The sequence below is a fragment of the Brevundimonas sp. BAL450 genome, from assembly GCF_015767455.1.
GTDB classification, from domain to species: domain Bacteria; phylum Pseudomonadota; class Alphaproteobacteria; order Caulobacterales; family Caulobacteraceae; genus Brevundimonas; species Brevundimonas abyssalis.
Map to the genome: position 1 here is coordinate 1 of NZ_JADWOW010000050.1, position 55,070 is coordinate 55,070.

General features: G+C 70.0%; 51 protein-coding genes, 1 tRNA gene and 1 pseudogene (1 of these 53 running past the window's edge). 23 read left to right on the forward strand and 30 right to left on the reverse strand.

What is annotated here, in order from left to right; genetic code table 11:
• Window positions 1–330: 330 nt before the first annotated feature.
• Window positions 331–403: transfer RNA gene (locus tag IWC96_RS08035), tRNA-Ile, on the forward strand.
• A 59-nt stretch (window positions 404–462) separates the two neighbouring features.
• On the opposite strand, the gene IWC96_RS08040 is transcribed toward IWC96_RS08035, so the two are convergent.
• Together IWC96_RS08040 and IWC96_RS08045 are read right to left on the reverse strand one after the other, a co-directional pair.
• Entirely contained in the window at window positions 463–1,965 is a 1,503-nt protein-coding gene (locus IWC96_RS08040; protein ID WP_196838701.1) for a hypothetical protein, read from the reverse strand.
• Window positions 1,966–1,976: 11 nt separating this feature from the next.
• Complete coding sequence (locus IWC96_RS08045; RefSeq protein ID WP_370541120.1) at window positions 1,977–3,398, reverse strand: tetratricopeptide repeat protein; 1,422 nt, start codon at window positions 3,396–3,398, stop codon at window positions 1,977–1,979.
• A gap of 328 nt (window positions 3,399–3,726) precedes the next feature.
• On the opposite strand from IWC96_RS08045, the gene IWC96_RS08050 reads away from it, so the two are divergent.
• Window positions 3,727–4,218 carry a GAF domain-containing protein gene (locus tag IWC96_RS08050; RefSeq protein WP_021697026.1) on the forward strand — a complete coding sequence of 164 codons (492 nt, stop codon included), beginning with the start codon at window positions 3,727–3,729 and terminating at the stop codon, window positions 4,216–4,218.
• On the opposite strand, the gene IWC96_RS08055 is transcribed toward IWC96_RS08050, so the two are convergent.
• Genes IWC96_RS08055 through IWC96_RS08065 form a run of 3 tightly spaced genes read right to left on the reverse strand, consistent with a single transcriptional unit; the run spans window position 4,215 to window position 8,265 of the window.
• The gene (locus IWC96_RS08055; protein WP_021697027.1) at window positions 4,215–4,496 is read right to left on the reverse strand and encodes a SemiSWEET family sugar transporter; all 282 of its coding nucleotides are present in this window, start codon (window positions 4,494–4,496) and stop codon (window positions 4,215–4,217) included. The two genes, IWC96_RS08050 and IWC96_RS08055, sit on opposite strands and share 4 nt — an antisense overlap.
• Before the next feature lie 32 nt (window positions 4,497–4,528).
• Window positions 4,529–6,022: an amidase gene (locus IWC96_RS08060; protein ID WP_021697028.1), complete on the reverse strand. Its 1,494-nt coding sequence runs from the start codon at window positions 6,020–6,022 to the stop codon at window positions 4,529–4,531.
• On the reverse strand, window positions 6,019–8,265 hold the full coding sequence (locus IWC96_RS08065) for a S9 family peptidase (RefSeq protein ID WP_196838702.1): 2,247 nt from the start codon (window positions 8,263–8,265) through the stop codon (window positions 6,019–6,021). The genes IWC96_RS08060 and IWC96_RS08065 overlap by 4 nt, the downstream gene beginning before the upstream one ends.
• Before the next feature lie 142 nt (window positions 8,266–8,407).
• Between IWC96_RS08065 and IWC96_RS08070 the strand changes: the two genes are divergently transcribed.
• Window positions 8,408–9,223, forward strand: coding sequence for a ferredoxin--NADP reductase (locus IWC96_RS08070; RefSeq protein WP_021697030.1), 816 nt, complete (start codon window positions 8,408–8,410; stop codon window positions 9,221–9,223).
• Window positions 9,224–9,265: 42 nt separating this feature from the next.
• Window positions 9,266–9,592, forward strand: coding sequence for a chorismate mutase (locus IWC96_RS08075; RefSeq protein WP_021697031.1), 327 nt, complete (start codon window positions 9,266–9,268; stop codon window positions 9,590–9,592).
• Here the strand turns inward: IWC96_RS08075 and IWC96_RS08080 are convergent.
• From IWC96_RS08080 to IWC96_RS08095, 4 genes are read right to left on the reverse strand one after another with little or no spacing between them, the layout of a single operon-like run.
• A complete protein-coding gene (locus IWC96_RS08080) occupies window positions 9,589–11,190 on the reverse strand; it encodes a cisplatin damage response ATP-dependent DNA ligase (protein WP_196838703.1) in 1,602 nt (533 codons plus the stop codon). The two genes, IWC96_RS08075 and IWC96_RS08080, sit on opposite strands and share 4 nt — an antisense overlap.
• Window positions 11,190–12,233: a ligase-associated DNA damage response exonuclease gene (locus IWC96_RS08085; RefSeq protein WP_021698629.1), complete on the reverse strand. Its 1,044-nt coding sequence runs from the start codon at window positions 12,231–12,233 to the stop codon at window positions 11,190–11,192. Before IWC96_RS08085 ends, IWC96_RS08080 begins: the two co-directional genes overlap by 1 nt.
• Before the next feature lie 40 nt (window positions 12,234–12,273).
• Window positions 12,274–13,221: an aspartyl protease family protein gene (locus tag IWC96_RS08090; RefSeq protein WP_021698630.1), complete on the reverse strand. Its 948-nt coding sequence runs from the start codon at window positions 13,219–13,221 to the stop codon at window positions 12,274–12,276.
• Window positions 13,222–13,281: 60 nt separating this feature from the next.
• Window positions 13,282–13,869 carry a GGDEF domain-containing protein gene (locus IWC96_RS08095; RefSeq protein ID WP_021698631.1) on the reverse strand — a complete coding sequence of 196 codons (588 nt, stop codon included), beginning with the start codon at window positions 13,867–13,869 and terminating at the stop codon, window positions 13,282–13,284.
• Between the two features lie 119 nt (window positions 13,870–13,988).
• On the opposite strand from IWC96_RS08095, the gene purE reads away from it, so the two are divergent.
• Both purE and IWC96_RS08105 read left to right on the forward strand, forming a co-directional pair.
• A complete protein-coding gene (purE, locus tag IWC96_RS08100; protein WP_021698632.1) occupies window positions 13,989–14,480 on the forward strand; it encodes a 5-(carboxyamino)imidazole ribonucleotide mutase in 492 nt (163 codons plus the stop codon).
• The gene (locus IWC96_RS08105) at window positions 14,480–15,559 is read left to right on the forward strand and encodes a 5-(carboxyamino)imidazole ribonucleotide synthase (RefSeq protein WP_196838704.1); all 1,080 of its coding nucleotides are present in this window, start codon (window positions 14,480–14,482) and stop codon (window positions 15,557–15,559) included. The genes purE and IWC96_RS08105 overlap by 1 nt, the downstream gene beginning before the upstream one ends.
• Before the next feature lie 427 nt (window positions 15,560–15,986).
• Here the strand turns inward: IWC96_RS08105 and IWC96_RS08110 are convergent, their stop codons facing one another.
• Entirely contained in the window at window positions 15,987–16,625 is a 639-nt protein-coding gene (locus IWC96_RS08110) for a COQ9 family protein (protein WP_021698634.1), read from the reverse strand.
• Window positions 16,626–16,827: 202 nt separating this feature from the next.
• On the opposite strand from IWC96_RS08110, the gene rpsU reads away from it, so the two are divergent.
• Complete coding sequence (gene rpsU / locus IWC96_RS08115) at window positions 16,828–17,058, forward strand: 30S ribosomal protein S21 (RefSeq protein ID WP_148291571.1); 231 nt, start codon at window positions 16,828–16,830, stop codon at window positions 17,056–17,058.
• Between the two features lie 73 nt (window positions 17,059–17,131).
• Here the strand turns inward: rpsU and IWC96_RS08120 are convergent, their stop codons facing one another.
• Both IWC96_RS08120 and IWC96_RS08125 read right to left on the reverse strand, forming a co-directional pair.
• Window positions 17,132–18,583 carry an ABC transporter permease gene (locus IWC96_RS08120; protein WP_196838705.1) on the reverse strand — a complete coding sequence of 484 codons (1,452 nt, stop codon included), beginning with the start codon at window positions 18,581–18,583 and terminating at the stop codon, window positions 17,132–17,134.
• A complete protein-coding gene (locus IWC96_RS08125) occupies window positions 18,580–19,533 on the reverse strand; it encodes an ABC transporter ATP-binding protein (protein ID WP_196838706.1) in 954 nt (317 codons plus the stop codon). The genes IWC96_RS08120 and IWC96_RS08125 overlap by 4 nt, the downstream gene beginning before the upstream one ends.
• 120 nt (window positions 19,534–19,653) lie before the next feature.
• Between IWC96_RS08125 and IWC96_RS08130 the strand changes: the two genes are divergently transcribed.
• Window positions 19,654–20,043 carry a hypothetical protein gene (locus IWC96_RS08130; RefSeq protein ID WP_021697553.1) on the forward strand — a complete coding sequence of 130 codons (390 nt, stop codon included), beginning with the start codon at window positions 19,654–19,656 and terminating at the stop codon, window positions 20,041–20,043.
• Here the strand turns inward: IWC96_RS08130 and IWC96_RS08135 are convergent.
• From IWC96_RS08135 to IWC96_RS08150, 5 genes and pseudogenes are all read right to left on the reverse strand, one after another.
• Window positions 20,040–20,675 (reverse strand): M23 family metallopeptidase, encoded by a 636-nt coding sequence (locus IWC96_RS08135; protein ID WP_196838707.1) that lies wholly within the window; start codon window positions 20,673–20,675, stop codon window positions 20,040–20,042. The genes IWC96_RS08130 and IWC96_RS08135 overlap by 4 nt on opposite strands.
• A gap of 255 nt (window positions 20,676–20,930) precedes the next feature.
• Window positions 20,931–22,751 carry an autotransporter domain-containing protein gene (locus IWC96_RS08140; protein ID WP_196838708.1) on the reverse strand — a complete coding sequence of 607 codons (1,821 nt, stop codon included), beginning with the start codon at window positions 22,749–22,751 and terminating at the stop codon, window positions 20,931–20,933.
• 87 nt (window positions 22,752–22,838) lie between these two features.
• The gene (gene serA / locus IWC96_RS16220) at window positions 22,839–24,068 is read right to left on the reverse strand and encodes a phosphoglycerate dehydrogenase (protein ID WP_370541122.1); all 1,230 of its coding nucleotides are present in this window, start codon (window positions 24,066–24,068) and stop codon (window positions 22,839–22,841) included.
• A gap of 132 nt (window positions 24,069–24,200) precedes the next feature.
• A pseudogene (locus IWC96_RS16225) lies at window positions 24,201–24,755 on the reverse strand (HAD-IB family phosphatase); the annotation flags it as partial.
• A 91-nt stretch (window positions 24,756–24,846) separates the two neighbouring features.
• Window positions 24,847–26,229, reverse strand: coding sequence for an SDR family oxidoreductase (locus IWC96_RS08150; protein ID WP_021697549.1), 1,383 nt, complete (start codon window positions 26,227–26,229; stop codon window positions 24,847–24,849).
• A gap of 125 nt (window positions 26,230–26,354) precedes the next feature.
• Here IWC96_RS08150 and IWC96_RS08155 point away from each other — a divergent pair, with 125 nt between their 5' ends.
• On the forward strand, window positions 26,355–27,263 hold the full coding sequence (locus IWC96_RS08155) for an Hsp33 family molecular chaperone (RefSeq protein WP_021697548.1): 909 nt from the start codon (window positions 26,355–26,357) through the stop codon (window positions 27,261–27,263).
• A 3-nt stretch (window positions 27,264–27,266) separates the two neighbouring features.
• On the opposite strand, the gene hslU is transcribed toward IWC96_RS08155, so the two are convergent.
• A complete protein-coding gene (gene hslU / locus IWC96_RS08160) occupies window positions 27,267–28,568 on the reverse strand; it encodes an ATP-dependent protease ATPase subunit HslU (protein WP_196838709.1) in 1,302 nt (433 codons plus the stop codon).
• Window positions 28,569–28,674: 106 nt separating this feature from the next.
• Between hslU and IWC96_RS08165 the strand changes: the two genes are divergently transcribed.
• Together IWC96_RS08165 and IWC96_RS08170 are read left to right on the forward strand one after the other, a co-directional pair.
• Window positions 28,675–30,222 (forward strand): bifunctional GNAT family N-acetyltransferase/carbon-nitrogen hydrolase family protein, encoded by a 1,548-nt coding sequence (locus IWC96_RS08165; RefSeq protein ID WP_021697546.1) that lies wholly within the window; start codon window positions 28,675–28,677, stop codon window positions 30,220–30,222.
• 27 nt (window positions 30,223–30,249) lie between these two features.
• Window positions 30,250–30,663, forward strand: a complete 414-nt coding sequence (locus tag IWC96_RS08170; protein ID WP_021697545.1) for a DUF1801 domain-containing protein — start codon at window positions 30,250–30,252, stop codon at window positions 30,661–30,663.
• Window positions 30,664–30,823: 160 nt separating this feature from the next.
• Here IWC96_RS08170 and greA read toward each other — a convergent pair whose 3' ends face one another.
• Both greA and IWC96_RS08180 read right to left on the reverse strand, forming a co-directional pair.
• Window positions 30,824–31,300: a transcription elongation factor GreA gene (gene greA, locus IWC96_RS08175; protein ID WP_021697544.1), complete on the reverse strand. Its 477-nt coding sequence runs from the start codon at window positions 31,298–31,300 to the stop codon at window positions 30,824–30,826.
• A gap of 69 nt (window positions 31,301–31,369) precedes the next feature.
• Window positions 31,370–32,224 carry a hypothetical protein gene (locus IWC96_RS08180; protein ID WP_021697543.1) on the reverse strand — a complete coding sequence of 285 codons (855 nt, stop codon included), beginning with the start codon at window positions 32,222–32,224 and terminating at the stop codon, window positions 31,370–31,372.
• An 89-nt stretch (window positions 32,225–32,313) separates the two neighbouring features.
• Here IWC96_RS08180 and IWC96_RS08185 point away from each other — a divergent pair, with 89 nt between their 5' ends.
• The 5 genes from IWC96_RS08185 (at window position 32,314) to IWC96_RS08205 (ending at window position 37,375) form a co-directional block, all read left to right on the forward strand.
• Window positions 32,314–33,615, forward strand: a complete 1,302-nt coding sequence (locus tag IWC96_RS08185) for an SLC13 family permease (protein ID WP_021697542.1) — start codon at window positions 32,314–32,316, stop codon at window positions 33,613–33,615.
• Window positions 33,616–33,617: 2 nt separating this feature from the next.
• Window positions 33,618–34,829, forward strand: a complete 1,212-nt coding sequence (locus tag IWC96_RS08190) for a TIGR03862 family flavoprotein (RefSeq protein ID WP_021697541.1) — start codon at window positions 33,618–33,620, stop codon at window positions 34,827–34,829.
• Window positions 34,830–34,906: 77 nt separating this feature from the next.
• Window positions 34,907–36,556 (forward strand): M28 family metallopeptidase, encoded by a 1,650-nt coding sequence (locus IWC96_RS08195; protein ID WP_021697540.1) that lies wholly within the window; start codon window positions 34,907–34,909, stop codon window positions 36,554–36,556.
• Between the two features lie 32 nt (window positions 36,557–36,588).
• A complete protein-coding gene (locus IWC96_RS08200; RefSeq protein WP_021697539.1) occupies window positions 36,589–36,795 on the forward strand; it encodes a twin transmembrane helix small protein in 207 nt (68 codons plus the stop codon).
• 7 nt (window positions 36,796–36,802) lie between these two features.
• Window positions 36,803–37,375, forward strand: a complete 573-nt coding sequence (locus IWC96_RS08205) for a cob(I)yrinic acid a,c-diamide adenosyltransferase (protein ID WP_021697538.1) — start codon at window positions 36,803–36,805, stop codon at window positions 37,373–37,375.
• Here IWC96_RS08205 and IWC96_RS08210 read toward each other — a convergent pair.
• Both IWC96_RS08210 and IWC96_RS08215 read right to left on the reverse strand, forming a co-directional pair.
• Window positions 37,372–38,388, reverse strand: coding sequence for an ABC transporter substrate-binding protein (locus IWC96_RS08210; protein ID WP_021697537.1), 1,017 nt, complete (start codon window positions 38,386–38,388; stop codon window positions 37,372–37,374). The genes IWC96_RS08205 and IWC96_RS08210 overlap by 4 nt on opposite strands.
• A 30-nt stretch (window positions 38,389–38,418) precedes the next feature.
• On the reverse strand, window positions 38,419–39,783 hold the full coding sequence (locus tag IWC96_RS08215) for an amidohydrolase (RefSeq protein WP_021697536.1): 1,365 nt from the start codon (window positions 39,781–39,783) through the stop codon (window positions 38,419–38,421).
• A gap of 76 nt (window positions 39,784–39,859) precedes the next feature.
• Between IWC96_RS08215 and IWC96_RS08220 the strand changes: the two genes are divergently transcribed.
• The 4 genes from IWC96_RS08220 (at window position 39,860) to IWC96_RS08235 (ending at window position 44,755) form a co-directional block, all read left to right on the forward strand.
• Window positions 39,860–41,140 carry an MFS transporter gene (locus IWC96_RS08220; RefSeq protein WP_021697535.1) on the forward strand — a complete coding sequence of 427 codons (1,281 nt, stop codon included), beginning with the start codon at window positions 39,860–39,862 and terminating at the stop codon, window positions 41,138–41,140.
• A gap of 39 nt (window positions 41,141–41,179) precedes the next feature.
• Window positions 41,180–41,617, forward strand: a complete 438-nt coding sequence (locus IWC96_RS08225) for an SRPBCC domain-containing protein (protein ID WP_021697534.1) — start codon at window positions 41,180–41,182, stop codon at window positions 41,615–41,617.
• Between the two features lie 26 nt (window positions 41,618–41,643).
• Complete coding sequence (locus tag IWC96_RS08230) at window positions 41,644–41,856, forward strand: hypothetical protein (protein ID WP_021697533.1); 213 nt, start codon at window positions 41,644–41,646, stop codon at window positions 41,854–41,856.
• A 64-nt stretch (window positions 41,857–41,920) separates the two neighbouring features.
• Window positions 41,921–44,755 carry a lipopolysaccharide assembly protein LapB gene (locus IWC96_RS08235; protein ID WP_196838710.1) on the forward strand — a complete coding sequence of 945 codons (2,835 nt, stop codon included), beginning with the start codon at window positions 41,921–41,923 and terminating at the stop codon, window positions 44,753–44,755.
• Between the two features lie 51 nt (window positions 44,756–44,806).
• On the opposite strand, the gene IWC96_RS08240 is transcribed toward IWC96_RS08235, so the two are convergent.
• Entirely contained in the window at window positions 44,807–45,346 is a 540-nt protein-coding gene (locus IWC96_RS08240) for a GNAT family N-acetyltransferase (protein ID WP_021697531.1), read from the reverse strand.
• Entirely contained in the window at window positions 45,343–45,876 is a 534-nt protein-coding gene (gene thpR, locus IWC96_RS08245; protein ID WP_196838711.1) for an RNA 2',3'-cyclic phosphodiesterase, read from the reverse strand. Before thpR ends, IWC96_RS08240 begins: the two co-directional genes overlap by 4 nt.
• Window positions 45,877–46,002: 126 nt before the next feature.
• Here thpR and IWC96_RS08250 point away from each other — a divergent pair, with 126 nt between their 5' ends.
• On the forward strand, window positions 46,003–46,749 hold the full coding sequence (locus IWC96_RS08250; protein ID WP_021697529.1) for a Bax inhibitor-1/YccA family protein: 747 nt from the start codon (window positions 46,003–46,005) through the stop codon (window positions 46,747–46,749).
• A gap of 132 nt (window positions 46,750–46,881) precedes the next feature.
• Here IWC96_RS08250 and IWC96_RS08255 read toward each other — a convergent pair whose 3' ends face one another.
• The 4 genes from IWC96_RS08255 to IWC96_RS08270 all read right to left on the reverse strand — a co-directional run bounded on the left by IWC96_RS08255 (window position 46,882) and on the right by IWC96_RS08270 (window position 51,156).
• Complete coding sequence (locus IWC96_RS08255) at window positions 46,882–47,226, reverse strand: DUF2794 domain-containing protein (protein ID WP_021697528.1); 345 nt, start codon at window positions 47,224–47,226, stop codon at window positions 46,882–46,884.
• A gap of 323 nt (window positions 47,227–47,549) precedes the next feature.
• Window positions 47,550–48,875 carry a trypsin-like peptidase domain-containing protein gene (locus IWC96_RS08260; RefSeq protein ID WP_158332130.1) on the reverse strand — a complete coding sequence of 442 codons (1,326 nt, stop codon included), beginning with the start codon at window positions 48,873–48,875 and terminating at the stop codon, window positions 47,550–47,552.
• Window positions 48,876–48,908: 33 nt separating this feature from the next.
• Window positions 48,909–50,336: a HAMP domain-containing sensor histidine kinase gene (locus tag IWC96_RS16160; protein ID WP_021697526.1), complete on the reverse strand. Its 1,428-nt coding sequence runs from the start codon at window positions 50,334–50,336 to the stop codon at window positions 48,909–48,911.
• A 7-nt stretch (window positions 50,337–50,343) separates the two neighbouring features.
• Complete coding sequence (locus tag IWC96_RS08270) at window positions 50,344–51,156, reverse strand: response regulator transcription factor (protein WP_021697525.1); 813 nt, start codon at window positions 51,154–51,156, stop codon at window positions 50,344–50,346.
• Between the two features lie 149 nt (window positions 51,157–51,305).
• Between IWC96_RS08270 and IWC96_RS08275 the strand changes: the two genes are divergently transcribed.
• Window positions 51,306–52,115 (forward strand): DUF3313 family protein, encoded by an 810-nt coding sequence (locus tag IWC96_RS08275; RefSeq protein ID WP_021697524.1) that lies wholly within the window; start codon window positions 51,306–51,308, stop codon window positions 52,113–52,115.
• Window positions 52,116–52,232: 117 nt separating this feature from the next.
• On the opposite strand, the gene IWC96_RS08280 is transcribed toward IWC96_RS08275, so the two are convergent.
• Entirely contained in the window at window positions 52,233–53,408 is a 1,176-nt protein-coding gene (locus IWC96_RS08280) for an acyl-CoA dehydrogenase (protein ID WP_021697523.1), read from the reverse strand.
• A 110-nt stretch (window positions 53,409–53,518) separates the two neighbouring features.
• Here IWC96_RS08280 and IWC96_RS08285 point away from each other — a divergent pair, with 110 nt between their 5' ends.
• A complete protein-coding gene (locus IWC96_RS08285) occupies window positions 53,519–53,785 on the forward strand; it encodes a DUF6356 family protein (protein WP_021697522.1) in 267 nt (88 codons plus the stop codon).
• Between the two features lie 141 nt (window positions 53,786–53,926).
• Here IWC96_RS08285 and lysA read toward each other — a convergent pair whose 3' ends face one another.
• Window positions 53,927–55,070, reverse strand: the 3' portion of a protein-coding gene (gene lysA, locus IWC96_RS08290; RefSeq protein ID WP_196838712.1) for a diaminopimelate decarboxylase. It continues 134 nt past the right edge of the window; 1,144 of the gene's 1,278 nt are visible here — the last part of the coding sequence; the start codon falls outside the window, past its right edge — the gene reads right to left on this strand; its stop codon occupies window positions 53,927–53,929.

A 55,070-nucleotide genomic window follows, 5' to 3' on the forward strand; every position in this document is an offset into this window, starting at 1 on the left:
ACAGGAAGCTCCGAAGGAGACATCATGCCCCGTTTTCCCACCCGCGCCGGCGGCCAGCACGGCGGCGCCCAGCATCAGGGGCAGGTTCGGGCGGGGCCGGGCCACGGCGACGGCGCGGGCGGGAAAACGGGGCATGATGTCTCCTTCGGAGCTTCCTGTTGTGCGTCCGGCGGGAGCGTGCGCCCCAGCCGTGGCCGAACCTTGGCCTTTTGCATCTGAATGAACGCTTGGCGCCATGGTGCAGGTTCCATTCATGCAGCCGCGCATCGCTGCAATCTTGCAGGCTTTCCCATGACCGCCCGGCCTGCTAGCCAGACGCTCCGCCACGGCGGGCGCGTAGCTCAATGGTTAGAGCCGACCGCTCATAACGGTCTGGTTGGGGGTTCGAGTCCCTCCGCGCCTACCGACGGCCTTGCGGGCCGCTTGACGCCGCCGCCTGGCGAAGCGCGCCTGGGCTGACGCCTACCAGATGCCGCGGCGGCCGCCCCGGTTCCAGCGCGCGTCGCCCAGATAGCGGCTGTCGTCGATGTAGCGGCCGTTCTGGTCGTACCAGCCGTAGCCCTGGTTGTAGCGGTCCCAGCCGTCCAGACCGTAGGCGTAGTCCTGATAGGGATCGCCGTACCAGCCGTCGTCCTGGGCCCACCAGTCGCGGGGGTAGGGATCGTACTGGCACTGCCAGGACTGGCCCCGCGCCGGAGCGAAGGCGTAGCGATCACGGTAGCGGGGCTGGAACTGGGGCCGGCAGATGTCGTGGCGCGACCAGACCCGGTTGCCGTTCTCCTCGACCGAGGCGCGATCCTCGGCGAAGACCAGCTGACGCACGCCCACGAAGACGTTGTCGGTGATGACGGCCCGGCCCGAGGCGGCGGCCACGCCCAGGGTGTCGGCGCGCACGCGGCTGTCGGCCAGAACCAGCTCACCGTTGTAGAGCACCACGCCCTTGTCGGCGCGGCAGATGCGGCTGTCGCGCACCTCCACCGAGGCCCCCTCGATGGCCACACCCTCCACATAGCCGCAGATGCGCGAGCCCTCGACGATGACCCGGCCGTAGTCGCGGCCCGAACGGATCATCAGGCCGATGGAGCGGGGGCCGAAATTGTTCGGCGCCTCGGTGCCCTTCATGGACACACGGGTCAGCTGGGCGGTCTGGCCCGGGCCGGGGATCAGCTCCATGCCCGCCTGGGCGTGGGTGATGTCCACCTCATAGACCGTGACGCCCGCGCCGTCGGCGACGATGGCCGGGGCGATGGTGTGGGCCTCGATGACGCTGTTGCGGATGTCCAGCGTCCCGCCGTCCGCATAGATGGCCGGTTCGTCCCCGCCATGCCGGAACCCGGTGCGGTCGAAGATCATCTGGGCGCCGTAGCCCACCACGCAGGCCGCCTCGCCGGCGTTGCGGGATTCAAACACGATGTCGCGCACCTCGACGCGCACCCCCTGGGCCACCGTCATGCAGGGCAGGCCGTCGGGCGCCTGGATGGTGGCCGACGGCGACCGGTCCCAATCGCGGCGGTCGAAGCCGGCGTCGCCCATGATGGTCATGGGCTTGTCGATGTTGAGCCAGCCCACGCAGGCGCCCGCCCGTCCCCGGATGATCAGGGTGCCGCCCGGCGCCACGCGGGCCACCGCGTTCTCCAGCCCGCCCGAGCCGGGATTGCCGCCGCAGTCGATCAGCACCACCTGCTCGCTCGCCACCGGCGGGGGCGGATAGCCGGGGCCGCGACCGTATCCGTGATCCCAGCGGCGGCGGTGATCGCCATAGCTCCAGCGGCGCTGGGGCCGGGCGCGGGTGCGGGTGGGCGGGTCCAGCAGGATGCCGAAATTGGGCCGGGTCTGGCTTTCCACCTTGGCGGCGGTCTGGGCGCTTGCCGGGCCATCCGCCAGCCCAGCCAGGCCGATCAGGGCCATGCCGGAGACGGCGGCGGCGAGGGTGACGCGGGCGGGGGTGAAGATGGGCTTTTTCATTTCCAGCGCCTCTATCGGCTTTGCGCGCGCGAGACCTGGGCCAGGACGGCCTGCAGGCGGGACGCTGAGGGGGTGAAGCCCGACAGCGCGGATTCGATGCGGTAGACCACGGCCTCGGCCTTGTCCTGATCGGCCACCCCCGCCACCCCCAGGGCGAAGTAGCTGGACATGGCGAACTTGGCCTCGGGCGAGCCCTGGCGGTCGGCTTCCTGGAACCAGTGGAACGAGCGGGCGTAGTCGGCCGGCACCCCGACCCCTTCCGCATACATGACCGCCAGCACCAGCTGGGCCTCCGACGAGCCGTTGACCGCCGCCAGCTGGATGGCGCGCAGCCGCTCCTGATAGGACAGCCGCCCCTCCATGGGATGGCCCAGCATGGCTTCCAGGGTCTCCACCTGCCGCCTGGACAGGGCGTTGGGCGCCGAGGCGACGGTGTCGGTGACCCCCAGATAGCGCAGGGCGCGGCCCACATGGACGAAGGGGAGTTCGGTGATCCGCGTCAGGGCGTAGTCATAGGCGTCGCCCCGTGACCGGCTCTCATCCGAATGGGGCACGCCCGAGCGCGGCGCCTCGTTGGGATAGAACTCGAAGGGCGGCACCCACTGGCGGGCCTTGGCCTCCACGAAGGCGCCGTAGCGCGACCGGGCGGGCGTCGAGGCCTCGAAGTCGCGCAGCAGCACATAGGCGCCCACGTCACCGGTCTGCACCGCCAGATAGTTGTAGAGATAGGCATCCACATCATTGCGCGGGAACAGGTTCACCGCCGCATGACGGCCCGTGCGGCCCACGCGCAGCGGCTCGCCGGGCCGATGGCCCTGGCCCCAGGCGGCGCGCGCCTCGCGGTTGTCGATGGGCTCGCCGAAGGGACCGTAGAGTTCGTCGTGCAGACGGGCCAAGGTGCGGTAACCGTCCGCGTCCTGGGTCGACAGCACATAGATGACCCGGTCGCGCACCTCTTCCTGTTCCTCGCGCGTCATGCGCGACAGCTGGGCGTCCAGACGCTGGTAGGCCACGCGCCGCTCGAAGGCGCGGCAGTCGTCATAGCCCGACAGGGGCCGCCACGAGCCGAGACCGGCGCGGCGCGCGCTGTTGATCGGGGCGAAGCCCTCGGTGTTGGCCAAGGACATGGCGTACCAGACCGAGCTCTCGATCGGATCTTCCAGATTGCGGTCGGTGGCGCGCACGGCGGCGTAGCGCCCGCCCAGCTCCAGCTGGGCGAAGAAGTCGCCCCGGAACGCCAGACGGCGCAGACGGCGGATGCCGGCTTCCTGATCGTTGAACTCGGCGCCCGTCACGGACGCCGGGCGCGGACACGCCGCCGAGGCCGGATCGCCGCGGGACCAGAACCGCAGCCCCCGGTCCCCGAAGCCGGACAGCATCAGCGCGGCCAGGATGGCCAGAACAACCACCACCGCCGCCGCGATGAACGGCAACGGTCCGGCCCCGCCGGAGCGGTTGAACCGATCGAATCCACGCCTTCTGGACTCAGGGTGGTCGTGATCGTCCATAACGCCCCGCTGACTGGAGGACCCTGGCGGCCCGCGCGTAACCCTGTTCGACCGGGACGATCCGGTCGAGTTAACCTTCTGTCAAGGTTAACGAGAGCTTAACGTCAAGCTCGCTCAAGCGTTGCCGGATGGTGGCGAAATTATGCGTTCATGAGGCGAATCAGTGGCTTGGCTATTCGCGTGAAACACGAGGGCACGGGGGCTGTCACAAAGGTTTCTGTGGACCTATATCCCGGGCGCAACAGGAGAGCCCATGGCCTACGCCGCCCGCGATAATCGCCCCGCCGACAAGGCCGCCCGCTACGCCGAGGTGGAGGCCGAAATCCTGGCCGTTCTGGACGGCGAGCCGGATCGTGTCGCGCGCATGGCCACAGTGTCGTCGATGCTGGCCGACGCCTTCCCGGCCTTCTTCTGGACCGGCTTCTATGTGGTGGACCCGGCCAGGGAGACCGAACTGGTCGTGGGCCCCTATCAGGGCACGCTCGGATGCCTGCGCATCCCGTTCGGACGCGGCGTGTGCGGGGCTGCGGCCGCCGAGCGCCGCACCCAGGTCGTCGAGGACGTGCACGCTTTCCCCGGCCACATCGCCTGCGATTCGCGCTCGGCCAGCGAGATCGTGGTCCCGGTCCTCGATCCGTCCGGCGCCCTGATCGCGGTGCTGGACGTGGACGCGACCGAAAAGGCCGCCTTCGACGCCGTGGACGCCGAATGGCTGGAACGTCTGATGGCGAAGGTGTTCGGCTAGTCCTCCGGGTCGCCGTCCCGGAAGCGCCATTTGCAGACCAGGGCCGTGACCGCCAGGGTCAGGGAGATGCTGTTGGCCGCCACCAGCGGCCAGGCCCCCAGCATGACGCCGTAGATGGTCCAGAGCGAAAAGGCGCACACCGTCAGGGCGTACATGCGCAGCGACACCGACGAGGCGTCGCGCTCGCGGATGATCTTGATGATCTGCGGCACGAAGCTGGTGATGGTGCACAGGGCCGCGCCCGTGCCGATGACATTGATCAGGAGCTGGCTTTCCACCGGCTCTCAACGGCGGCGGGCACGGGCGGTTCCTATTGCGAGACGGCGGGGCTCAACAGAGGCGCGATCGCCTCATTGTCGTTGACGCTGTTGAGGAAGGCCGGAGCCCGGAACGCCCGGCTCTGCTGCTCATAGGCGTAGCCCAGAGACAGGATGCGCGCGTCATCCCATTGGGCGCCGAAGATCGACAGCCCCACCGGCAAGCCCTGCACGAAGCCCATGGGCACGGTCAGGTGCGGATAGCCCGCCACGGCCGCCAGGGTGCTGGACGAGCCTGTGAAATTGTCGCCGAGAACAGGATCGGTGGGCCAGGCCGGGCCGCCCGTGGGGGCGACCAGGGCGACCACGTCATGCTCGGCCAGCAGCCGGTCGATGCCTTCCGGCCCGGCCAGACGCCGGGCCGTGTCGCGGGCCTCGATGTATTCAGGATCGTCCAGTCCGCCGGTGGCTTCGGCCTGGACGAAATACTCCTGGCCGAACAGGGCCAGTTCGCGCGGCGTCGCCTCGTTGAACGCGATCAGATCGGCCAGGGTGCGGGTGGGCACCTGCGTCGGGTCGGTCGAGGCCAGATAGGCGTTCAGCCCGGCCTTGAACTCGGTCAGCAGCACTGTGAACTGGGCCCGGCCGATGGGCCCCATCTCCGGCCCCTCGGTGATCTCCACCAGCTCGGCCCCGGCGGCGCGCAGGTCGGCCAGCGCCGCCTCGAACACCGCGTCGGTCCCATTGTGATAGCCCGAGGCGAACCGCGCCACGCCGATGCGCACCCCCGCCAGCGATCCGGCGTCCAGCGCTGCGCGATAGTCGGTGCGGCGGGCGTCCGCCTCGGCCGTGGCCGGATCGGCCGGGTCGGTCCCGGCCATGGCGCTCAGGATCAAGGCCGCGTCCGCCACCGTGCGGGTGATCGGCCCGGCGGTGTCCTGGCTTTCGCTGATGGGAACGATGTGGGTGCGCGACACAAGACCGACCGTGGGCTTGAAGCCCACCACGCCGTTGGCCGCCGCGGGACAGACGATGGAGCCGTTGGTCTCTGTGCCGATAGCCGCCGGGACCAGCCCCGCCGCCACCGCCGCCGCGCTGCCCGAGGACGAGCCGCAGGGGTTGCGGTCCAGGGCATGGGGATTGCGCGTCTGGCCGCCCACGGCGCTCCAGCCGCTGATGGAGTCCGCGCCGCGGAAATTGGCCCATTCGGACAGATTGGCCTTGCCCGCGATCACCGCCCCGGCCGCGCGCAGCCGCGCCACCAGCGGCGCGTCACGCCCGGGCGCATTGTTCACCAGCGCCAGCGACCCGGCGGTGGTGGGCATGTCGGCGGTCTCGATGTTGTCCTTGATGAGGATGGGCATGCCGACAATCGAACGATCCAGCGCCTCCGCGTTCCAGTTCGCCGCACTGGCCGCCGGGCTCCAGGCGATCACGCTGTTCACCGTCGCCCGGTCGCGGACCTCCAGACCCGTCGGCCCCGACGTGGCACAGGCCGAAAGGGCCAGCCCCGCCAGCGCCGCAAGAACAGCCCCCTTGCGCATCATTCGCTTCTCTCTCCGATCGTTCGGTCCAGAAAGTCCAGATAGGTGCGCCACTGGTGCAGTTGGCGCGGATTGCCCCGGATGCCGTGGCGCTGGCCGGGATAGAGCATGGTCTCGAACGGGACGCTTTGCTCCTGCAGCGCGTTGAGCACCCGGGTGGTATTCTCGAAGATGACGTTGTCGTCGGCCATGCCGTGCAGCAGCAGCAGCCGCCCGGTCAGTCGGTCCAGTTGATCGACCACGTCCGAGGCGGCGTAGCCGGCTTCGTTGGCCTGCGGCGTCGACATGAACCGCTCGGTGTAATGGGTGTCGTACAGGCTCCAGTCCGTCACCGGCGCGCCCGAAATGGCCGAGGCCAGCCCCATCTCCGGCTCGGTCAGCATGTGCAGGGTCATGAACCCGCCGTAGCTCCAGCCCATGGCCGAGATGCGGTCCGCGTCGACGTAGGGCAGGCTGCGCAGATACTCGGCGCCCAGCACCTGATCCTCGACCTCCACCGTGCCCATGCGCAGGTACAGCGCGCGCTTGAAGGCGGCGGACCGATAGCCCTCGCCCCGGTTGTCCATGCGGAAGACCACATAGCCCGCCTCGTTCAGAAGGCGCGTGGTCATGGGCTGCCAGCCCCGGCGCACGCCGCCGCCCGACGGCCCGCCGTACACCTGGATCACCGCCGGATAGCGCCGCGACGGATCGAAATCATGGGGCGTGGTCATCTGCCAGACCAGCGAATGCCCGTCCGGCGTCTCCAGCGTGCCGTACTCCGGCGTGCGGTGGCGCGCGAGATAGGGGTGGTAGGGATGGGCTTCGCCCAGCCGGTTCTCCTCGATCCAGCGGATGAAGGTCCCGTCGGCGCTGTAGAGGCCGCTCTGCGACGGCGTGGTCGGATCGGAATAGTTGCCCACGAAGGCCGTCGCCGGCCCGTTCATGCTCACGCTCCACCAGCCGCCGTCCGACGTGACAGGCGTCGGCGCCCCACCGTCCAGGGTGGTGCGCCACAGGCGCTGTTCGATAGGCAGTTCGCGCGCCACGCCGTCCGCGATCTCGAGGGAGGCCGTGAAGAACACCTCCCCCGTCTCGGCGTTGATCCCGTCGAGGGACTTCACCGCCCAGTCGCCGTCGGTGATCTGGCGCACCAGCGTTCCGTCGGCTTCGTACAGATACAGATGCCGCCAGCCGTCCTCCTCGCTGGACCAGACGAAGCGGCCGTCCTCCAGCGCGCGGAAGTCGTGGGTCAGGCCCACCCAGGCGTCGTCGGTCTGGGTCACGATGACCCGGCTCTCGCCCGTGGCCGGATCCACGGTCAGCAGGTCCAGGGTCTGCTGATCCCGTGACTGGCGCTGCACATACAGCGTGCCGCCGTCGGCCGACCAGTTCACGCGGGCCAGATAGATGTCGTCGTTGTCGCCCAGATCCACCTCGATCCGCTCGCCCGAGGCCACGTCATGGATGAACAGGTCGACGACGGCGTTGGGCCGGCCGGCGCGGGGGTAGCGTTGCTGGATGGTCGTGGCGCCGCCGCCCTGGATGTCCAGGCGCGGGATCACGTCGACGGTGCTCTCGTCCACGCGGGTCAGGGCGATGCGGGCCTCGTCCGGGCTCCACCAGTAGCCGGTGTCCCGGTCCATCTCCTCCTGGGCGATGAACTCGGCCGTGGCCCAGGTGATCAGGCCGTCGCCGTCGGTGGTGACCGCGCGTTCGTCACCGCCGGCCAGCGGCTGGATGTACAGGTTCTGGTCGCGCACCCAGGAGGCCCACGTCCCCTGCGGCGACACCTTGGCGTCGATCTCGTCGCCCTCGGTCTCGGTCAGGCGGCGCACCTCGCCGTTGCGGTCGGCCAGGAAGATGTCGCCTTCCAGCGGGGCCAGGATGTAGCGGCCCTGCTCGTCCCAGGAATACTCCACCACCCCGCGCTGGCTGATGCGCATGCGCTCACGCCGCGCGATCTCGGCCTCGGACAGTTCGCCGGCTTCCGGGACCAACGCTCGGGCGTCGATCAGCTTGTAGGGTTCGCCCTCGCCGGTGGGCGCGGCCCACAGGTCGAGGGTGTTCACGTCATCCTCGCGCGAGCGCAGGAAGGCCACCAGCTCGCCGTCCGGCGACAGGCTGACCCCCCGAGCCACCGGGCCGTTCAGGCTGGGGTCAGCGAAAACCCGCTCGGGGGTCAAGACCGGGGCGGCCGCATCAATCGACTGGGCGAAGGCGGGCGGGGCGATAAGCAGGCTCGAGGCCAGAAGCAATGTGCGCATGGCGGCCAAGCTAGCGGCTCAGCGCCCCGTGACAACTGTTTCCGCGCCGACGGCGGAATAAGAACGGGTATCCGTCCCCCGCAGAAAATGTCGCGCCCGCGAACCTTTCGCATCCTCGGCGAAGGGCTTAAGTCGAAGCCCCATGACCGACACCCTCGCCGTCGCCGAAAAACCCGCCAAGCCCAGCCCGTATCACGAGGCCGAGGTGCTGTGGGTGAAACACTGGACCGACCAGCTTTTCAGCTTCGGCCTGTCGCGCGCCGAGGATTTCCGCTTCCGCTCCGGCGAGTTCGTGATGATCGGCCTGCCCACCGAGGGCGGAAAGCCGCTGGTGCGCGCCTATTCGGTGGCCAGTCCGTTCTGGGCCGAGGAGCTGGAGTTCTTCTCCATCAAGGTGGCCGACGGCCCCCTCACCTCGCGCCTGCAAAAGATCCAGCCCGGCGACACGGTTCTGGTGGGCAAGAAGCCCACAGGCACCCTGGTGCTGGACGCCCTGACCGGCGGCGAGCGGCTGCACCTGATCGGCACGGGCACCGGCCTGGCGCCCTGGCTGTCGGTGGCGCGTGAGCCGGAGACCTATTCCCGCTTCGGCCGGGTGATCGTGACCCACACGGTGCGCAAGGCCGAGGATCTGGCCTATCGCGCGTTCTTCGAGGGCGGCATCCACGAAGACCCCCTGATCGGCGACGAGGCCAGGGCCCAGCTGACCTACTATCCCACCGTGACCCGCGAGCCGTTCCACAACGCGGGCCGCATCACCGACCGCATCCGTTCGGGCGACTACTTCCGCGATCTCGGCCTCGAAGAGGGCTTCGATCCGGCGAAGGACCGCGTCATGCTGTGCGGCTCCATGGCCATGATCAAGGAGACGGCCGAGCTGCTGGAAGGCTACGGCATGAGGGAAGGCTCCAACGCCGAGCCCGGCGATTTCGTGCTGGAACGGGCCTTCGTGGGCTAACCGGGCTTGGCGGGCGCGGCGCCCTCCCCTAAAGCCAGCGCCATGACCGCGCTCATCTCCATCGACCCTCGCACCCCGCCCGAAGACTGCGCCGACATGAGTCAGGTGCGCGAGGGCGTAGACGCGCTGGACCGCGCGCTGGTGACCCTGCTGGCCGAGCGGCAGCGCTACATGGAGGCCGCCGCGCGCATCAAACCGAGCCGCGATGTGGTCCACGACGACTGGCGCATCGAGGACGTGGTGGCCAAGGTTCTGGCCGCGTCGGAAGACGCCGGCCTGTCCCCCGCCATCGCCGAACCCGTCTGGCGCAAGCTGATCGCCCAGTGCATCGCCCACGAGTTCGGGGTGTGGGACCGCATCCGCAGCTAGTCCAACATCCGTTCCAGCGTCGCCAGTTCGTCCGCTTCCTTTGACGGCTTGTCCCAGCGGATGCGGCTGATGCGGGGGAAGCGCATGGCGACGCCGGATTTGTGGCGTTTCGACCGCTGCAGCCCCTCGAACGCCACCTCCAACACCAGGCCGAACTCCCGGTCCGCCCGCACGGCGCGCACGGGGCCGAAGCGGTCGGTGGTATGGTCGCGCACGAACTTGTCCAGCTGCTTCAGCTCCTCGTCGGTGAAGCCGAAATAGGCCTTGCCCACCGGCGTCAGAACATGGGCGCCGTCCGCGTCCTCCACCCAGACGCCGAAGGTGAAGTCGGAGTAGAAGCTGGACCGCTTGCCGTGGCCGCGCTGGGCGTACATCAGCACTGCGTCGATCAGGTGCGGGTCGCGCTTCCACTTGAACCAAGGCCCCCTGGGACGCCCGGCCTCGTAGGTGCTGTCCAGCCGCTTCAGCATCAGGCCTTCGGCGATGGCGGGATCGCCGGGCGGCGGCGCGAGACGCAGGGCGGCGAGCTCGTCCCACGACCCGAACGGCTGGATCGGCGACAGGTCGATACGGTCCGACGCCGCCGCCACGAACGCCTCCAGCCGCGCCCGGCGCTCGGCGAACGGCAGCCCGCGCAGGTCCTCGCCGTCCGCCGCCAGCAGGTCATAAGCGCGCACCCCCGCCGGGTTGGCGGCCACCAGCTTCGCATCCACCGTCTTGCGGTTCAGCCGCTGTTGCAGGTCCCCAAACGACGCCACTTGCCCGTCCCGCATGACCAGCAGTTCCCCGTCGATCACGCCTTCATAGGTCAGGGCCTCAAGCACGTCGGGAAAGGCGCCGGAGATGTCTTCGCCCGTGCGGCTGTACAGCCGCTTCACCCCGCCCTCCGAGACCGCCTGGACGCGGATTCCGTCCCATTTCCACTCGGCGGCGTAGGCGGCCGGGTCCAGTTTCGGCAGGTCGGTTTCCTCGTCCAGCGGCTGGGCCAGCATGACGGGGCGGAAGCGGCCGTGGGCGTCGACCGAGGGTCGTTCGGCCTTGCCCTCCAGCCAGGCGAACAGGTCGGCATAGGGCGGCTCCTGGGCGTGCCAGACCTCCTGGATGTCGGCCACCGCGACCCCGCCGAAGTCCGCCGCCGCCTGCCACGCCAGCCGCGCCGAGACGCCCACCCGCAGGCCGCCGGTCAGCAGCTTCAGCAGGGCCCAGCGCCCGTCGGCGTCCAGCGCGTCCAGCCAACCTTCCAGCAGCCCCTGCACCTCGCCCCGCCTGGCGTGGGTCAGGGCGTCGATGACCTCGGACAGCTCGGGCTCCCGGTTGGCGCCGTGCTTCGCCGGCCAGATCAGGGCCACGGTCTCGGCCAGATCGCCCACATAGTCATAGGACAGGCGGAACAGCTCCGGATCGACCCGCCCCTCCACCGCCTGGCGGATCATGGCGGGCTTGGCGGCCTTGAACGACAGGGCTCCGGTCAGGGCCGCCAGGGCCCAGCCCCGGTCCGGGTCCGGCGCGTCCACCAGATGGTCGCGCATCAGGGTCAGCTTGGCGTTGCGTGACGCGGTCATGGACAGCTGGTCCAGCAGGGTGGCGAAGGCGCGCATCAGTTATCCGCCTCCCCGCCCATCTCCTCGTCGTCCTCGTCCTCATAGCCCACCAGATGCAGGGCCCGGGCGTTCAGCCCGTTCAGCGCGGCCCAGCGGCACAGGGCGTCGTCGCGCCCGTGGGTGATCCAGACCTGATCGGGCCTCAGCTCGGTCAGGGTGTCGGTCAGCTCGTCCCAGTCGGCGTGGTCCGACAGGATCAGCGGCAGCTCCACCCCCCGCTGCCGGGCGCGGGCCCGCACCCGCATCCAGCCGGACGCAAAGGCCGTGACCGGATCGGGAAAGCGCCGGCTCCACCGGTCCGCGATGGCCGAGGGCGGGGCCACCACGATCTTTCCGGCGAAGTCCGCCTTGGACCCGGTCGCTGGCGCCAGCGGCCCCAAATCGACGCCAAAATGTTCGTAGAGCCGGTTGAGCCGCTCCAGCGCGCCGTGGACATGGATGGTCTCGTCATAACCCGCCTCGCGCAGCAGCCGGATCACCCGCTGCGCCTTGCCGAGCGCATAGGCCCCGACCAGATGGGCCCGGTCGGGGAACTGGGCCACGGACTTGAGCAGATGGCCGATCTCGCCCGCGTCGGGCGGATGGCGGAACACAGGCAATCCAAAGGTGGCCTCGGTGATGAAGACGTCGCAGGGCACCGGCTCGAACAGGGCGCAGGTGGGGTCTCGCCGCCGCTTGTAGTCGCCGGACGCCACCACGGTCAGCCCGCGATGGCTCAGCACCGCCTGGGCCGAGCCCAGCACGTGGCCCGCGGGGGCGAACCCCACCGACACGCCGTTGACCTCGGTGGTCTCGCCATAGGCCAGGCCCTGGGTCCGGCCCGCGAAATCCTTGCCGTAGCGCTCGCCCATGATGGCCAGGGTCTCGGGGGTCGCCAGCACCGAGCCGTGCCCGGCCCGGGCATGGTCCGCATGGCCGTGGGTGATCACGGCCCGGTCCACGGGCCCCGGCGGGTCGATGTAGAAATCGCCCGGCTCGCACCACAGGCCTCTCGGCGTGGGGCGCAGCAGGGCTTCGGGTTTCAGGGCTGACGGCGGCATGGCGTGATCATAAGGCGCCTTTCGCCAAGCCGTTCCCGGCTCAATCCACCAGCATCCGCCCGGCGCCCATGTCCAGGATCAGCCGGTCGTCGCGGAACAGGCCCATGCCCGCCAGCACCGCCGGCACCCCCGGCAGGGCGCTGCGCGGATAGGCGTGGACTTCCACGTCCTCATAGAGACGTTCGCCCAGGGTCAGGGTGCGGGCCGTCACCACCTGGCCCGCCAGCACGCCGCCCAGAACGATGCTGGACGCCTCGCGCGCCAGCCGCCCGTCCAGCAGCCCGGCGGCCGTGGCCGTCTCCATGTTCAGGCTCAGGGCGGGCGAGGCGCCGGTGTCCACCACCGCGTCCAGCACCGCGCCCTCCACCGACACCTGGGTCATCAGGGAGCGGCCCTCGCGCGTGGCGGGCAGAGCCTGCGCTCCGGGCGGCGCCACCGTCGCCTCATCGCGGCCGAAACGCAGGCGGCGGCGCGGAAAATCGATGTCCAGCGCCATGCGGCTCAGCACGTCATAGCCGAGGATCAACCGGGTGTTCAGACCGCTGGACGCCAGCGGGCCCAGGTCCAGCACCCCCGCCGTCAGCCCCTTCAGGGTCATCCAGCCCAGCCGCACGTCCGCATTGACCGCATGGCCCAGTTGCGCCCCGCCGCCCAGGCCATAGGCGATCTGGGGCGGGCTGAGGCGGCGCGGCAGATCCAGTTCCTCGGCCAGGGTGGCGTCCACCACGGACCGCTGGGCCCCGCTGTCGATCAGGGCGTCCACGGCCACGCCGTCGATCATGGCCCGGGCGGAGACGAACAGGCGATGGTCCGTGGCGAAGGCCAGCCAGCCGCTGGTCCCGTCCTCGGCGAAGGTGGCGCCCGGCCCGGGCCAGAAAAGGTTCTCCCGCGCCCACCACGCCGCCGCCCCGCCCACGCCGAGCAGGCCCAGGCTGGTCAGAACGGAACGGCGCGATCGGCCGCGCGGGCGGGAGGAGGAATGGGTCACGGTCAGCCAACGTAGCGGTTATCGGGGCGTTCCGCGCTGCGGCGTGGGGTCCGGGCGGGTCTAGCGGCTCTTCTTCTTCACCCACATGGCGGCGTCGGCTTCGGCCAGCCAGGTTTCGGCGTCGGGCTGGCCGGCATAGGCGCGCACGCCGAACGACCCGCCCAGCGGCACCCGCTCGCCCTCCCACTCGAAGCCGTCGGCGTTGAGGGCCTCCAGCAGGCGGCGGGCCTTGTCGCGGCCTTCCTCGGCCCCGGCGTTCAGCAGCAGCAGGGCGAACTCGTCCCCGCCCAGACGGCCCACGGCGTCGCTTTCCCGCAGGTTGGCCAGCATCAGCTCGGCCACGCGCTTCAGCGCCGCATCCCCGGCGGGGTGGCCCAGGGTGTCATTGACCCCCTTGAACCCGTCCAGATCCAGATAGAGCAGCACCGCCGGCACATCATGGCGGCGGCAATAGGCCAGGGCGCGGTGCAGCGCCTCCATGAACCCGCGCCGGTTCAGGGCGGGGGTCAGCACATCGTGGTCCGCCGCCGCCTCGGCCGCCTCGGCCCGGGCGCGCAGGGCCTCGACCTCCGCGCGCAGACGCCGGAGCTCGCCTTCCAGGTCGATTGCGAGCGCGCCGCTCACCGGACCCTGACCACCGTCGGACACTCCCGAACTCCCGCCGGGGGCGCGACTCACCCCCGTTTACGGAGCCGATGCTACCGCACCCGGTTGCTCACGCAACGCCGGTCCTATAAGCCCGCTCTTTCCTTGACGTCGGAGGGTTCATGGACCGCTCTACGCCCCTGGTCGCCATCGTGATGGGCAGCCGTTCGGACTGGCCCACCCTGAAGTGCGCCGCCGACGCGCTGGACGCCCTTGAGGTCGCCTGGGAGGCGCGTGTCGTCTCGGCCCACCGCACCCCCGACCGGCTGGTCGCCTTCTCGCGCGGCGCCAGGGGCGAGGGCTTCAAGGTCATCATCGCGGGCGCGGGCGGCGCGGCCCACCTGCCTGGCATGGTCGCCTCCATGACCGAGCTACCGGTGCTGGGCGTGCCGGTGAAGTCCAGGGCGCTCAAGGGGCTCGATTCCCTGCTCTCCATCGTCCAGATGCCCGGCGGCGTGCCGGTGGGGACGCTCGCCATCGGCGAGGCGGGCGCCACAAACGCCGGCCTGCTGGCCGCCCAGATCCTGGCCCTGTCGGACGAGGCCCTGGCCGGACGGCTGGCCACATGGCGCGCGGACCTGACCGCCTCGGTCGCGGAGACCGTCGAGGACTGATGGCGCAGTTCCCCCTCGCTCCCGGCTCCAGCATCGGCATTCTCGGCGGCGGCCAGCTCGGCCGGATGCTGTCGCAGGCGGCCTCGCGGCTGGGCTTCGACGTGGTGATTCTGGACCCCCAGGCCGAAAGCCCGGCGGGCCGGGTGTCGCGCCAGCAGATCACCGCCCCCTTCGACGACCCCGACGCGCTGGAGGCGCTGGGCCGGCTGTCCGACGTGGTGACTTTCGAGTTCGAGAACGTGCCCTCGGCGGCCGTGGACCTGCTGGCCGTCAACGGCGCGGCGGTGGCGCCCGGCCCCACGGCGCTGGCGGTGGCGCAGGACCGCTCGGCCGAAAAGGCCTTCCTCAATGCGGTGGGCGCCGCGACGGTGGACTTCGCCTCCATCGATTCCGCAGACGACATCACCGCCGCCCTGCCCCGCATCGGCCTGCCCGCTCTGCTCAAGACCCGGCGCGAGGGCTATGACGGCAAGGGCCAGGCGTGGGTGCGCTCGGCCGACGAGGCGGAGGCCGCCTTCGAAGCCATCGGCCGCGCCCCCGCCATCCTTGAGGCGAAAGCCGACTTCGTGCGCGAGCTGTCGATCATCGCCGCGCGCGGGCTGGAGGGCGAGATCGCCGTCTATCCGCTGGGCGAGAACCGCCACGCCGACGGCATCCTGCGCACCACCCTCGCCCCCGCCGAGGTGCGCCCCGACACCGCCGCCCGCGCCCGAGAGATCGCCGAGGCCATCCTGGACGGCCTGGCCTATGTGGGCGTCATCGGCGTGGAGCTGTTCGAGCTGGCGGACGGAACCCTGCTGGTCAACGAGATCGCGCCCCGGGTGCACAACACCGGCCACTGGACCCAGGACGGCTGTCTCTGCGACCAGTTCGAGCAGCACATCCGCGCCATCGCCGGCTGGCCGCTGGGATCAACCGACGCCGTTGCCCGGGTGGAGATGACCAACCTGTTGGGCGAGGACGTCCTCGACTGGCCCGCCCTGTCCGCCGACCCCGCCGCGCGGCTGCATCTGTACGGGAAAGGCGAGGCGCGTCCGGGCCGGAAGATGGGGCATGTGAACAGGGTGCGGGGGCTCTGATCTTTCCTCCTGGATCAGGCAACTGAACGACCGCAAAGTTGGGAAAATCGCTCTCAAGGATGCAAGCCAGATTTAGTCGAGAACGCGAAATGTCAGACGAGGATTCCCCGCTAGTTCTCGTCTGCGACCATGTGCTCGCACTCGACCACGAGGTGGACTTGATCGTTCATCATGCCGATGGGATGTGGCAACTAACATGCGGACAACCTGACCATTCTACGGACGGCTCGTCTGTTCGGCCGGTTCACCTGCACCACATCATCGACCGCTCCCCCGAAATCGCCAACGTGATGTTGAAGACGCCACGGGGACATCTCTCCGAACGGGTTGATGGCAATTGGACCATTGAGTCTCACGACGACTGAACGGGTGGTGGTCTCAACCGGTGAGCTACGGTGACCAGTGAAGCGCCCCGACTACCCCGCCGCTACCCCCGATACCGCATCCGCCCCAGCCATTCGGTGGCCTTGCGCAGCGGAGCGTCGAAGTCCTTGCCGGCTTTCCACTTTTCGAAGGTCATCACATTGTCGATGCGGCGCTGGACGAAGGCTTCGGCGGCCTCGCGGCCGTCGAACCATCGCATCGTCAGGGCCGGGATCAGGATGCCCGACAGGATCATGCGCTTGGAGTAGTGATTCTCGTCCGTGGCCGTGTCGCCGGCCCAGCGCCAGATTCGGTCCGCGCTCTCCCACGCCAGCTCCAGCCCCAGATCGGCGTTGGTGGGCAGGGCCAGGAAGCCGGCGCACCGTTTCGTGGCCTCCAGATCCGCCGCCCCGGCCTCCATGCGGGCCGAGATTCCGGCGAAGATGCGCTCGCGGATCTTCAGGCCTTCGGACGACAGGCCGTCCAGCGCGCGAGCGTCATGGCGGCGCGACAGCAGGGCCGCCAGATCGCGCGGTCCGTTGGGCAGCAACAGCTCCTCGTCCCCCCGCGACAGGCTATTGGCCTCGCAGGCCGCCCGCACCAGGCGGCGGTTCCAGCCCAGCGCCTCCGCGCGCTCCACGGCGGCGTCCAGCACCGCCTGCTCCATGCGGTCAGCCCAGTCGGGTTCCGTGCTCGTGTTCATGCCAGTAGATTACGCCCGGGCCGCGCGCGTGGCGAGCCTGCATCACAATCTGCGTCCTTTGGACCGGAAACCTAGACAGGCTCAAACCGTTCGTGTATCCGCACGCCTTCCTTGCGGGAGCCCGCCTTCCGCGAGAAATTGTTTTTTGTTCGCCCGTCTCCCTTGGATAAGGACGCGGCGGGCGGCCAAAGGAGAGATACCCCTGGTTCAGATTTTCGTTCGCGACAACAATGTCGATCAGGCGCTCAAGGCGCTGAAGAAGAAGATGCAGCGCGAAGGCAGCTTCCGTGAGATGAAGCGCCACGTGCATTACGAAAAGCCGTCGGAAAAGCGCGCCCGTCAAAAGGCCGAGGCTGTTCGCCGCGCCCGCAAGCTGGCCCGCAAGCGCGCCCAGCGCGAGGGTCTGCTGCCCGCGCCGCCGCCGCGCCGCTAAGGCCGAACGACGACCGAAACGATCAGGCCGCCCCGGTTCGCCGGGGCGGCTTTTTCACGTCGGGGAACGGGGATCACCCCTCCCGCTTCAGAACCCGGCCCAGGCTCTTCCACTCCAGCTTGACCCCCGACAGGGCCCCTGCGCGGAAGGCGCGGCCCGCCAGCCAGGTGATCACCACCACGGTCACCAGCATGCCGGCCATGGTGCCGATGATCTCGACCAGGGGCGGACCGGACGGCGCCCGCGCGCTCATCAGGAACGGGGTGAACAGGGGCACCCACGACAGCACCTTGACCAGCATGGCGTCCGGGTTGCGCATGGCCATCTGCATGACCAGCAGCGGCACGATCAGGATCATCATGATCGGCCCGATCAGGGTCTGGGCCTCGCGCGGCGTCTCGCAGAAGGCGCCGATGGCCGCGAACATCACCGCGTACATCAGATAGCCGCCCGCCAGATAGGCGAACAGATACAGCAGCAGACCGTCCTTCATCAGCACTGCGGCCACGTCCGCGCCGATCTCGGGAATCAGGGCCGCGAACCCGGCCGCGCCCATGGCGCCCCAGGCCAGCAGCACCGTCCCGGTCAGGGCGGCCACCCCCAGCACCTTGCCCGCCAGGATCTCGGCGGAGGAGGCCGACGACATCAGCACCTCCATCACCTTGTTGGCCTTCTCCTCCATGACGCTGTTCATCAGCATGGAGGCGCCGGTCACCACCAGCGACCACAACAGGAAGCCCAGGGCGAGGCCGATGATGCCCGGCAGGCGGTCGCGCAGGGACACCTCCCCGCCGCTGACGCTGGCGGGCGAGAACATCTGCACCTGCGGCCGGAACCGCTGCACATCGTCCACCACCGTGTCGGCCAGGCCCGCGCCGGTCAGAGCCTCGCGCCGGTTGACCTCGACCAGGGCGGCCCGCACCGCGTCCTCCACCGTGTCGTCGGTGGCCCGGCGCGACCACACCACCGCCGAAGGCGCGCCGTCGGCCCGGTTCAGAATCACCGCCGAATCCAGCTGCACCTCGCCCGGCAGGCGCTCCCCCTCGAACCACGGGGCCAGCACGGCCGCGGGATCCGGCGCAGACGCCAGCTCGGTCAGGTCTGCGGGCGTCGGGTCGATGATGCGGATGCGTTCGCGCGGCGTGCTGAAGCCTGCGGCCGCCTGCGGCGCGACGCGCCTGAGCTCCGCCAGTCCGGCCTCATAGCCCTCACGCTCCGCCACATCCCGCACGCCGTCGGCCGCTTCGGGCCCGGCCTCGATCCGGGCTGCTGCGCGCAGGGCCTGCGCCTGCCGGCCCAGGACCGCACGGTCCATGGCGGCGCGCACGGCGGCGGTCAGGGACGGCCCCTCGCCGGGGGCCTCCACCAGCACCACCTGGCTGATCGGTTCGGACCGCTCCATCAGAAAGGGCACGGAGCCGCCCAGAACGGCGAAGAACGGCAGGGCCAGCAGCGATAGCCAGAACCCGACCGTGCGGGCGTAGGCCAGATATTCGCGGCGGGCGATCAACAGGGCGCGTTTCATCGGGCGGCCTCCTCGGTCCGGTGACCCTGATCCTGATCCGGGTCCGCCCCGGTCAGGCCGATGAAGGCGTCGTGCAGGCTGGGCTCGCGCATCTGGAAGGTGCGCACATCCAGGCCCTGGACGAAGGCCGCCTTCAGCGCCTCCTGGCCCGCGCCGCCGGCCGCCATCGTCGCCCGGATGCGGCGCGTTTCGCCCAGATCCTCGCTCTCCACCGAGACCACCCCCGGCAGGGCCGCCACGGCCTCCGGCGCGATGGCGCCTTCCAGCTCGAGGAAGCGCGGCGCCGTGGCCCGCGCCTCATCCACCGTGCCCTCGAACGCCTTCTGCCCGCCCGCGATCAGGACCACCTTGTCGCACAGCCGCTCGGCGTGCTGCATCACATGGGTCGAGAACAGCACCGTGGCGCCCTTCGACGCGATGTCCCGGATCATGACCTCAAGCCCCTGCTGGTTCATGGGGTCCAGCCCCGAGAACGGCTCGTCCAGAATCACGAACTCCGGCTCGTGGGCCAGGGCGGCGATCAACTGGACCTTCTGGGCCATGCCCTTGGACAGGTCCTTCATCTTCTTGTTCGACGCCTCGCCCAGCCCCTGGGCCTCCAGCATGACCCGGGCCCGGCGGCGCCCCTCGCCCAGCGGCACGCCCTTCAGCCCGGCGAAGAAGGCGATGGCGTCCACCGGCGTCATCTTGCGGTACAGGCCGCGCTCCTCGGGCAGGAAGCCGATGCGGTCGCGCACCTTGCGGCCGTCGTTCGCTCCCAGGATTTCCACGCGCCCCGAGGTGGCCGGGGTCAGGCCCAGGATCATGCGGATGGTCGAGGTCTTGCCCGCCCCGTTCGGCCCCAGAAAACCGCAGATGGACCCCTTGGGAACCTGAAAGCTCAGATCGCGCACGGCCTGAAAGGCGCCGTACCGCTTGCTGACATCCGTAAGTGCGAGCGCCGGACCCATGCCGCCTCCCCTGTTCGCGAACACCATGACTAACCCGCTTCCCCGTCGCCCGCCAACCGTGGCCGTTGACGGGACTTGCGCGGCGGCGGATTGTCGAACGGGGCTTTCAGGGAGACGGATGTGCTGCGACGAATTCTGGGGACGCTGGCGGGGGTCGTGCTGGCCGTCGTCATCACCAGCCTGTGGGAGATGACCGCCCACTATCTGATGCCGCCGCCGCCCACGCGGCTGGACGTGGCGCCCGGCGCGCCGACCCTGGCTGCGGTCATCGTCGGCTATGGCGTCGCCACCTTTCTGGGCGCCCTGACGGCCGCGCGTCTGGCGCGGGTCGACTGGGCGGCGCTGATCGTGGGCGGGCTGATGATGGCGTCCGTGATCGCCCTGGTGGTCCTGATGCCCCACCCGATCTGGTTCACGGCCCTGTCGCTGGCGGTGATGGCGGTCGCGACCTTCGCAGCGCGCCACCTGAGCCTGGGGATGGGCGCTCGCGGAGGTGCTGCGGCGGCCTAGCCCCGCGCGTGGTCGCCCGGGATGCGCACCGCGAACTCGCGGCCCAGATAGTTGGCGGGGTTCAGGCGCGCGCCGCCCCGGCGGATCTCGAAATGCAGGTGAGGTCCGGTGGAGTAGCCGGTGGAGCCCACCTTGCCGACGACCTGGCCCGCCGCCACCTCGGCGCCGGTCTGCACGTCCACGGCGCTCATGTGGGCGTAAAAGCTGCGCAGGCCGTTGGGGTGACGCACCTCCACATAGCGGCCGTAGCCCGCCCGGTCATAGCCCACGGCCGTGACCACGCCCTCGGACGTGGCCAGCACCGGCGTGCCCGTGGGCGCGGCGATGTCGACTCCGGCGTGATGACGCGCGCCGGGCTCGCCCGCCAGACGGCGGGTTCCGAAGCGCGAATTAATGGGATGGCTCTTTATCGGCAGGTCGAAGGCGATGATCCGCACGGGCGGGCCCATGTCCTTCACCTCGGCGATGACGGGCGGCGCCATCGGGCGCTCGGCCACGGGCTTCTCAACCTCCACGGCCACGTACATGGCCTGGGGCGCGGCGGCCATGGCCATCACGGCGACGGCCGCCAGACCCAGGGTCTGGCCGGAATGGGTGAGGAAAGACCTCGCAGTCGGCAATAGTCGTCGCAAGCGGCGGCTCCGTCGGCGGCGTGACAAGCTCGTGAAAGCTCGATGGAAAGATCGCCGCGCGGGTCTCCGAGAGACCCGAAACCTCCGATCAGGAGGCCGGCGACCTGATCGAGGGGGCGTTGTGCGGGGCCGATGGGGCCATTTATGGGCGCCGGGTGCGACAGACCGCCGCACTGGCGCAACCTTTTGGCGCCCTCACAGAAAAACGGCGGAGAGCGCGAAGCCCTCCGCCGTCTGTCCTTCAATCCTGCGCGATCAGAACGGCAGGCTGAGAGTAATCGCCCCCACGTGGCTGTCGGCCGCCTCCGCGAACCGGCCGCGATAGCCGATGTCCAGGTTCATCCGCTCGCCCAGGCGCGCGGTGATTCCCAGATTGACCATGGCCTGCTGGGACAGCGGATTGTCGAAGGCCGTGGACAGGGCCTGGGCCGGATTGGCGGCCAGGCCGACCGTCACCGGATCGGCGTCGTCGTTGATCAGATCGCGATAGCCGCCCTCGGCGTAGAATCCGAAGGCCGGGCCGCCCCCTTCCAGCCGCAGGGCCACCTCGGCCGTGACGCCCTCCACCGTGCGGTCGGCGATGTCGTGGCGGGCGGCGGGGCCCTGCTCCACATAGCCGTCCAGATCCGCGCTGACCCAGGCCAGGGCCGCGCGCGGCGACAGGGCGAGGCCGCCCATCTCCATCCAGGTCCCCGCCTGCAGGCGGGCGCCGGTGGTCACGGCCCGGGTCTTGCCCGTGTGGACCACAGGGGTCAGGGCGGTCAGGCGGGTGATGTCGTCGAACCGGTCGCTGGAGACGCCGACCACGCCGTTGACGAACACATTGCCCGAGCGCCAGCCCGCCCACAGGTCGCCGCTGACGGTTTCGATGTCCGCCGCCAGGCGGCCGGCGGTCAGGTCGCCCTGGTCGAAGCCCACGCCCAGACCGAAGCGCCAGCTGGACGACGGCGCGGCCTCCAGCTGGAAGCGCGCGCCCCAGGTCTCGGTCTCCGCCGAGGCGACGGCGCCCCGGGCGTCGAATTCGGTCTGGTCATAGACGACCCCGGCGGTGACCCCGCCGGAGCCCTCGACCCAGCCCTCGCGGCCGGACAGGCGGGCCGAGCCGTCCTCCATCGCCCGCTCGCGGTGACGGAAGGCGGTCTCGCCCAGCACCGTGGTCTGGGCCCCCGCGTCGCCGTAGTACATGTAGTCCAGCGCCAGATTGGCCAGGGCGCGGTGCCCCGTCGCCGTCGGGTGGACCCCGTCAAAATAGAAGTAGCTGTCCGGATTGGCGCAGACCGTGAAGGTGGTCTGGTTGAAGCAGGCGTCGGTGGCGTTGGTCACGCCGAACAGGCCCGGATTGGCCGCGAAGAAGGCCGAGGCCGTCTCCAGATCCATCAGGATGATGTTGCTGTTCGCGTTGGCGGCGGCGGCGGTGAACAGCCCCTGCCTCAGGGCCGCGTTGAAGGTCGATGTCGCGCCCCCCGACAGATTCTGGGCCGGGCCGCCCCGGAACTGGGGCGTGGCGGCCAGGCTGGGCAGGTTCGAGACCAGCACCGTCCCCGCGCCCGCGCCGGCGATGGCGTTCACCAGCCCGGTGATCTCGTTTGCCGCGTCGATGGATTCCAGCGTCAGATAGCCGAGCGGATCGGCCATCGGCACCGTGCTGATCATTCCCAGAGCCTGGAAGATGTTGTTGGCGCCGCCCAGCACGCTGACCAGGTCGCCCGAGCCGAACGTCCCGCCGTTGGCCAGATAGGCCTGAAGCTGGACCTGCATGCCCGGCGGGCTCATGGCCGCGTCGGTGCGCGCGCCGCCAAAGGCGTAGTTGACGCTGCCCGCGGTCGTGCCGAAGCCCGTGGCGTCAAAGCCCAGCAGCTCGGTGAAAACGCGTCCGTTCGAGAACCGCCCCTGCCAGTAGAACGCCGCCGGGGGCTGCGTCCCGCCGGTGAAGCCGAACAGGTTGCCGTTGTCGCTCAGGCTGTCGCCGAACACGACCAGACGGTCATAGGACTGGGCTTGCGCCTGCGACGGCGCCAGCATCACGGCGCCCAGAACAGCGGCGAGCGCGGCCGCCGAAACGGTTTGACGAGACATGATCTTCCTCCCTCGACCGTCAGTGTGCGGTCGTTAACGGCAGTGTGCGCCGCTCAGCGGAGGACGCAAGATGCCGCTAGGGAAGCTTCAGTGCAGAATCCGGAACCGCAGGGTGCCGGGAATGGCCTTCAGGTCGGCCAGCAGAGCGCGGTCGTAATCCCGGTCCACGTCGGCGATCACATAGCCGGTGTGCTCGTCAGTCTTCAGGTGCTGGGCCAGGATGTTCAGCCCCGCGTCCGCCAGCACCCGGTTGATGGCCGCCAGCACGCCTGCCTGATTGCGGTGGATGTGCAGCAGCCGGTGCCCGCCCGTGACGTCGGCCAGCTGGACGTTGGGCAGGTTGACGCTGAATGTGGTGTCGCCCCGGTTCAGATAGCCCAGCACCCGCTCGGCGGCGAAGTCGGCGATGGCTTCCTGGGCCTCCTCGGTCGAGCCGCCGATGTGCGGCGTCAGAATGACGTTCTTCAGCCCCATCAGCGGACTATCGAACGGGTCGTCATTGGTGCGCGGCTCCTCGGGGAACACGTCCACCGCCGCCCCGGCCACCCGGCCCGAGCCCAGCGCCTGGGCCAGCGCCCCGATATCCACCACGTGCCCCCGCGACAGGTTCAGCAGCAGGGCGCCCGGCTTCATGCGCGCGAACTGCTGCGGCCCCATCAGATTGGTGTTCGACTGGCGCCCGTCCACATGCAGGCTGACCACGTCCGCCTCGGCCAGCAGGGCGTCCAGCGACCGCAGCCGCCGCGCATTGCCCAGCGCCAGCCGCTCGACCACGTCGTAGAACACCACCCTCATGCCCAGGGCCTCGGCCAGCACCGACAGCTGCGAGCCGATGGCGCCGTAGCCCACGATGCCCAGAGTCTTGCCGCGCAGCTCGCGAGAGCCCGTCGCCGACTTGTTCCACGCGCCCCGGTGCATGGCGGCGGACTTGTCGACCACGTCGCGCATAAGGGTGACCGTAAGCCCGATGGCCAGCTCCACCACCGAGCGGGTGTTTGAATAGGGCGCGTTGAACGCCGCCACGCCCCGGTCGGCCGCCGCCTCCAGATCGATCTGGTTGGTGCCGATGCAGAAGGCCGCCACGGCCATCAGCTTGTCCGCCGCCTCCAGCACCCGCGCCGACACATTGGTCTTGGAGCGCACGCCCAGCACATGCACGCCCCTGATCCGCTCGATCAGGGCGTCCTCGTCCAGCGCCCCCTTGAGGGTCTCGACCGAGTATCCCTCCTCACGCAGCCGCTGCACGGCCAGGGGGTGGATGTTCTCCAGCAGCAGGATCTTCATGCGGCTGCGCGGAAACGACCAGCGCCCGCTCAGGCCCTCGGCGTGCAGCACCTCGTCCAGCGAGCGCGCCTCGGCGTCCGCCGCCGCCACCACCGGCTCGCGCCGCACGACTTCCGTGAAGGCGTAGAACCGGTCCACGACCCCGGCCTGCTTCATCACCGCGTCGTTCCAGCCGTCGCCGATCAGGATCACCGGCCCCGGCAGGTTCAGCGCCTTCAGCGCCTCTGCCTTGCCCCCCTCGCGCGACAGCGGGTTGGCCTCGTCCACGCCGGTGACCCGGCCCTCGTCGTCATAGATCAGGTCGTTGGCCAGCACCCGCTCGGGCGCTACGCCCAGCTCGGCGGCCACCGGGGCGATGACCTCGCGGAACCCGCCCGAGACGATGATGATGCGATCCGCGTTCTCGGCGAAGAAGCGCCCGTTGCGGCGCACCGATGGCGTCAGTTCGCCCAGGATGCGGTCGGCCAGCGCCTCCACATGGGTTCGCGTCAGCTGCAGCAGCTCCAGCCGCCGCTTCAGCGCCTCGCCGAAGTCGATGTCCCCGGCCATGGCCTGGTCGGTCAGCCGCGCCACCCGGGTGCGGATGGCGTCGGCCTCCACGGATTCGCTCAGCACCATGTCGGCCAGCGCATCCAGCGTCTCCACCTTGACCAGGGTGGAGTCGAAATCCAGCACGACGAAAGGGGCGGCTGCGGAAGCGGAAGACGGCGAAGCGTTCATTCCGTTTCTTTAGCCGCCCCTTCGCGGGTGCAGCAATGCACGGACGCCCCTATTTCAGGCGAGTCCGGGGCATTTTTTCTCTAGCGAGCGCTCAGCGGTCCTGCGCGCGGTGGTGCTCCAGCGCCGCGGCGCCCACGGCGGCCGCGATGGTGGCCAGCGCCAGAAGCGCCCCGCCCTCGCGGGCGTGGTCCTTGGCGAAGCGGCCGGTGCGCACCGCGCCGTCCCGGGCCATGCGCCCGGTCTTGCGGGCCCCGGCCTCGATCTCTTCGGCGGGGAAGGCGTCGGCGGCGCGATCGAACCAGCGTCGGGCGTCCTTGGCGGCGCGTCCGCTCCAGTCCTCGGCGTCGTCGCGCACCCGGTCGGTCCAGCGGCCCAGGCGATCGCCCATGCTGGGCTGGCGGCGCCAGTTGCGCGGATCGACCCGCGCGCGCAGGCGCTCATAGCGGGTCGGGCCGCTGCGCTGGGTCAGAAGCACGGCCGCGACGCCGGCCAGGGCGATCAGGGCCAGCCCGCCTCCGGTGATGCCGGGGTGCATGCGGGCCTGGGCCAGAAGGCTGGACTGTCGAACCATGGGATAATGAACCTCTTCATAGAGACCGTCCTCCGTCGGGTCATAGAGCCCGTCGTCATAGGTCTGATAATCGGCGCGCCGATCACGCATCATCGAGGGTCCGAAGCGCGCCAGCAGCGGTTCCGCCACACCGGGGAACATCGCATAGAACGCAGCCAGGACCGATGCGCTCCCGCCCACCGTGATTTCCCGCGTCGAATGGGTCGCGCAGTGCAGGATGGCCTCGGCCACCACATGGCCGGCATAGACCGGCTGGGGATTACGCACCGCCTCGCCGGTCAGGTTGCGGGCGTGTCGGGGATAGGGCGTATCCACCGCCGCGGGCTTGACCAGCGACACCTTCACCGGCGCCCCCTCGCGCAGCATCTCGATGCGCAGGGCGTTGGTGAAGCCCTTCACCGCGTGCTTGGACGCCGCATACAGCCCCTGCACCGGGAACGGCGCGTCGGACAGGGTCGAGCCCACATTGATGATCGCGCCGCCGCCGGGCCGGGCCCGCAGATGCTCCACCGCTATGATCGAGCCGTTCACCACGCCCCAGTAGTTGGTGTCGAACAGCCGCTTGTGGTCCTCAAGCGTCGTCTCGCGGATGGGGCCGTAGATGGAGACCCCCGCATTGTTCACCCAGGTGTCGAACCCGCCGAACAGCCGGGTGCAATTCTCGGCCGCCTCGGCCAGGGCGTCATGGTCCGCCACGTCCGCCACCGCATAGGCGCAGCGCCCGCCCTCGGCCTGAATCTCCTCGCACAGGGCCTTCAGATCGGTCTCGCTTCGCGCGATCAGAAACACGCAGGCCCCCGCCTTCGCCGCCCTACGGGCCGTGGCCAGGCCGATGCCGGAGGTGGCGCCGGTGATGACGATGGCCTGCTTCGAAAGGGGCTTCAGCTTGGGTCTGCGGGACATGGATGGCCTTGATGCACGGGTCGAAATCGGAACGGCCCGCCCAACCGGCGGGTTCCGCCCTCTTATCATGAGGACATGAACACACTATCTGACGCCGTCCGTCGACAACCAGAGGATTTGACGCCGTGAGCGCCGCCGCGCCCCTTTCCGCCCATCCAGACGACCTGGCCGCCGCCTTCCAGATCGAGGGCTGGCCCGTGCGCGGCCGTCTGGTCCGAATGGGCCCGGCCGTGGACGCCATCCTGTCGGCCCATGACTATCCCGAGCCGGTGGCCGCCCTGCTGGGCGAAGCCTGCGCCCTGGCCGCCCTGGTGGGCTCCAGCCTGAAATTCCAGGGTCGCCTGATCGTCCAGGCCCAGGGAAACGGCCCCGTCCGCTACGTGGTCGCCGACTACGACACCGCCGGGACCCTGCGCGGCTACTGCCGCTTCGACCCCGACGAGGTGGCAGAGGCGTCGAAGGGCTTCGCCCGGCCCGGCGCCAAGTCCCTGCTGGGCGACGGCGTCTTCATCATGACCCTGGACCAGGGTGAGCACATGGCGCGTCACCAGGGCGTCACCCCCATCGAGGGCGAGACCCTGGCCCTGTGCGCCGAGACCTATTTCGCCCAGTCCGAACAGGTGCCGACCCGCGTCAACCTCGGCGTCGGCCGCGTCATCACCGCGGCCGGCGAAAGCTGGCGCGCGGGCGGGGCCATGATCCAGCTGATCGCCGGCGACGACGCCCGCGGCTCCACCGAAGAGGTGTGGGACCGCACCCGCGCCCTGTTCGCCACCCTGGGCGACGACGAACTGGTCGATCCGACCATCAGCGCCGAGACCCTGCTGTTCCGCCTGTTCCACGAGGACGGCGTGCGGCTGGAAGATCCCCTGCCGCTGGCCGCCGTCTGTCGATGCACCCCCGAGCGCGTCACCGGCATGCTGCGGTCCTTCCCCGAGGACCAGCGCGCCGAAATGGTCGAGGAGGACGGCAAGATCCGCGTCACCTGCGAATATTGCTCGACCACCTACGAGATCGAACCCGAGAGCGTCTGACGATCAGAGAATGAAGCGACTGAGGTCGGCGTTCTTCGCAAGATCGCCGACCTTGTCGCGCACCATCTCGCCGTCGAAGGTCAGGGTCTGGCCCGACAGGTCGGACGCCTTGAAGCTGGTCTCCTCCAGCACCCGTTCGATCACGGTGACCAGACGCCGCGCGCCGATGTTCTCCACCGCGCCGTTGGCGGCCACCGCCGCGTCGGCCATGGCCTCGACGGCGTCCTCGGTGAACACCAGGGTCACGTCCTCGGCCGCCAGCAGGGCCTGGTTCTGACGGATCAGATTGGCCTCGGGCTCGGTCAGGATGCGCTTGAAGTCGTCGCGGGTCAGGGCCTTCAGCTCGACCCGGATGGGCAGGCGCCCCTGCAGCTCGGGCAGCAGGTCCGAGGGCTTGGCCACATGGAACGCGCCCGAGGCGATGAACAGCACGTGGTCGGACTTCACCGGCCCGTATTTGGTTGAAACGGTGGTCCCCTCGATCAGGGGCAGCAGGTCGCGCTGGACTCCTTCGCGGCTGACGTCGGCGCCCGAGCGGTCGGACTTCGCCGCCACCTTGTCGATCTCGTCCAGGAAGACGATGCCCTCGTTCTCGGCCAGCATCACCGCCTCGCGGGTCAGGCTGTCCTGATCCAGCAGCTTGTCGCTTTCCTCGGTGATCAGGGGCGCCCAGGCGTCGCGGACCTTCAGCTTGACGGGCTTGGTCTTGCCGCCGCCCATCTTGCCCAGCATTTCGGACAGGTTCAGCACCCCCATGCCCGCCCCGCCGGGCAGATCGATGTTCTGGAACGGCGAGGTGGTGTCCGCCAGCGCCAGCTCGATCTCCTTGTCGTCCATCTCGCCCGCGCGCAGCTTCTTCTTGAAGGCGTCGCGGGTGGCCGGCTGCGAGCCCGGCCCCACCAGGGCGTCGAGGATGCGGTCCTCGGCGGCGGCTTCGGCCTTGGCCTTCACCCCCGCGCGGCGGTCGTCGCGCACCATAACCAGGGCGGCCTCCACCAGATCGCGCATGATCTGGTCCACATCGCGGCCCACATAGCCCACCTCGGTGAATTTGGTGGCTTCCACCTTCAGGAAGGGCGAGCCGGCCAGCCGGGCCAGACGCCGGGCGATCTCGGTCTTGCCCACGCCCGTGGGGCCGATCATCAGGATGTTCTTGGGGGTGATCTCGTCGCGGATGTCCTCGGGCGCGCGCTTGCGGCGCCAGCGGTTGCGCAGGGCCACGGCCACGGCGCGCTTGGCGTCGTGCTGGCCCACGATGAAACGATCGAGTTCGGAAACGATTTCGCGGGGGGAAAGGTCGGTCATGGCCTTCACATAGGCGCTGTGGAAGCGCAACGGGAGGGGTGATGCATCCAACCCGCCGCTGAACGGTTAAGCTGGCTGATAATGAACGCCGCCCATCTGGAGTCCCATGACCAAAACCGCTCGCACCGCCCTCATCGAAATTCGCAATCCGACCCTGAAGGACGTGCCGCGCATCTACGACCTGGTCCAGCGCGTCTACGGCAACAGCGGCTACACCCGCGGCATGCTGCAGGGCCAGGTGGCCGCATTCCCCCAGGGTCAGTTCATCGTCGAATACGAGGGCGACCTGGTGGGCTACGCCGCCGGCTTCCAGATCGACGAGAAGACCGCCATGGGGCCCCACACCTGGGACGAGATCACCGGCGGCGGCTACGCCTCGCGCCATGACCCCAACGGCGAGTGGCTTTACGGCATGGAGGTGTGCGTCGATCCGGACGCGCGGCGCCTGCGCATCGGCCAGCGCCTGTACGACGCCCGGCGGGAGCTGTGCGAGCATCTGGAGCTGAAGGGCATCGTCTTCGGCGGACGCATGCCGGGGCTGGACCGCAGGAAGAAGACCTTCCCCTCGCCCGAGGACTATCTGGATGCGGTCACGGCGCGAAAGGCCAAGGACCCGGTGGTCGCCTTCCACCTGCGGGCCGGCTTCGAGCCCATCGGGGTGCTGAAGGACTATCTGCCCGCCGACCGCCAATCCATGGGCCACGCCACCCACATGATCTGGCGCAATCCCTATTACCCCGAAGAGCGCGGCGCCAAGGGCGCGGTGTTCGCCTCCAAGGAAAACGTGCGCGTGGCCACGGTGCAGTTCCAGGCGCGGCGGGTGACCTCGTTCGAGGACTTCATGCACAACGTCGAATATTTCGTCGACGTGACGGCGGACTACCGATCGGACTTCGTGGTGTTCCCGGAGCTGTTCACCCTCCAGCTGCTGGCGCTGGAGGAGAAGAAGCTGAACCCGGCGGAGTCCATCGAGGCCCTGACCCGCTACACGCCGCGGTTCGTGGAGGAGATGTCCAAGCTGGCCATCAGCTACAACATCAACATCATCGGCGGCTCGCATCCCACCCGCACCGACGACGGCGAGATCCAGAATGTCGCCTACGTCTTCCTGCGCGACGGCTCGGTCCACGCCCAGGAGAAGATTCACCCCACCCCCAACGAGCGGCACTGGTGGAACATCAAGGGCGGCGACATGGTCCACGCCATCCCCACCGACTGCGGCCCGATCGGGGTGCTGATCTGCTATGATTCCGAGTTCCCCGAACTGGCGCGACGGCTGGTGGACGAGGGCGCGCGCCTGCTGTTCGTGCCCTTCTGCACCGACAACCGTCAGGGCTATCTGCGGGTCCGCTACTGCAGCCAGGCCCGGGCCATCGAGAACCAGTGCTACGTCACCCTGTCGGGCAATGTGGGCAATCTGCCCAACGTCGAGAACATGGACATCCAGTACGCCCAGTCCTGCATCCTGACCCCGTGCGACTTCCCCTTCGCCCGCGACGGCATCGCCGCCGAGGCGACCGAGAATGTGGAGACGGTGACCGTGGCCGATCTGGACCTGTCCGACCTCGCTTGGGCCAAGGCCCAGGGCACGGTGCGCAATCTGCGCGACCGCCGCTTCGACCTCTACAAGACCGTGTGGAGCGACAAGGGCTAGGCTGTCATCACGCCGGGAGGATGAACCATGCCGGATCCGTCACCGCGCCTGCTCTCCGGCGGCAATCCGCAGATTCCCAAGGGCTATGGGGACGCCCCGGTCCAGGCCTACATCGCCGCCATGCCGGGCTGGAAAAGCGATGTGGGCCGCCGCCTCGACGCGATCATCACCGGGGCGGTCCCCGATGTTCGCAAGGCCGTGAAGTGGAATTCGCCCCTCTACGGCATGGACGGCGAGACCTGGTTCCTCAGCTTTCATTGCTTCGACCGCTACATAAAGATCGCCTTTCATAGGGGGGCCGACCTCAAGCCTCTGCCCCCCGTGGCGTCGAAGCAGGTGCACATTCGCTACCTGCATGTCCCCGAGGACGGGACTCTTGATGAAGAGCAGTTCGCCGACTGGGTGGCGCAGGCCGCCCGCCTCCCCGGCGAGAAGATGTGAGCTTTACACGGTCGGACCATCGCCTGTTTTCGCCCCCTCCCCTTCAGACCGCCTACAATGGGTGACCATCGGGCCGGAGGGAGGACGATTTCAGACTATTCAGACAATTCAGACCCTGTTTTTTCGCGCTGGAGTCCGAAATCCGACCAGGGTCAGCGCGCTAGTCCACCGCTGTGATTTCAACGTCCTGGCCGGCCACAACCGCGATGTCGCCGACCCGCTTGCCCATCAGGGCCCGGGCCAGCGGCGAGACGTGGGACACCGACCCCTTCGCCGGATCGGCCTCGTCCTCTCCGACGATGCGCCAGGTCTGCACCCGGCCGTCCTCGCGCGCGATGGCCACCGAGCCGCCGAAGCGCACGGCGCCCTCCGGGATCGTCTCCACCAGCTGCGCATTGCCGCGCCGGGCGGACCAGTAGCGCAGGTCGCGGGTGGCCCGCGCCATGGCGGTGCGGTCCGCCTCGATGTCGCCCTTGGCCTGGGCGGCGGCGTAGGCGGCGCGGGCGGCGGCCAGTTCGGCGTCGATCATGGCCAGGCCGTCAGCCGTGACCAGATTGGCGTGGGGAGAAACGGGGCGGTCGGGAAGATCGGCGGCCGTGGCCTCCAGATCCTCCTCGCGGGTGAAGGCGACGCTCATGGCCGCGCTCGGTGGCGGTGCTTCAATGTCATGTCAGGGAAAGGATCAGCCTTCGGACAGGTTCCACCGTCAGCTGCGCCACTCCTGGATGATCTCGTCCGAGCCGATGGGGGCGAAGGCCACATAGTCGCGGCGGATGCGGACCACGCACAGGGGCCTCTGGTCCGGTCCCGCGCTCTGGCACCGTACAGGCCGCCCGTCGGCGAAGGCGCCCAGACGCCCCTCGACGATCAGGTGGAAGCCCGTGGGCCGCTCCAGGGTCTCGCCCTCGGCGGCGCGGACGGCGGCCTGCCAGGGCCGGCCGCCCCGCTGGTCCACCCGCGAACTGTCGGCTTCGAAGAAGGCCGCCAGGCCCACGGTCTGGGGCGAGGCGGCGGGGGCGCCGCCCAGCGGATCGACCCGGATCGGCGGACAGGTGTCCCCGGCCATCCACGGGCGCGGAATCCAGAAGCCCTCGACCGCGTCATAGGGGCCCCCGCCCAGCTGGGCCACGAACCCGGTCTCGGTCCAGTTCTCGGGCCGGGCCGACAGGCGGATGGTCGCGCCTTCGTCGGCGTACTCCCACCAGGCCCAGGCGTCTGAGCCCGCCTGACGCGGCCCGAAACAGCCGAAGGGAATGCGGATTCGGAAATTGCGCCCGGCCAGTTCGGCCTCGCTCGCCGGCGCCGCCTCGCCCGTCGCATAGGCGGCGGTGGCGCGGTTGACCATGTCCAGCAGCTGGGCCCGCGTCAGGGCCGGCGGCGGCAGGGGGATGGTCGGGGTCTGGACCGGCTCGACCGTCTCCGGCTCGGGCGTCGGCTCCGGGGTGTCCGGCGTCGGGTCGCCACGCAGCAGCATGACCCCCGCCGCCCCCAGAATCATCACGAACACAACCGCCGCCAGGATCAGCCGGAGGCGGTTCGAATTGGATGGCGAGCTCGACATGACTGAACCCTAGCACAGACTTGGCGTTGCAACAGTGTGATCACGCAACGGAGTGTTGACGCGGGGCTTCGGGTCTGTGTCCTGATCCCATGACCTTCGATCAACTGCTCGCCTTGGTGATTCTGGCGGCCGTCGTGGCCGCCCTGATCCATGGCAAGGTGCGCGCCGACGTGGTGGCCCTGACCGGCGCCGCGGCGCTGCTGGCCACCGGCGTGATCCGCCCGGTGGAGGTGCAGGGCGCCTTCGCCAGCCCGGCGATCATCACCCTGGCCTCACTGTTCGTCATCGCCTACGCCATCGAGCTGTCGGGTCTTCTGGACTGGGTCATCCAGCGCGGTGTCATCCTGTGCCGCCGAATTGGCGCCCTGGGCCTGTGGCTGGCCATGGGCCTGTGCGGCGCGGGCTCGGCCTTCCTGAACAACACCCCCATCGTGGTGCTGGCCGCACCGGTGGTGCGCGACATGGCCCAGTCGCTGGGGCATTCACCCAAGCGCTATCTGATCCCCCTGTCCTACCTGACCATCATGGGCGGGGCCTGCACCCTGATCGGCACGTCCACCAACCTGTTGGTCAACGACATGGCCAGGAACGCCGGCCAGCCCGGCTTCGGCATCTTCGAGATCACCCCGGTGGCCCTGGTGATCGGCGCCGCCGGGGCGGCCTATCTGTTCCTGCTGGGCGGCCGGACCCTGGCCAAACACGCGGGTGACGAGAGCGACGATGCCGATCAGGATCAGGCGGATTCGGGCGTCGTCTATGTGGGCGACTCCGAGCTGTTCGCCAAGCACAGGCCTCTGGACCTGACCCGCGCCTTGGTCTCGGCGGGGGTGTTCGTGGGCGTGGTGATCGTCGCGGCCATGGGCTGGGCGCCCATCGCCGCCTCGGCCTTCGCCGGCGCCGTTCTGCTGGTCCTGCTGGGCACCATCAACGCCGACGAGGCCTACCGGGGCCTGCGTCCCGAGGTGCTGCTGCTGATCGCGGGCATGGTGGTGGTGGGCCTGTCGTTCGAGGTCACGGGCCTGGCCTCCACCGTCACCGGCGGGCTGATCGGCCTGATCCAGCCGCTGGGGCCATGGGGCGCCCTGTTCCTGCTCTACGGCTTCGTCCTGTTGTGCACCGAGGTGCTGTCCAACGCCGCCGTGGCGGTGCTGCTGACGCCGCTTGCCGTGGCCCTCGCCGACAGCCTGGGAGTGGACGCGCGGCCCTTCATCGTCGCGGTGATGATGGCCGCCAGCGCCGCCTTCGCCACCCCGTTCGGCTACCAGACCAATGTGCTGGTCTTCCAGATCGGCCGCTACAGTTACATGGACTTCGTGCGGGTGGGCCTGCCCATGAACCTGATCACCTGGGTGGTCGGCGGTCTGGTCATCCCGCTGGTCTTCCCCTTCTGATCATGGCGCGTGTCACCGTCATCGGCGCCGGACCCGCCGGCCTCATGGCCGCCGAAACGCTGGCCCAACGTGGACACGCCGTCACGGTGCTGGAGCGCATGCCCTCGGTCGCGCGCAAATTCCTCATGGCCGGGCGTGGCGGGCTGAACCTCACCCACTCCGAACCGATCGGCCCGTTCATGGGCCGCTACGGCGACGCGCGCACCCGGCTCCAGCCCGGCATCGACGCCTTCCCGCCCGCCGCCCTGACCGCCTGGGCCGAGGCGCTGGGCCAGCCGGTCTTCACCGGCAGCAGCGGCCGCATCTTCCCCCGCGCCATGAAGGCCTCGCCACTGCTGCGCGCGTGGCTGGCCCGCCTCGCCGAACAGGGCGTGGAGATCCGCACGCGGCAGGACTGGCGCGGCTGGGATGACCAGGGCCGCCTGATCATCGCCGGGCCGGACGGCGAACGCGCCGAGGCCCCCGACGCCGTGGTGCTCGCCCTGGGCGGCGCCAGCTGGCCACGTCTGGGGTCGACCGGCGACTGGGCCGGCCGGCTGAGCGCGCGCGGCGTGCCCGTGACCCCCTTCCGCCCGGCCAACAGCGGCTTTCTGGCCGACTGGAGTCCGACCTTCGTTGAGCGGTTCGCGGGCCAGCCGCTGAAGGGCGCCGCCTTCACCTTCGACGGCCGCACCGTGCGCGGCGAGGCCATGATCGCCGCCTACGGGCTGGAGGGCGGGGCGGTCTACGCCCTGTCCGCCCCCCTGCGCGACGCCGTGGAGCGCGACGCCCGCGCCGTCCTGACCATCGACCTGAAACCGGATCTGAGCCTCGCGGCCCTGACCGACCGGCTGGCCCGCCCGCGCGGGTCCCGGTCCCTGTCCAACCACCTGAGAAAGGCCGCCGGCCTGTCGCCCGCCGCCATCGGCCTGCTGCGCGAAACCGGCGACGGCCTGCCCCCCAACCCGGCAGACGACCCGGCCGCACTCGCCTCGCTCATCAAGGCCGCGCCCCTGATCCTGACCAGCGTGCAGGGGCTGGACCGGGCCATCTCCACCGCCGGAGGGATCGCGTGGGACGCGGTGGACGAGCGCCTGATGCTGACGGCCCTGCCCGGCGTCTTCGTGGCGGGCGAGATGCTGGACTGGGAGGCCCCCACCGGCGGTTATCTTCTGCAGGGCTGCTTCGCCACGGGCCGCGCGGCGGGCCTCGGCGCGGCGGACTGGCTGGGCTGAATTCCGCCGCCGGGGTCGACTCCGCCGGTCCCGGCAGGCAGCCTTGGGACTGATCCCTGACCGGACCGGAGTCCCTCATGTCCCTGCGCCGCGCCCTCCTTCCCGTACTTTCCGCCGCCCTGCTGGCCGCCTGCGCCCAGTCGTCGGAAAGGCCCGAGATCGCGGTCGACGCCGCCCGCATGAACGACTACGTCCGGGTTCTCGCCTCCGACGATTTTCAGGGGCGCGGCCCCGCCGGTCCCGGCGAGCAGCCCACGGTCGACTATCTGGTGGAGCAGTTCCGGGCTCTCGGCCTGCAGCCCGGCGGCCCCGATGGCCAGTGGATCCAGACCGTCCCCCTCAGCCGCACGGCCCAGGACGGCCCCGCCACCATCACCGCAGCCGCCGACGGCTGGACCCGCACCCTTGAGCGCGGCCCCGACATTCTGGTCAGCAGCGACCGGCCCGAGACCCGCATCACCGTCACCGACGCCCCGCTGGTCTTCGTGGGCTACGGCGTCAGCGCGCCGGAGCGCGACTGGGACGACTTCAAGGGCGTCGACCTGACCGGCAAGATCATGGTGGTTCTGGTCAACGACCCGGACTTCGAGGTCCCCGAGGATCACCCCACGGCGGGCCTGTTCGACGGGAACGCCATGACCTTCTACGGCCGCTGGGTCTACAAATTCCAGGAGGCGGCGCGTCAGGGCGCGGCCGGGGTGCTGGTGATCCACGAGGATTCCGGCGCCGGCTACGGCTGGAGCGTGCTCCAGAACTCCGCCCCCGCGCCCAAGCTGGACATCGTGCGCGAAGACCCGAACGCCGACCGCGCGCCCTTCCAGGGCTGGATCCAGCGCGAACAGGCCGAGGCCCTGCTGGAACAGGCCGGTCTGGATTTCAACACGCTCAAGGCCGCCGCCCAGCAGCGCGACTTCCAGCCGGTCGAGCTGGACGGCGTCACCCTGTCCGTGGACTTCCGCCAGACCGTGGACCGCATCGAGACGCAGAACGTGGTGGCCCGCGTGGACGGCGCCGCGCGGCCGGACGAGACGATCATCTACGGCGCCCACTGGGACGCCTTCGGCCGCGCCACGCCCGATGCGGACGGCGACGACATCTATAACGGCGCGGTGGACAATGCGACGGGCCTGGCCGCCCTGCTGGAGCTGGCCCGGCTGTTCGCAGAAGGCCCGGCGCCGGAACGCTCGGTGGTCTTCATGGCCTGGGCGGCTGAGGAGCCAGGCCTGCTGGGCGCCGAGTATTATGCGGTCAATCCGCTGTCGCCGCTGGAGACCACGGTGGCTAACATCAACATGGACTCCTTCCTGCCTGGCGACCACATCGACCCGCAGGTGGTCATCATCGGCCCGGGCAAGAGCGAGCTGGACGCCATTCTCGAACGCCATGTCCAGGCCGCGGGCCGCACGGTCATCCCTGATCCCGCGCCCCACGCCGGCGCCTTCTACCGCTCTGACCATTTCCCCCTGGCGCGCCGGGGCGTGCCCGCCCTGTTCGCGGCGGCGGACTTCACCGGCCACAACGACGCCAGCCGCGACTATGTGCAGAACCGCTATCACCAGCCGTCCGACGAGTGGGACGAGACCTGGACCATGGGCGCGGCCGCCGCCAATGTTCAGCTGCTATTTGATGTGGGGGCCGAACTGGCCAACTCGGACCTTTGGCCCGGATGGACCGAGGGCGACGAGTTCGAGGCGGTGCGCCAGTCCTCCGCGGCGTCGCGTCGCTAGCGCGTCGTCACGGGGGCGCGTAGAACCGGGTCATGGAAAACGTGTTCGACATCCTGATCCTGCTGGCCATCGGCGCCGTGGCCGTAACCCTGCTCATGGGCATCTATTCGCTCTATCGCGGCGGCGAGTTCGCCCGATCCCATTCCAACAAGCTGATGCGCCTGCGTGTGGCGCTTCAGGCTGTCGCCATCATCCTGCTGGTGGCGGGCATGTGGTGGAAGTCCCAGAACGGAGGCTGACCCGCCCATGGTCGTGCTGAACAAGATCTACACAAAGACCGGCGATGACGGGGCCACCCGCCTGGCCAACGGTGAGCCGGTCTCCAAGTCGGACCTGCGGGTCGAGGCCTACGGCGCGGTGGACGAACTGAACGCCGTCATCGGCCTGTGCCGCCTTCACACCGCCCAGCACGACCGCATCGACGCCAAGCTGGCCCGCATCCAGAACGAGCTGTTCGATCTGGGCGCCGACCTGGCCACGCCCCACGATCCGCCGCCCAGGTGGGAAGCCCTGCGCATCGTGGCGTCCCAGGTGGCGCGGCTGGAGTGCGAGATCGACGAGATCAACGACGCCCTGAAACCGCTGGACAGCTTCATCCTGCCGGGCGGCTCGCCCCTGTCGACCCATCTGCATTTGGCCCGCACCGTCTGCCGCCGCGCCGAGCGCGAGGCCGTGCGGCTGGTGGAGTCCGGCCAGACCGTCACCCCCGAGGCGGTGATCTATCTGAATCGCCTGTCGGACCTGCTGTTCGTCGCCGGACGCCGCGCCAATGCGAATGGGGCCGATGACGTGCTCTGGAAGCCGGGCGCGACCCGCTAGCCCCGCCCCGGCAGGTACTCCAGGGTGAACGCCTCGCGCCAGTCCAGGGCCTGGGGATAGACCCCCGCCTCCGACGTCACCGCGAAGAAGTCGCGCCAGCGGTCCTCGGTCATGGCGCCGATGCCCATGATGGCCGCGTCGCCGCCCTGCACGATCTGGTTTTCCCTCAGGGCCTCGCGGGCCTGGGCCAGCACCTCGGCGGTCATCTCCGGATTGTCGGCCATGATCAGGGCGTCGGCCTCGGCCGGGTCGCCGTTCAGATAGTCGTGCCAGCCCTCGGCCGAGGCGGCGATGAAGGCCCGCAGGGCCTCGTCATTGTCCCGGGCGAAGGCGTTGGGCGCCAGCACCATGCAGGCGTAGGAGGGATAGCCCTCGTCCGCCAGCAGGAACACCCGCGGCTCGAACCCGCCGACCTGCTCAATCGTGTAAGGCTCACTGGTCAGATAACCCTGCTGCACCGCCCGCTCGTCGGCCAGGAACGGGGCCGGGTTGAAGGTGTAGGTGCGCACCTGGTCGTCGGTGAAGCCGTACCGGGCCCTCAGCCACACCCAGAACGCATCCCGCGACGCGGTGGCCAGCAGGAACGGCCGCCCGGCCAGATCCGCGATGCCTTCCAGCGCCGGGTCGGGGTGCGCGATCAGCACCTGCGGGTCCTTCTGGAAATAGGCCGCCACCGCCTTCACCGGCGCGCCCTCGGCCACCAGATTCAGCGGGATGAAGCTGTTGGACCCCATGCCCAACTCCACCGCCCCGGACGCCAGCAGCTGGGGCACGTTCACGCCCGGCCCGCCCTGGATGATCTGGACGTTCAGATTGCGCGCCCCGTAGGCCCCCGACGCCAGCGCCTGATAGAATCCGCCATGCTCGGCCTGGGCCCGCCAGTCGGTGGCGAAGCGCAGGCGCACGCGTCCCTGTTCGTCCACCGGGGCCTCGGACCGCCCGCACGCGCTCAGGCCCAGCGCCGAAGCGGCCAGCCCGGCGCCGATGACGGCCCTGCGATGCGGAAAAGCCATGCGATTCTGTCCCCGGAGATCACGGGGACGTTATGACGGCGACGCCCGGATTGGAAGGTCGGCCTGGTCCGCCCGCTCGAGGAACCGCACCGCGCTCATCACATGGGTGGTCACCCCGATCGGCAGCACCGCTTCGTTGACGTCGAACAGCGGCGAGTGGTTGGGCGGCGAGTCGTCCGGGTCGACGCCCTCGGGCGTGGCGCCCAGATGATAGAACACCCCCGGAATCTGCTGCTGATAGTAGGAGAAGTCCTCGGCGATGGTGGTCGGCGGCGTGGCGGCGTTCAGGTCTTCGGCGCCCACCACCTCCTCCAGCACCGGCGCCAGCCAGGCGGACAGATCCGGGTCGTTGAACACAAGGGCCGCGTTCTGGAACACGGTCATCTCCGCCTCGGCGCCGTGGGCGTGAGCCACATGCTCCACCGCCGCGGTGGCCCGCGCCACCAGATCGTCGCGCTGGGCCACGTCGAAGGTCCGCAGGGTGCCACTCAGGGCCGCGGTGTCGGGGATGATATTGTAGCGCACGCCCGCGTTCATGGTGGCGATGGTGAAAACGGTCGGCGTGGTGGTCGGGTCCACCGTGCGCGCCGTCAGGGTGTTGATGGTGTTGATGATCCCGGCCGAGGCGGCGATCACGTCCACGCCGCGCCACGGCCAGGCCCCGTGGGTCTGGACCCCGGTCAGGGTGATGTCCACGCGGTCCGACGCGGCCATGAAGCCCCGGGGCCGATAGCGCAGGGTCCCCGCCTCGCCCGGCGTCACATGCAGGCCGAAGATGGCCTGGGGCCGCGGATCATCCAGACCGCCCTCGGCCAGGATGCGCGCCGCGCCGCCCATGGGCTCGCCCGGAGGCGCCCCTTCCTCGGCGGGCTGGAACACGAAGACGATGGTTCCGGCCAGTTGCTCCTTCATCCCGGCCAGGATCTGGGCCGCGCCCATCAGCATGGCCATGTGTGCGTCGTGGCCGCAGGCGTGGGCCACCGGCACCGTCGCGCCCTGGTACTCGCCCGTGGCGGTCGAGGCGAAGGGCAGGCCTGTGGCCTCGCGCACCGGCAGGGCGTCCATGTCGGCCCGCAGCGCCACCACCGGCCCGTCTCCGGCGCCGCCGCGCAGGATCGCTATGACCCCGGTGGCCGCCACGCCCGTGCGCACCTCCAGCCCGAGGCCGCGCAGGTGTTCGGCCACATAGGCCGCCGTATCGTGTTCGGCGAAGCCCAGTTCGGGATTGGCGTGCAGATGGCGGCGCCATGCCACCACCTGCGGCTGGATCGCCTCGGCCTGTTCGCGCACCTCACTGGCGGAGATGGGCGACTGGGCGTAGGCAGGAAGTGAAAGGGCGCCCAGCGCCGCCCCCGCCAGCATTCCGACCGTCCATGATCCGTACCGTCCGCGCATTCCCGTCCCTCCTGTTCAGCCCCGCGATCATGGGCGCGGGCGGGCGGACGGCGCAAGGGCCGCAGGGGCGACGCCCATGAAGCTCAAGTCCGAAGCCTTCGGCCTGCTGTTCGCGGTCACCCTGACGGCGGGCGCCGGCAACATGGCGCTGCAGTCGGTGCTGCCCGCCATCGGGCGCGAGTTCGGTCTGGCCGACACCCTGGTGGCCTTCGCCTTCGCCCTCTCGGCCCTGCTGTGGACCGTGGCCTCGCCCTATTGGGCGCGCCTGTCGGACCGGTGGGGGCGCAAGCGGGTGATGATGATCGGCCTGACCGGCTTCATCATCTCCATGCTGGGCTTCGGGATCGCGGCCACTCTGGGGCTGGTGCACTGGCTGTCGGCGCCGGTGGCCTTCGTGCTGATGGCCATCGCGCGGGCGGTGTACGGCCTGCTGGGCTCCGCCGCCCCCATCGCCGCCCAGGCCTATGTGGCGGACCGCACCTCGCGTCGTGCGCGCACCCGCGCCATGTCCATGCTGGCCTCGGCCCAGGGGCTGGGCACCGTCATCGGGCCGGCCCTGGCGCCCTTCTTCGTCCTGCCCTTCGTGGGTCTGGCCGGCCCCATGTACGCCTTCGCCTTCATGGGCCTGGTGGTGCTGATCCTGCTGTGGAAGCGCCTGCCCAGCGGCGACGTGGTCCGCCACCCGGTCAGGCCCGGCGACCCGGCCGGCAAGGGGCTCTGGAAGGACCTGCGCGTGCGCGACTTCCTGATCTACGGCCTGCTGGTCACGGGGGCCCAGGCGGTGAATATCGCCGTGCTGGGTTTTCACGTCATCGACGAGATGGGCCTGCCGGGACGCGAGGCCCAGTCCTTCATCGGCGTCGCCATGCTGTCCGGCGCCGCCGCCACCCTGATGGTGCAGTGGGGCCTGATCCCCATGCTCAAGATGCAGCCGCGCGAGCTGATGCGCTGGGGCGCGGCCCTGGCCCTGGTCGGTAATCTCATGAGCATAGCCGCACCCGGCTTCTTCGGCGTGGTCGTGGGCTACGCGGTGGTCTCCATGGGCGCCGGCTTCGCCCGCCCGGGCTTCACCGCCGGGTCGTCCCTGGCCGTGGAGCCCCACGAGCAGGGTTCCATCGCCGGGCTCATCATGTCGCTGGCCGGGCTCAGCTTTCTGGCCCCGCCCGTCATTGGCGTGGCCCTGTACGAACTGGCCGAACCGGGGCCGTTCATCGGCAATTCGGTGCTGCTGGCCGCCGCCCTGATCCTGTGCTTCGTCAGCACGCCCCTGAAAGCCGCCCCGTCCGGCCGCAGCCGCCGCCCCGTCGAAGGTCCGGCCTCCCAGCCCGGTCCCGAGGGCAAGCAGAACCTGTCGTGACGCCTTCCTCACGCCGCATGATGCTGTAAAAGCCCGCCCATGGATTTTCGTGTCGAGAACAAGATCGGCGTGCCCGCCACCTCCGACGCCCTCTGGGAGGTGCTGTCGGACCTGGGGCGTTGGCCACACTGGAACCCCGTCTTTGTTGAGGCCGAGGGTGCGCTCGGCTTCGGCGCCCCGCTCAGCCTGGTCGAGCGCATCGAAGGACTGGGCGAGCGCCGGGTTCAGGCCCGCCTGGGCGACTGGGTTCCCTATTCCAAGCTGGTCTGGGCTGAAAAACGCGGCTGGCAGTTCACCTCGACCCGCTATGTGCTGATCGACGAGATCGCGCGTGGCAGCTGCATCGTCACCAACGGCGAGATCTATGGCGGCATGCGCGGCGAGAGCTGGTTCATGAAACATCGCCGCAGCCTGCGCCTGGCGTGCGAGACCATGAACGAGGCCCTGCGCGATCAAGCCCTGGCCCGCGAATCCTGACCCCTTTCAAACCAAGGACGACATCCATGGCCGACGACCTGGACACCCCGATCTCCACCATGGCCGTGCGCCTGGCCAACAGCACCCAGCGCGTGGTGCTGTACGAGTACGAGGACGTGATCGTTTTCCTGAAGCCGGGAGCGAAACTTCAAGGCGTGTTCACCGGTTCGGAGAACCCGCCGAAAAGCACCGGCACCATGGCCGACTGGCCGGACCTGACCCCTGAGAAGAAGGCCTGATCCAGGCCTCTCCGGTCACCATCCGTTAACCGCGATTAAAGGGCTTTTCGTCCACCTTGCCCCCATGTCGGGAAAGGCCGCGCGCAAGGGATTGCTGAAGACCACCGTGGCCCTGACGGCCGCGGGGACGATGGCGCTCGCCCCCATGGCGCCCAGCGCCGCCCAGGACGCCGCGCTCGAGCCCGTGGCCGTCCGTATCGGGGCCAATGACACCTTCACCCGCGTGGAGTTCGCCGGCGTGATCGGCGCGCGCGCCCGCATCCGCCGCGAGAACCGTCAGATCATCATCCGCGTGGGCTCCACGGCCGCGCCGGACATCGCGCGCCTGCGGGTCGATCCGCCCCCCGGGGTCGAGCGCGTCGAGACGCGCGGCGTCCAGGGCGGAACCGAGGTGGTCATCCACCTGCTTGAGGGCGCCCAGGCGATCACCGGCCGCGCCGACGGCGCCGTCTTCATCAATCTCTACGCGCCCGGACAGGGTCCTGCGGCCGCCCCCTCACCCGCCGTCCCGGCTTCGGGCGTGGTGCCCGTGGCCGTCACCGCCGGCCCCGACCGTCTTCAGCTGCGCTTCGAATGGGCCGCCCCCGTGGGCGCCGCAGTGTTCCGCCGGGGCGAGGCCGTCTGGATCGTCTTCGACCATGCCGCGCGTCTGGACCTGAATGATGAGGCCGGCCGCGACCTGGGTCCCGCCACGGGCGTCCGATGGGCGGCCGGGCCTGACTATGTGGCCGTGCGCATCGCGGCGCCCGAAAACCTGACCCTCAGCGCCAACGGCGAGGGCGCGGCCTGGACCGTGTCCCTCGGCGGCCCCGCCGGCGGGCCCGGCGGTATCCTGCTGAGCCGCGACGAGGACAGCGGCCCCACCGCCCTGGTGGCCGAATTGGCCGGCGCCGGGCGCGCCGTCTGGCTGACCGATCCGCTGGTGGGCGACCGCTTCGCCGCCGTCACGGCCCTGGCCCCGGCCAAGAGCATGGGCTCGCGCCGCCGTCTGGTCGACCTGACGCTGCTGCCCACCGCCCAGGGCCTGGGAATCGAAACCGCCACGGACGACCTGAGGGTGTCCGTCCAGGGCGATCTGGTGCGCATGACGCGTCCCTCGGGCCTCAGCCTGTCGCGCCCCACCGACAGCCTTCAGGCCGCCGCCGCCCAGGCCGGCGCGCCGCGGCGCGCGCCCTACGCCGCCCTCATCCTGGCCACATGGGCCGACACGGGAGAGGCCGAGTTCGGCGCCCGTCGCCGTCAGCTTCAGGCCGAGGCTGCCCGCGAAGCCGCCGAATCCGAGGACAATCCCCGCGCCCCGGTCGAAGCGCGGCTGGCCCTGACCCGGTTCCTGATCGGCACGGGCCTGCACCATGAGGCCATCGGCGCCCTCAACGCCCTTGTCGTCGCCGCCCCCGCCATGGCCAGCGAGCCGGAGGTGCGCGGCCTTCGCGGCGCCGCCCGCGCGGCCATCGGCCGCCAGAACGAAGCCCTGGCCGACTTCTCCGGCTCGGCGCTCGCCAATGACCCGTCCGCCGCCGTCTGGCGCGGCTACATCGCGGTCCAGCAGTCCGACTGGGCCACGGCGCGGCAGTCCTTCGCGCAAGGCGCGCGGGCCATCGACCAGTTCCCGCCCGTCTGGCGCGCCCGCTTCGGCACGGCCCACGCCCTGGCGGCGCTGGAGACCGGCGACCTGACCGCCGCCCGCTCCCTGCTGGCCTATGTGTTCAGCCAGAACCCGCCCGCCGCCGACCAACTGGGAGCCCGCCTGATACAGGCCCGGATGTTCGAGCTGGAGGGCCAGACCGACCGCGCCCTGGCCGTCTACCAGGCCGTGGCCCGCGCACCGCTGGACGGCCTCTCCACCCCCGCGCGGCTGGGCGCGATCCGCCTGCGCATGGCAGGCGGCGACCTGACCCCCACCCAGGCCGCGGCCGAGCTGGAGCCGTTGCGCTGGCGCTGGCGCGGCGACGCCGTGGAGCTGGAGGTGATCCGCTCGCTGGGCGGCATCTATCTCTCCCAGGGCCGCTACCGCGAGGCGCTGGACGCCCTGCGCGGGGCCGGAACCCGGTTCTCGTCCCTGCCCCAGTCCTCCGAACTGCAGCAGGACCTGGCCCAAGCCTTCCGCAGCCTGTTCCTGGAGGGCGCCGCCGACGGCCTGCAGCCCGTCCAGGCCCTGGCCCTGTTCTACGACTTCCGCGAGCTCACGCCCGTGGGCGCCGACGGCGACGACATGGTGCGCCGCCTGGCCCGCCGTCTGATCGACGTGGACCTGCTGGGGCCCGCCGCCGAACTGCTGCAGCATCAGGTCGAGAACCGGCTGGACGGCGTGGCCCAGGCCCAGATCGCCACCGACCTGGCCGCCGTCTATCTGATGAACCGTCAGCCGGAGCAGGCCCTGCGCGCCATCTGGGCGACCCGCACCACCCTGTTGCCGAACGCCCTGAACGCCGAGCGCCGGGCGGTCGAGGCCCGCGCCCTGATGGAGCTGGGCCGCTATGACCATGCGCTGGAGATTCTGGGATCGGACCAGAGCGTCCCCGCCCGCGAGGTGCGCGCCGACCTGCACTGGCGGCGACTGGACTATGGCGCGGCCGCCGCGACCTATGAGGCCCTGCTGGGCGAGCGGTGGCGCGACGCCTCAACGCCACTGACTGCGGCCGAGGAGACCCGGCTGATCCGCGCCGGCGTGGGCTACAGCCTGGCCCGCGAGCCCGCGCCCCTTGCCCGCCTGTCGGAACGCTATGCCGGCTTCATCGAAGGCGCTCGCTCGTCCGGCGCCCTGCGCATCGCCCTGGCGGGGCCGGGATCGGACCAGAGCGCCTCGGACTTCGCCACCCTGGCGGCGCGCACAGACACCTTCACCGGTTGGGTCGCCACCATGAAACAGACCTTCCGCGAGCGCACCGGCGCGACCTAGAGCCTGATCGGTTGAGGTGGAATCGCTTCGCGATTCCGCCGATACGGTGAATCAGGCACGCGGCCGCGCCTTCCACTGCGCCCGGGTCTGGCCCCAGATGTCGACGGTCAGACCTTGCAACGGCGGCGGCAGACGCCCCGGCCCGCGATTGGTCGAGCCAAGCCGTTCCGCCACCTTCTGCGACGGCCGGTTGTCCGGAGCGATGGAGTGGATGACGTCGTCCCAGCCCAGCACGTCAAAGGCGTAGTCCATGGCCGCCGCCGCCCCCTCCACCGCATAGCCCTTGCCCCAGGCGTCCCGGTGCAGGCCCCAGCCCACCTCCGTCCCCGGCCAGTCCAGTGGCGCCCACGGCCCCAGCCGCCCGACCCACAGGCCGCTCGACTTCTCGATCACCGAGAGCATGGACGCGCCGGTCAGATGCCAGGCCCCCGCCATGACCATGAAGCCGCGCCAGGCGGCGGCGGGCGGCTGGGCCCCGCCCAGGAATTGCGCGCTGACCTCGTCAGCCATGAACTCGGCCCAGCGGGGAAAATCCGCCATCTCGATGGGGCGCAGGATCAACCGCTCGGTCTCGATCGTCACCTTGCTCAAAACAGATACTCCCGCTCCAGGGTGTAATGGGATCCCGCGTCTGTCAGGACGCTGGTGTACAGGCCGAACCGGTCCACCCGGAAGGGCGGCGAGTGCAGCAGATTGTGGCCGGTCATCCAGGCCCCGACACGATCGTCCTCGGCGCCTCTCAGATAGGCCAGGGTGACATGCGGCCGATAGTCACGGGATTCCATGACCACGCCCGCCCGCTGGCCCGCCACGCGGCACCGGCCGGCGAGGATGTTCAGGGGCTCCGAAGCGGCCACCCCGGCCCACAGGGCGCGGGTCCTGTGGCCGTCGCCGAAGGCCCCGACGCCCTCGAGTGTCAGATCGAACGGATCGACCCGGGCCCTTGTCAGTTCAGCGGCCAGGTCGTCGGCGCGCGGCTCGCCCAGGGCGCCGTAGAAGGCCAGGGTGATGTGCAGCGCCTCGGCAGGCCGCCAGCGTGCGCCGGGCAGGCCCCGCTGGCGCCGCGCCAGGCCTTCCGCAATGTCGAAAGGGATCGGAACGGCGGCGAACAGTCTGATCATGTCGCATCACTAACGCGGCGCCGCGAACCGTGACAAACCGGTTTTGCTTGCAAGGATGGGTGGGGATTCCGATATTGGCGATGAAGGCCGGGTCGAGACCCGGCCATATGGAGATAGAGAGACGCGATGAACGACTTCAACCGAGGCTATCCGGCCCAGGCTCCGGCCCGCGCGGACATGGCGGTGGACGCCGGCCTGCGCGCCTTCATGCTGGGCGTCTACAACAAGCTGGCCCTTGGCCTGGTTGTGGCCGGCGCCCTTGCCTACGTCACCGGCAATGTGCCGGCGGTGGGCCAGTATCTGTTCGCCGAAACCGCCCAGGGCGGCGTCGGCTACACCCCGCTGGGCATGATCGTGGCCTTCGCGCCGCTGGCCATGCTGTTCGGCTCCATGTTCTTCATGAAGAATCCGACGGCGGGCGCGGTGAACCTGCTCTACTGGGCCGTGGTCGCCACCATCGGCGCCGGTCTGGGCGTGGTGTTCCTGGTCTACACAGGCACGTCCATCGCCTCGACCTTCTTCGTGACGGCGGCCGCCTTCGGCGCGCTCAGCCTGTGGGGCTACACCACGAAGAAGGACATGTCCGGCTGGGGCACCTTCCTGATCATGGGCGTGATCGGTCTGATCATCGCCATGGTGGTCAACATGTTCCTGGCCAATCCGTTGATGTACTTCGTCATCAACGCCCTGGGCGTGCTGATCTTCTCGGGCCTGATCGCCTATGACACCCAGCGCCTGAAGATGACCTACTACGCGCTCGGCGGCGACAAGGCCGCCATGGGCGTGGCCACCGGCTTCGGCGCCCTGGCCCTGTTCATCAATTTCGTGAACCTGTTCCAGTTCCTGCTGGCCTTCATGGGCGGGCGTGAATAGGGGATTTTTAGTGCGCTAACGCTCGCGTCGCGGACGCTCGCTATCTGAGCGCCTTGGCGCATAACGGCCTCAAGTAGCGCAAGGCGCGGTAGGCCAACCAAGATGGGCCCCGGAGTGATCCGGGGCCTTTTCTTATTCCACCACCTGAAATCGACGGGCGTCGAACACGCGCAGCACCTGGGCCAGGTCGCGGCCGCGCTTCAGGATCATGCCGCTCTGGTTCATCACCGCCCAGGCGCCCTGGCGACGGGCCAGGGCCGGGCGTTTCTCGATGCGGTAGGCGGGGGCGTCCCCGGCGCGGCGGAACACCGCGAACTCGGCCGCGTCCTTGCCCGGGGCCATGGCGTAATCCCGCCATTCGCCCGCCGCCACCATGCGGCCATAGACCCTGAGCATGGCGTCCAGCTCGCGGCGATCGAAGAACACCGGGCCGGCCGGGCCGTGGTTTGCGGGACTGTCGGAGGCGTCGGCGCTCATCGCGTTCAGCTTAGCGCGAACCGCCTGTGACGCCAGCGGCGGGAACGGGGATTTGACCGGCCCCTGAAGAAAAATGATGCGAACACGAAAAGGCCCTGTTTCGGTCCTTCCAACGCCCGTTTGGGCGCCCAGATAAGCAGTGTCGGCCGGTCGGGGTCGCCGGAGATCCCGGATCCTGAACAGCCCCCCCAGCCCCCCTGGATTTCATGGGGCCTCGACGGGCCGACAAACCTCCAAGCGAGACGCTCGTGCGACACCTCCCCCTCCCGGTCGCGCGGGCGTTTTGCGTTTGGGGTCAGCCCCCCGAGATCAGGCCCCCGAGGTCAGGCGCCCGGCAGGATCGCCGTCGCCGTCTCCCCGCCTCGCGTCACCGTCACCGTGATCTCGCGCCGCGCGCCCGACAGGGCCCGCTCCAGATCGGCCGCCCGGCGCACCGTGGCGTTCCCGGCCCGGGTGACCACGTCTCCGGCCGTCAACCCGGCCTGGGCCGCCGGCGAACCGGCCTCCACAGAGCGCACCTCAACCCCGGCCGCGCCGTCGGCGAAGCGCGCGCCGTGGGCCGACAGGCCCGTCGCGCCCAGGGCGATGGAAGGGCCGTTGGGCCGCTGCACCGTCATCGTCGTCGTCGCCGACCGGCCGTCCCTGAGATAGGTCGCTTCCAGCGAGGTTCCCGGCGGCGCAATGCCCGTCATGGCCTGGACCGTGCCGCCGTTTGACACGACCCTGTCCTCCAGCCCGGTGATGACGTCGCCGCGGCGCAGGCCCGCCCGGTCGGCGGGCGAGCCGGGGACCACGTCCTCGACCACCGCGCCCCGGCCGATCTCCAGCCCCATGTCCTCGGCCCGGCGGGGCGTCAGGGACGACACCGTCGCCCCGGTTTCGCCGCGCACCACCTCCCCGGTGGCCAGGATCTGGTCCGTGACGAAGCGCATGATGTTGATGGGCACGGCAAAGGCGATGCCGTCATTGCCGCCGCTCGTGCCGCCGCCTGACAGGATCGCCGTGTTGATGCCGATCAGCCGGCCCCGGCTGTCCAGCAGCGGACCGCCCGAATTGCCCGAGTTCACCGCCGCGTCCGTCTGGATGTAGTCCTCGACCGCATCGCCCAGTCCCGACCGCCCCAGGCCGGAGATAACGCCCATGGTCAGGGTCTGATCCAGGCCCAGCGGATAGCCCACCGCGAAGGCCAGGTCGCCGCTGCGCAGGGTTCCGGCGGGCGCCACGTGGACCTGGGTCAGGTCCGGCGCCGCGATTCTCAGCACGGCGATGTCCGTGGCCCGGTCCGCACCCAGCAGTTCAGCGCGATAGGAGCGGCCGTCCAGCAGATCGACGCGGAACGCCGTGCCGTTCTCGATCACGTGGTGGTTGGTGATGATCACCCCGCCCGCCGCGTCGATGATGACGCCCGATCCGCCCGAGATCTCCTTGGGCCCGTCGTCGCCGCGCGAGGGTCCGCCCCCGGCGCCCAGGGTGGTGATGGCCACAACGGCTGGAAGACTCGGCTCGATCCCAGCCGCGAAGGTGAACACACCCCGCTCGGCGTCATAGGGCATTTGCGGGGGTATCTGGGCCCAGGCGGCGCCCGCCGTCGTCAAGCTGATGGTCAGGGCCGCCACAGCCACCGTCCGGCGCAGTTGGATCGTATTCACGCAGCAAGCCCCCCATTGAATTCGGATCATAGACTAGACCCGGAAACGCGCCGTGACGACAGCCCCTGTTGATGCGTCATCAATGATCAGGTCGCCGCGGTGTCGGCGCGCCACGGCGCGCACGAACGGCAGGCCCATGCCATGGCTTTCCGGCCCCTCGCCAGGCGTCTGGGCCGCTGACCCGGCGAAGCCGGGCCCCTGATCCGCCACGCGCAGCACGGCCTCCCCGCCGTCCATGGCCACGGTGACGCGCACGACGCCGCCCGGCGGCGAATATTTCACCGCATTGTCCAGAAGATTGGTCGCCGCCCGCTGCAGCAGGGTGCGCACGCCCGGAATCTCCACCAAGGCCAGATCGGCCACGATGCTGACCTCCCGCTCGGCCGCCACGGCCTCGTACAGTTCGATCACCTGGGCGGCCAGGTCGTCCAGCCGCACCGTCTCGAACACCCAGGACGCGCCGTCCCGCAGCGCCAGGGCCTCGTTCATGGCGCGGGTCAGCTGGGCCAGGTCCGCGCCCGCCTGACCGGCCAGACGCACCCGCTCCGCCTCGTCGGTCGCCTCCGCCAGCCGGTCCAGCCGCGAGGACGCCCGGGCCAGGGGCGTGCGGAAATCATGGGCCAGCTGGTCCGACGCGTCCCGCAGCCAGCCCATCAACTCCTCCAGCCGGTCCAGCGTCTGGTTCACCCGCCGCGTCAGGCCGGTCAGCTCCGGCGCGGCGGCCGTCTCCGGCGCGCGCTCGGCGAAATCGCCCACCGCCGCCCGGTCCAGGGTCTGGCTCAACCGCTCGATGTCGATGGCCAGGCGCCGCCGGGCCAGGCTCGCGGCCCCCAGTCCGAAGACCAGGATCAGAACGCCGGTCACGAGGATGGTCAGCACCGCCCGGCCCCACGGCGCGCCACTGCGCTCCACCACCCGGCCCACGGTCAGGGTCAGGGCGCCGTAGGGCTGGCGCACGGCGGCCACCTCCACCGCGCGATTCGGGCACAGGGCGCCGCGCTCCAGTCTCAGCACATGGACCCCGTCGCCCAGGCGCTCGATGGGATCCGCCTCCGCCTCCGCCAGGGCCGCAAGGCCGGCCGGCGCGACGCCCGGCGCCTCGATCAGGCGTACGCCCGCGCCGCCGCGGCCGGTGCGGCAGACCGCCTCCAGCGACCGTGCATCGCCCGGCCGCGTCTGAACCGCCTCCAGCCAGGCGGCCAGCCAGGCCGCGTCCGTGTCGGTCAGGGTCTGGGTCGAAAAGCTGTCGTCGGCCCCCAGCTTGGCGGCCATGGCGGCGAAGTCCTGCAGGGCGATCAGGGCCGCCTTCTCCCGCTGGTCGGTCTGGACCGCCAGCCCGGTCACGACCAGCGAGCCGGTCAGGGCCAGCGCCGCCAGGACCCCCATGGCGGCCGTCAGCTGGGTGGCCGTGGGCCTGAGCGTCGCCCGGCTCAGGGCCGCGAACAGTCTGGAGGGGATCAAGGCCGCCTCACCCGACCCCGCTCAGGTCGCGGAAGATCAGGCTCTGGCTGCGCGCCGACACGATCAGGGGGTGCAGACCGTCGCTGAGCTCCGGGGTCGCCTCCTTCAGCCGTCGCCGCAGCGCCGAGATACGGGCGTCGATGATGTTGACGAAATTGTCGGGCAGGAATTTCCACTCCACCCAGCACCGGTCCCACAGCATGGTCTTGGTCACGGGCTGACCGCGCGCGGTCATCAGCTCGCAGACGATGCCGAACTCCAGCGGCGACAGCTCGATCTGCCGCGACTCCATGTCCCCCAGGGCGAAACTCAGGGTCCGCGCACCGGGCGCCAGGCGGAACGGGCCGTTGATGATGTCCGCGCCGTTGGCGGCCGGAGCGGCCCGTGCGGCGCGGCGCAGCTGGGCCGCGATGCGGGCCACCAGCTCCTCGTCGCCAACGGGCTTGGCCAGGTAATCGTCCGCCCCGGACAGCAGGCCCTCCACCTTCTGGTGTTCGCCGCCCAGCGCCGTCAGCATCAGGGCCGGGGCCTCAGCCGAGGGGCCGCCGCCCGCGCGGATGCGCTTCAGCGTCTCCAGCCCGTCCATGCCGGCGGTCATGCGGTCCAGAATGATGACGTCGTATCCGCCGCCCTCGGCCAGCGACAGGGCCTGCTCGCCCGCCTCGACCCGGTCCACGGCCGTGAACCCCGCCTTCAGCAGCCGATCGGCCACATGTTCGGCCAGGGCCGGATCGTCTTCCAGCAACAGAACGCGACGGCCCTGAAACATGTCTCTCAGACCCGCGAACGGATCCGCCTCGGCGATCTCGGATTGCGTCATGACCCCTCCATGCCCTCGCTGCGAGGATAGACCGACGCGCCCGGATGACAACGGTGTGCGAACCGCCATGCAACCACCTCGCGCCTGAACCGTAGCTAGGGCTTCGCGGCGACGGTCGCCGCTGATGGTTTCTGACCGGGTGAAGACGGATGCGATTTCACGGAATGACGGCGGCTTGCGGCGCCCTGGCCCTGGCGGCCTGCGGAACGACTGCGGTGGAGCCCTCGGGCCTGCTCAGCAGCTATGACGGCCTCGCCGTGCGCGAGGGCACGGTCTGGGCCTCCATTCAGGAGCGGCGCGACGACGCCCTCGCAACGCAGATCGACCGCCTGTTCATCGAGCCCGCGATCCTCGCCCCCGGCGTGGGCCATGATCTGACCGACTACGAGCGGACCCTGGTGCTGCGCGAGGTGGACCGGCAGATCTGCTACGAGGTCAGCGAGCGCTTCACCGTGCTGGCGGAACCCGCCATGGACGCGGGCCGGGTGCGGGCGGTGGTGTCGCGGATCGGGCCGACCGGTCGCGCCGCCTCGGCCGCCTCGGCCGCCTCGGGCTTCTTCATTCCCGGCCCCATCGGCCTGCGCGTGCCCGGAACCCTTGGCGGGTTGGCGGCGGAGGCCGAGCTGCTGGCCGCCAATGATCAGGGCCAGGCGGCGGCGATCCTGTGGTCCCGTGACGCCCAGGCCGTGGGCACGGACAATCCGTCCCTGTCGCGGGTGGGCGATGCGGTGCAGCTGGCCGAGCCCTTCGGCGACGCCGTGGGCGACGCCTTCGCCCCGCCGGAGCGCGAGGTCCGCGCCATCGCCGATCCGGATCCCTGCGCCCGCTTCGGCCCCCGCTTCCGTCCCGAAGGCGTCGCCGCCGGCTTCATCACCGGCCTCTACTCCCCCGAACTCAGCGGCGCCCAGGCCGAAGGCGACGAGCCCGAAGCCACGCAGACTGAGCAGCCCGACCGCTAACGCCCCCGCCCGCGCTCAAGCAGCGTGCCGCCGCGCGGCGAGCGCTAGCGCACCACCATGCGCTCAAGCAGCGAGCGTCCGCGACGCGAGCGTTAGCGCTCCAAGGATGTTAGCGCCCTAGAATGCCGCCTGCCCGGTGATGGCCCTGCCCAGGATCAGGGCGTGGACGTCGTGGGCGCCTTCATAGGTGTTGACGGTCTCGAGGTTCATGGCGTGGCGCATCACGTGCATCTCGCCGGTGATGCCGGCGCCGCCGTGCATGTCGCGAGCCTCGCGGGCCACGGCCAGGGCCTTGCCGCAGTTGTTGCGCTTCATCATCGAGATGGCCTCGGGAACCCACGCCCCCTGATCCAGCAGCCGGCCCAGCGCCAGCGCGCCCTCCAGCCCCAGGAAGATCTCGGTCTGCATGTCCGCCAGCTTCTTCTGCACCAATTGCCGCGACGACAGGGGCCGCCCGAACAGCATGCGCTCGCCCACATAGTCGCGGCTGGCGTGGAAGCAGAACTCCGCCGCCCCCATGGCGCCCCAGGCGATGCCGTAGCGCGCCTTGTTCAGGCAGCTGAACGGCCCGCGCAGGCCCTTCACGCCCGGCAGGATGTTGGCCTCGGGCACGAACACGTCGTTCAGCCCGATGTCGCCGGTGACCGAGGCGCGCAGGGACAGCTTGTCGCCGATCTTGTCGGTGGTGAAGCCGTCGAAGTCGCGCTCGACGATGAAGCCCCGGATCACGTCATCCAGCTTGGCCCAGACCACCGCCAGATCGCTGATGGGGCTGTTGGTGATCCAGTATTTGGCCCCGTTCAGGCGGTAGCCGCCATCCACCGCCACGGCCTTGGTCTTCATGGAGGCCGGGTCCGATCCGCCGTCCGCCTCGGTCAGGCCGAAACAGCCGATCAGCTCGCCCGCCGCCATCTTGGGCAGGAATTTCGCTTTCTGCTCGTCCGAGCCGAACGCATAGATGGGATACATGGCCAGCGAGCTCTGCACGCTCATGGCCGAGCGATAGCCCGAATCCACCGCCTCGATCTCGCGCGCGATCAGCCCATAGGCCACATGGGACGCTTCGGAGCCGCCGTACTGCTCCGGCAGCATGGCGCCCAGAAAGCCCATCTCGCCCATCTCGGTCATGATGGCCCGGTCGAATGTCTCGTCCCGGAAGGCCGCGACCACCCGGGGCAGCAGGGCCTCGCGGGCGTAGGACCGCGCGGCGTCGCGGATCATCCGCTCGTCATCGGTCAGACGGCCCTCCAGATCCAGCGGGTCATCCCAGCGAAAGGTCTTGGCGTCGGACATGGTCGTGGTCTTTTCTTCTGGGGCCGATTACGCCTCGGCCTGTTTCCTGATCGTGGCCGTGGCTTTAGGATAGATCGGGTTCCACGGGTAGGGGTGAGGATCGCCGCAGCATGACGACACCGTTCCATCGACTGTTTCTGAACCACCCGCGTGAGGTGGAGGAATCCTATCTGGAGCACCTGGGCGCGGCGTCGTCCTTCGGCTTCCGCCTGCTGGGCGCGGCGGGATTCGCCTTCCTCCACGCCCTCGTTCCCGGCGTCGCCAAGACCGCCGCCTCGGACCGAATCAAGGACATGGCCGACGAACTCACCGGCCGCGCCCGCATGGCCCGCGAGACCCGGATGCGGGAAGCCGGCGCGATCGATCCGGGGCTGTAGGCCGTATCCTCCCCCAAAGCGAAGCGTATGGGGGAGGGGGACCACGAAGGGGTGGAGGGGGCGACCCCATTCACCCCCTTGGACTTGCCCCCTCCACCGCCTGCGGCGGTCCCCCTCCCCCCGCATGGCGGGGGAGGAGACTCAGGGGATGAGCCACCCCGCCACCGCTTCCCGCGCCAGCATCTCGTCATAGCTCGGACGCGCCCGCACCACGGCCCAGCGGTCGCCGTCCACCAGCACCTCGGGGACCAGCGGGCGGCTGTTGTACTCATTGGCCATGGTCGCGCCATAGGCCCCGGCCGTCATGAAGGCGGCCAGGTCCCCGGCCTCCAGCGGCGGCAGCACCCGGTCCTTCGCGAAGGTGTCGCCCGTCTCACACACCGGCCCCACCACATCGTACGGTCCCGCCGCCCCCTCGCGCGGCCGCACCGGGCGGATGTCGTGGAAGGCGTCGTACAGGGCCGGGCGCATCAGGTCGTTCATGGCCGAATCCAGCACCAGGAACCGCATCCCGTCCGGCCGCTCGTTCACATGGATGACCCGGGTCAGCAGCACCCCGGCGTTGGCCGCGATCATGCGGCCCGGCTCGAAGGCCAGCTGCACATCCAGCCCCCTTGCCGCCTCGGCCGCCACGGCGGCGTAGTCCACGGGGTCCGCCTCGCCCGGCCGGTCGAAATAGGGCACGCCCAGCCCGCCGCCGAAATCCAGCCGATGCACCTCGAACCCCTGAGCGCGCAGGTCCAGGGTCATCCGGCGCAGCACCGCGAAGGCGGCCTTCAGCGGGCTCAGTTCCGTGATCTGGCTGCCGATGTGGCAGGCCAGACCCACGGGCCGCACATGGTTCGAGGCTGCCGCACGGGCATAGAGGGCCATGACCTCCTCCACCGGCGCACCGAACTTGTCGCGGGCGCCGCCGGTGGTGATCTTGGCGTGGGCGCCTGACCCCACTCGGGGATTGACCCGGAACACGATGTCCGGCCGCGCGCCCAGCCCCGCAGCCACGGCGATCAGCCGGTCCAGCTCGGCGGCGGACTCCACATTGATCTCCAGCACCCCGGTCCGGATGGCGAAGGCCAATTCGGTGTCGGTCTTGCCCACGCCGGAGAACACGATCTTCTCCGGCGCGATCCCGGCCGCCAGCGCGCGGCGGATCTCGCCTTCGGACACCGTGTCCGCGCCCAGCCCCTCGCCCGCCAGCACCTTGAGCACCGACAGGTTCGAGTTTGCCTTCACTGCGAAGGCGATCAGGGCGTCGGTGGTCTCGGCGTGGCCGTCCAGCGCCTCG

What these genes read in the sequence shown, in the direction of transcription:
- IWC96_RS08280 (WP_021697523.1), bottom strand. Translation starts at nt 53,408, where the DNA reads ATGTCCGACGCCAAGACCTTTCGCTGGGATGACCCGCTGGATCTGGAG.
- IWC96_RS08255 (WP_021697528.1), bottom strand. Translation starts at nt 47,226, where the DNA reads ATGAGCGCCGACGCCTCCGACAGTCCCGCAAACCACGGCCCGGCCGGC.
- IWC96_RS08190 (WP_021697541.1), top strand. Translation starts at nt 33,618, where the DNA reads ATGGCGCGTGTCACCGTCATCGGCGCCGGACCCGCCGGCCTCATGGCC.
- IWC96_RS08215 (WP_021697536.1), bottom strand. Translation starts at nt 39,783, where the DNA reads ATGCGCGGACGGTACGGATCATGGACGGTCGGAATGCTGGCGGGGGCG.
- IWC96_RS08110 (WP_021698634.1), bottom strand. Translation starts at nt 16,625, where the DNA reads ATGAACACGAGCACGGAACCCGACTGGGCTGACCGCATGGAGCAGGCG.
- IWC96_RS08210 (WP_021697537.1), bottom strand. Translation starts at nt 38,388, where the DNA reads ATGGCTTTTCCGCATCGCAGGGCCGTCATCGGCGCCGGGCTGGCCGCT.
- IWC96_RS08085 (WP_021698629.1), bottom strand. Translation starts at nt 12,233, where the DNA reads ATGCCGCCGTCAGCCCTGAAACCCGAAGCCCTGCTGCGCCCCACGCCG.
- IWC96_RS08165 (WP_021697546.1), top strand. Translation starts at nt 28,675, where the DNA reads ATGACCAAAACCGCTCGCACCGCCCTCATCGAAATTCGCAATCCGACC.
- hslU (WP_196838709.1), bottom strand. Translation starts at nt 28,568, where the DNA reads ATGACCGACCTTTCCCCCCGCGAAATCGTTTCCGAACTCGATCGTTTC.
- IWC96_RS08195 (WP_021697540.1), top strand. Translation starts at nt 34,907, where the DNA reads ATGTCCCTGCGCCGCGCCCTCCTTCCCGTACTTTCCGCCGCCCTGCTG.
- purE (WP_021698632.1), top strand. Translation starts at nt 13,989, where the DNA reads ATGGACCGCTCTACGCCCCTGGTCGCCATCGTGATGGGCAGCCGTTCG.
- IWC96_RS08140 (WP_196838708.1), bottom strand. Translation starts at nt 22,751, where the DNA reads ATGTCTCGTCAAACCGTTTCGGCGGCCGCGCTCGCCGCTGTTCTGGGC.
- IWC96_RS08200 (WP_021697539.1), top strand. Translation starts at nt 36,589, where the DNA reads ATGGAAAACGTGTTCGACATCCTGATCCTGCTGGCCATCGGCGCCGTG.
- IWC96_RS08205 (WP_021697538.1), top strand. Translation starts at nt 36,803, where the DNA reads ATGGTCGTGCTGAACAAGATCTACACAAAGACCGGCGATGACGGGGCC.
- IWC96_RS08040 (WP_196838701.1), bottom strand. Translation starts at nt 1,965, where the DNA reads ATGAAAAAGCCCATCTTCACCCCCGCCCGCGTCACCCTCGCCGCCGCC.
- IWC96_RS08070 (WP_021697030.1), top strand. Translation starts at nt 8,408, where the DNA reads ATGACCGACACCCTCGCCGTCGCCGAAAAACCCGCCAAGCCCAGCCCG.
- IWC96_RS08150 (WP_021697549.1), bottom strand. Translation starts at nt 26,229, where the DNA reads ATGTCCCGCAGACCCAAGCTGAAGCCCCTTTCGAAGCAGGCCATCGTC.
- IWC96_RS08220 (WP_021697535.1), top strand. Translation starts at nt 39,860, where the DNA reads ATGAAGCTCAAGTCCGAAGCCTTCGGCCTGCTGTTCGCGGTCACCCTG.
- IWC96_RS08270 (WP_021697525.1), bottom strand. Translation starts at nt 51,156, where the DNA reads ATGACGCAATCCGAGATCGCCGAGGCGGATCCGTTCGCGGGTCTGAGA.
- IWC96_RS08285 (WP_021697522.1), top strand. Translation starts at nt 53,519, where the DNA reads ATGACGACACCGTTCCATCGACTGTTTCTGAACCACCCGCGTGAGGTG.
- thpR (WP_196838711.1), bottom strand. Translation starts at nt 45,876, where the DNA reads ATGATCAGACTGTTCGCCGCCGTTCCGATCCCTTTCGACATTGCGGAA.
- IWC96_RS08050 (WP_021697026.1), top strand. Translation starts at nt 3,727, where the DNA reads ATGGCCTACGCCGCCCGCGATAATCGCCCCGCCGACAAGGCCGCCCGC.
- IWC96_RS08060 (WP_021697028.1), bottom strand. Translation starts at nt 6,022, where the DNA reads ATGATGCGCAAGGGGGCTGTTCTTGCGGCGCTGGCGGGGCTGGCCCTT.
- IWC96_RS08230 (WP_021697533.1), top strand. Translation starts at nt 41,644, where the DNA reads ATGGCCGACGACCTGGACACCCCGATCTCCACCATGGCCGTGCGCCTG.
- IWC96_RS08235 (WP_196838710.1), top strand. Translation starts at nt 41,921, where the DNA reads ATGTCGGGAAAGGCCGCGCGCAAGGGATTGCTGAAGACCACCGTGGCC.
- IWC96_RS08105 (WP_196838704.1), top strand. Translation starts at nt 14,480, where the DNA reads ATGGCGCAGTTCCCCCTCGCTCCCGGCTCCAGCATCGGCATTCTCGGC.
- IWC96_RS08120 (WP_196838705.1), bottom strand. Translation starts at nt 18,583, where the DNA reads ATGAAACGCGCCCTGTTGATCGCCCGCCGCGAATATCTGGCCTACGCC.
- IWC96_RS08075 (WP_021697031.1), top strand. Translation starts at nt 9,266, where the DNA reads ATGACCGCGCTCATCTCCATCGACCCTCGCACCCCGCCCGAAGACTGC.
- IWC96_RS08080 (WP_196838703.1), bottom strand. Translation starts at nt 11,190, where the DNA reads ATGCGCGCCTTCGCCACCCTGCTGGACCAGCTGTCCATGACCGCGTCA.
- IWC96_RS08275 (WP_021697524.1), top strand. Translation starts at nt 51,306, where the DNA reads ATGCGATTTCACGGAATGACGGCGGCTTGCGGCGCCCTGGCCCTGGCG.
- IWC96_RS08065 (WP_196838702.1), bottom strand. Translation starts at nt 8,265, where the DNA reads ATGCGCACATTGCTTCTGGCCTCGAGCCTGCTTATCGCCCCGCCCGCC.
- IWC96_RS08180 (WP_021697543.1), bottom strand. Translation starts at nt 32,224, where the DNA reads ATGTCGAGCTCGCCATCCAATTCGAACCGCCTCCGGCTGATCCTGGCG.
- IWC96_RS08225 (WP_021697534.1), top strand. Translation starts at nt 41,180, where the DNA reads ATGGATTTTCGTGTCGAGAACAAGATCGGCGTGCCCGCCACCTCCGAC.
- IWC96_RS08185 (WP_021697542.1), top strand. Translation starts at nt 32,314, where the DNA reads ATGACCTTCGATCAACTGCTCGCCTTGGTGATTCTGGCGGCCGTCGTG.
- greA (WP_021697544.1), bottom strand. Translation starts at nt 31,300, where the DNA reads ATGAGCGTCGCCTTCACCCGCGAGGAGGATCTGGAGGCCACGGCCGCC.
- IWC96_RS08170 (WP_021697545.1), top strand. Translation starts at nt 30,250, where the DNA reads ATGCCGGATCCGTCACCGCGCCTGCTCTCCGGCGGCAATCCGCAGATT.
- IWC96_RS08250 (WP_021697529.1), top strand. Translation starts at nt 46,003, where the DNA reads ATGAACGACTTCAACCGAGGCTATCCGGCCCAGGCTCCGGCCCGCGCG.
- IWC96_RS08125 (WP_196838706.1), bottom strand. Translation starts at nt 19,533, where the DNA reads ATGGGTCCGGCGCTCGCACTTACGGATGTCAGCAAGCGGTACGGCGCC.